The organism is Microcoleus sp. Pol11C2 (assembly GCF_036701505.1).
Lineage (GTDB): Bacteria > Cyanobacteriota > Cyanobacteriia > Cyanobacteriales > Microcoleaceae > Microcoleus.
In genome coordinates, this window is the sequence record NZ_JAUBQX010000011.1 from 1 (window position 1) to 57,671 (window position 57,671).

Below are 57,671 nucleotides of genomic sequence, written 5' to 3' on the forward strand. Positions count from 1 at the left end.
TTACTAGCTACCGCGCTTGACGCGGGTTAATATTAAGCACTTCAAAAACTGGTTTACAAGCTGCTGCTACTGTACTTTATAAACTTGGAATCCGCTGTATTTTCAATCTCAATTTACCGGCCGAATTGGTGGTGCTGAGCGCGTGTCAGACGGGTTTGGGAAAAGACATTAAAGGAGAAGGGTTGGTGGGTTTGACGAGGGGATTTATGTATGCGGGGGGGCCGCGTGTGGTGGTTTCTTTGTGGAGTGTTGACGACCAAGTAACTTCTGAGCTGATGACACGATTTTACAAAAAAATGCTCCAAGATAAATTGGCGCCTGCTGCGGCACTGCGATCGGCGCAAATCGAAGTGCTACAGCTTCCCGAATGGCAATCTCCTTATTATTGGGCTGCTTTTGGGCTGCAAGGAGAATGGAATTGAGGCCGCCACTGACGATCGACAGAAGGGGAAAAAGTGGGGGAGTCCGATATGAAGAAAATATTTCCTTCTTGCTTGTTCCCTCTTGCTTGTTCCCTCTTCCTTCCACATCCGATATTAATCGCCGACTTCCCCGACAACCTCAGCAGCAGCCTGAGTTTCAAGCCAGAGTTTGAGCAACAATAGCTCCGCCCGATCGCCCAACACAGTCGCAAACACGCCGTCAGCCCCCTCAGACGCGCTAGAAATCCACGTACCGCGCAGAGTCACTTCTACAAAGTCAGCATCAGCAACACAAAGCTCGATCGCATCGTTGTCGTCTCGGCGGGCCTCAGATTCCAACAGAGACAGCGCGGCCAAATTCGCGGGCAGCAAAAATGCCGCAGTGCTCGGTTCGACGCTGATGCTTTGACCAACTCGCATAGCCAGCACAACTCGCAGCGCCACTAACTGTTCGGGAGATTGAGCCAAACGCTCGAGGTTAAAGCCCGTTTCAGTATAAGTCAACTTCAGCATATTGACAGCCCTAAATTTGGAATTGAAAGTTTAAAATTGGTAATTGAAAATTGGCTATCGGGAATTTGGAATTGTGATTTAGGGCAGATTTTAGATGAGAATTACGCATCAATTTAAAATCTAAAATCTAAAATCTAAAATTCTTCCCATTCCCTATTCCCCAATTTGGTATTCGTGCCAAAACAGTTCGGCAAAAGCAACAGTGGGGTGTATAGGAGCCTTTGGCTTAGTTCGCAGAGACATTCCGGCTTCTACGGGAGTTCGATCGCCCTTACGAGAGTTGCACCTTTCGCAAGCCGTCACCACGTTGTCCCAAGTATGCGGGCCGCCCTTCGATCGAGGCATCACGTGATCCAGCGTCAAATGCCGATTGCTACCGCAGTATTGGCAAGAATGAGCGTCGCGGCGCAGAACTTCCCGGCGATTGACCGGGGGCACTTTCCACAGGCGTTCCCTGTTACCAAAAGTCAAGCGGATTTGTTCGGGTACGTGGATGCTGGTGCTGGGCGATCGTACCACCCAGCCGTTGCCGATGCTAAAATCCAGAGGTTCAGCTTTGCCTGTTACCAAAAGTACGATCGCCCGTTTGATGTTGACACGGCTCATTGGTAGGTAATTCTGAGAAAACACCACCACAGATTGCCTCAATACATCAGTTACTACGGTCACGGCTTGCTCCTCCTCATCAATTTTGGATTTTAGATTTTAGATGTTAGATTTGGGATTTGGGATTTGGAATTTTCGGTGCAACGTCAGCATTGGCTACATCTGGTTTTTTCCCAGTTCCCCAAGCGGATCGAATTTCTCAAATATCCAATCAAATGCCCCCGCTTCTCTTACTTAGAAGCGGGGGCTAGAAAAACTGCTAAAGGCAAATTTTCATCCTGTCTCGGTACAGTCGTTTAGCTGTACCTCCCGCTTCGCGTATCTCGATATGGCTGTGCCACTTGCAGACCGTCCCGGTCTACCTCGTTGTAATTAATTTCTGCAATTTCTCCTAATCCACTATAACCGTGTTTATTTAGGCCCAAGCCCGCCCACGAGGTCGCTGCGACAGTCGCAAAACCCGTGCTAAAGACGTGCCGTAACGAATCGGAGTGACCCGTGGGGCGATCGCACTTCAGTTGATAGGTGGAGTATGTGGGGAGAAATTTCACTGTAGGCAGAAGGTGGTTAAGAGGCTTTCAATCTAGCTGTAAACATACTACACTGATATTACACATATGTCCACCCGTCACGGAGAAAAAATTATGCATACCCTACCTAGAACCTCAACCACCGAAATGGAAGTCACCAGCATTCGACTAGAAAGAGAGCTCAAAGAGAGACTTAAAGAGCTCGCAGGCAATCAAGGCTATCAAGCTTTGATTCGAGATTTGCTCTGGAATTACGTGCAGCAGAAGTCTGGAGAGTATCGGCAGATGTTTTCTCGATCGGATATTCGAGCCAGCATTAATGCCACAGCACAGCAGGAAGAACGCTGCGCGCTTACAGGAGAGTTGATTCGACCGGGGGGGCCGATGTTATTAGGCCTGACGATGCACGGCGAAATGGTGCCACTGAGTATAGGGAGTATGGCTGGATAAACCAGTTTATCGAAAATTTGTGAGATCGATCGGCCTGGGGTGAAGGCCCCAGGCGCTGAAGATCATACTATTTTAGATTTTAGATTTTAGAATTGGGAATGCCTTATAAGATAAGGGTTGGGAGCTTGCCTATCGTTGCATTGTTTTTGGGAACTGGTATAACAATACTTCAAACAGTCTTTGATTACCAACCGTAGAATAAGGGTTTCAAGGCTCCCAGGCAAGTTCGCTACCAACGAAAATTCAGGGTTTCAGATTACTAACTAAAAACAGTCCGGGCTATTGGTATAAAATCCCGCAGTATTTAAACAATATCTATTTAACGAATAACCAAGGCGCGTTCGGCGAAGCCGTTCCCGTAGGGTAGAGCACGAAGAAAGATGGAGAAGAAAATAGCTAATGTCAGCGGTTTCGGATTCGGGTAACGCAGATGCGGATGCTCCAAAACGCGCGGGCTAGTGCTAAACTTTCCATCGGGCGTGCCGAACAGACGATCGTACATTTGATGAAAAAAATTAAAGTAATGCTGAAAAACCGCTACTTGACTGCTGCGAGTTCGATCGCCCTTCTCACAATTATTGCCGGATGCGCCGCTACTGAATCACCTCAACTTGCATCTCCCTCTCCTGTAGCTGAATCTTCGCCCCCGCCAGTTAAACCAAGTCAGCCTCAGCCGTTAATAGTCTCTGCTAGCAATCCCGAAACCCCCACAAATACCAAAATCCAGCAATATCTCAACGGGTTGGCAGCCCAAGGTTTTGCCAAAGAAAACCAAGGGATCTGGATACAATCTGGCAATACTTTGCTAGCCAATCATCAAGGTACTGTTCCTTTGTCGGCCGCTTCTATTACAAAAGTAGCAACATCTCTGGTAGCATTGCAAAAATTTGGGCCGGAACATGAATTTATCACCTTAATTGGTACAACTGGAAAAATTGAAAACGGCGTATTAAAAGGCGATTTAATTGTACAGGGAAACGCCGATCCGTTGTTTGTCTGGGAAGAGGCGATCGCCCTCGGTAACGCCTTAAATCAAAAAGGGATCAAGCGAGTCAGTGGCAATTTGATAATAGTCGATAAGTTTTACATGAACTTTGAACTCGATCCCCTCAAATCGGGAGAATTGCTCAAACAAGGATTGAACAGTCAAATCTGGCCCAGCGAAGCCGCCGCCCAGTATCAAACCCTGCCTCCGAATACGCCAAAACCTCAAATAGCAATTGAGGGTACTGTACAAGTTTTACCAGCATCTCCCAACGACGTGCAGCCTTTAGGAAAACATTATTCTTTGCCCCTTGCCGAACTGATCAAAAAAATGAATCAGTACAGCAACAATCTCATGGCAGATATGCTAGCTGATACTGTCGGCGGCGCCCAAACAGTAGCGCAAAAAGCAGCAGCAGCAACCGGAGTTCCTCCCGCAGAAATTCAACTCGTCAACGGTTCGGGATTGAGCGAAGAAAATCTGATTTCTCCCCGGGCTGCTTGCGCGTTATTTATAACTTTAGAACGCTATCTTCAACCTTACAGCATGACAGTTGCGGATGTCTTAACTGTAGTTGGGAAAGATAAAGGAATACTATCAGAACGGCCGCTTCCCCAATTAGCAGTAATCAAATCTGGCACATTGGATAATGTTAGCGCTTTGGGCGGAGCCCTACCCACTCAAAAACAAGAAACAGTGTGGTTTGTGATTATGAATCGCGGGGCCAATGTCGAGACATTTCGCACTCAGCAAGAGGTTTTGTTGAAAAGCTTTGTGAATGAGTGGGGAAGTGTTCAAGTTTCGCCGCCCGAATTAACGCCAAATCCTGCTAGAAGTAGTAAGATATCTCGCAGCGAAATTGTTCAATAAGCTGTTGTGAATTGAAATTGTATAATATTCGGGGTGGGTTCGCCTGCCCACCCCACAAGAGAGTTTGTAGCGTTCGTCAGCACAGAATACCCCTTACCAAAGTCCCAAAATCTCTGGAAATTATCTGCGTTCATCTGCGTTTATCTGCCTTGTATCTGCGGTTTCTTGATCGATAAAAGATTTATGCAATAAGTCTAGAGATTTTGAATTGGCAGCTAAAATAATGCAAGCTGATGCACCCTCCCAGTACAAACCAATTTAATTAGGAGTTTTCGCCCTAGCGACTACAATGCCGATCGCACTTTCAACTCTCCTAATATATCTGTGCAAGTCGTAAGCAACGGTCACCTCCCCAGCCGGCGAAGCGTGAATTAAGCCCATATTGCCGTCAGCATTGCGGTAGACTAAACCCGTGTGGGTGACATCCAATCCTTTAACATCTGTGGCTACCGCTACAATATCCCCTGGTTTTAACTGAGAATAAACACTTTTTATCTGATTTGTCGGAATGTAATTAACAGTGGTTTTGGCTAATTCTGCTTCTTGGCTGACTATGCACTGATAAGTCGCTTCGTCTTTGACCATTTGCGGGTAACTGCTGCGGTGCTGGCTCATAAAATTTACTGTTTTATTCATGGGTACTCCGCCTAATTTAGCGGTGATATTTTCCACAGTTTGCCGTTTTTGATTGTCGTTAATCCATTCGGAAAAATAGTGCAATCTGCTGCAATAACCGTTCATTTTACCGTTTAAATACCGCTGTTCTTCTATGCGATTGACAAAATTTTGATAGTCGTAATCTTGTACTGCTACGCCCCTGGCGATCGCCAAAACGGTTTCTACAAATAAAACGCAATCAAATTTATTCAAAGTTATGAGCAACTTTTCTTCGCCGGATTTGTCCAGCAAACCCGCGGCGTAGGGCTTTCCTAGGAAATTATCGGCGATCGCCTGGACGATTTCTCCCATCGAGCGATCGTGCAAATTTTGTTGTTTTGCATACTGTACAACCTTTTCAAAACGTGCTATGTCTTCTGGTTGTGCAACGGTTTCTCTCTCGGTATTATTTGAGTCCGATCGTCTCGCCAGCACTTTCAGCAATTCGGAATAGGAAATTTCCGCTAAATTGTTGAAGTCCCACAACATACTCGGAAAACTGGAAACAGTTTGCTTGTTTGTTACTTCCCGATTTTGGCTTTCTTCCGTCAACGAAAACGCTACATCCCCGCCCTGTCCTGCTGTTTGTCGATCGACAACATATCCCGTAGCAGATTGAGGCTGAAATGCCCAAACATCAGGTATCAAAGAATTATTCGCGCCGATGATCGCAAATCCCAAAACAGCCAGACTCCAAAAATTTCTCATGTTTTTCAAAGGATTTTGCTTCAACTCAGTGCTATCCTGAAAATTTTACAATTACTAGAAGTCTCAATCAGCCTAGTAGACAGATAAAATTGGCAACAGCGGACTAGATAGATACACTTGTCATTTAGATGCCGCCCTATTATAAACTGATCGTGCGAGTTTGATAGCACAAAACTGTAATGCAAGTAGAACGCCGACGCCGCCCCATCGGGCCCCAACGCCCAATCGAGTCCCGACGCCAAAGCAGCGAGCGTCCAGTCCAGTCCCGACGCCAAAGCACCGAGCGCCGAGTCTCATCTCGTCGCCCAACCCAGACCCGACGCCCCATAGACCTCTTGCAAAAGTCGCTCTCAATTCTTGAAATTATCTGGGTTAATCTGCGTTCATCTCCCTTGTATCTGCGGTTGACCGATCGAGCTAAGATTCATGCAACAGGTCTAATCGAATCCCGACCCCAAAGCAGCCAGCGCCCAGTCGGACGCCGACGCCAAAGCAGCGAAGGCCCAGTCCAATCCCGTCGTCGAGTCAGGACGAAATTTTCTCGGTTAAAATACCGTAACATCCTGTGCTTAATTGCCGGGGCGATCGCGTTCTTTTGGCTCGTCACAATACCGTTCAGAATTCGCCGTCCCCCAGAACCGCCAGTCATCTTGGCTCAACAGCCCATCTCGCCTCAAGAAACACTCTCGCCTCCGACAATTGAACCATCGGAAAATTTAGCCGCTCGTCAAAGCGAGCCTACCTTTAGCTACAACATCAAAACACCTCCCAATCCCGTTTACTCTCAAGAATTGCAAGGGATTGTTGATGAATCTGTGAAGATTGCAACCAGCAAAGGACTGCCGGCAGAACGGCTATCAATTACCTTATTTGATGTCAGCAATCCTAAAACTCATACCTTCGCCGGATATCAAAATCAAACTCTCCGATTTCCCGCTAGCGTTGCCAAGTTATTTTGGATGGCAGCCTTTTATGCTGCCATCGAAAAAGGCATCATTACGCAAAGAGAATCTGCCTTTAAAAACGACCTAGAGCAAATGATTCGCGTCTCCAACAACGATGCTGCCAGCAGACTTTTAGACAAAATCACAGATACAAAATCCGGGGGTAGGCTTGCAGGAGAAGAATTGCAAACCTGGCTGAAAAAGCGCACTCAAGTTAACACATTTTTCCAGTCCGCAGGCTACAATGATCTTCGTATAAGCACCAAAAATTATCCCATATACTATTTGAGGCAAGAAGGTCCAATCGGTCGCGACTTGCAATTGCGGGGCGATGCTTCCCAGCCGATTCGCAATCAAGTAACTACCGACCAAGCCGCCAGATTAATATATGAAATCTATACTAGGCAAGCGGTTTCTAGCGTCGCCAGCCGCAAAATGGCTTACTTGCTGACGAGAGACTTAGACCCCAAGGCCTGGAAAAATGACCCCAGCAACTCGATACAAGGATTTCTCGGCGAATCTTTACCAACTAATATTTATTTTGGTTCCAAAGTGGGCTATACTTCCAAATCCCGCAGCGAAGCGGCTTTTGTTAGAACTTTAGACGATCGCGCGATTTATATATTAGTTGTTTTTGCAGACGATCCGGCTTATTCCAAGGACGAAACAGCATTTCCGGCCATTTCCCGATACGTTTTCGATCGGTTAAATGCTCGCGGCCCCAGCACTTTGCAGTGATATGGAGTAGGGCCTGTTGAATGTTGACTATTAGTCGAAAAACTGAAGGATGGTTGATCTCAAATCCGGTAGGATCGGAATTATTCATCTCTCTGTTCTCTGACTCTGTATTCTCTGCATCAAGATTGGTTTAATCATTCCAATGCAACCGGATTTGATATGAGTGTTGAATGTTAACTCGATTTTATAGCAACCGCGCCCGACGGTTAGGACGTTGTTAATGGCTGAAACGATTGATTTTATTGCTTCTTCCTTCTTACTTCTGATATACAATTCCGGCGCAGTCAGAAGTGAGATTACGCACAAACAACGGTTTCTGCGAAAAATGGGCACTGGCGACCAAAAAAACCAATTTCTTGACCACAAATCTAGGATTTTAGGTAAAACCCTCAGCAAGAAACCCAGTTTCTTCTATCCTGTGAGTAAGTCCTAATTAGATTTGTAGTTAGGAAGTTGTTTGTCTCCCGTCGGTCGATCGCTCACTCTAAACGATGAGTTAAACAATTGATTGACCTGACACAATTTAACTGGGGCGAAAGGATTCGAACCTCTGAATGGCGGGACCAAAACCCGCTGCCTTACCACTTGGCGACGCCCCAATGTCTTAACCTTCACTATCTTAACATTCAAACACAGCAATCTGTCAAGCATTTTGACAAGAAAATTTTAAAAAGGTTTTTGGAAGCGATCGCCCGCAGGTTTATCCTCTGATCGCACGGGGGCGAGCTACCGGGATTTCAATCCTGAAATCCGCTCCCTGTCCTGGTTTCGAGATACAGTTCAAGCTTCCTCCGTGTTTTTCCACCACAATCTGGTAGCTAATAGACAAGCCGAGTCCCGTACCCTTGCCCACAGGTTTAGTGGTAAAGAAAGGGTCAAACAAGTGGCATTTAGCTTTTTCGGCCAATCCGGGCCCGCTGTCTTGAATCCGAATCACCACAACTTGAGCGCTTGACTTTCCTGACTCATCAGCCTCCGAGTTTGGGTTCACCACCGTCGTCGAGATTTTGATCGTCTTGGGTGGAGGCTGATTTTCCAAAGAGTCGATCGCATTCGCCAAAATATTCATAAATACTTGGTTGAGCTGTCCGGGATAGCACTCTACCTTCGGCAAGTTACCGTAGTCTTTAATTACCTCAATTCCCGGTATTAGCCCATTTGACTTGAAGCGGCTCTGCAAAATCAGCAGCGTGCTGTCAATCCCTTCGTGAATGTCCACCAGCTTCATCTCTGCTTCGTCGTGCCGCGCGAAGTTCCGCAGAGACAGGACAATTTGGCGGATGCGTTCAGTTCCCATCTCTATTGAAGACAGAATTTTCAGCAAATCCGGCACTATGAAATCAACATCGATTTCTTCGCTTTTGTCGAGAATTTCGGGGCAAGGCTCTGGGTAATGCTTTTGATACAAGTGCAGTAAATCCAGCAGATTTTTCATGTACTGCTTGCAATAAGTCAAGTTGCCGTAAATAAAATTAACCGGATTGTTAATTTCATGGGCGACGCCGGCGACCATTTGACCGAGAGAGGACATTTTTTCGTTTTGGATGAGCTGAGCTTCTTTCTGCTGCAACTGCTGCAAAGTTTCCGTCAGTTGGCGGGCTTGAGTTTGAGCGGCTAAGGCTGCCGCGCGGGTTTGGGCGTAGAGTTCGGCTTGGTCGATCGCGATCGCCAGTTGATCCACCACCGCTTGCAGCAATTCCACTTCGCTCGTCGCCCAGGAACGGTGGCTGCTGTAATGGTTACAAACTACAGCACCCATTTGACCGGAGCGAGTCTTGAGTGGCAGCAGCAGGTTAGAAACAATCCCGATACTGCTCAAAAAAGCTCGCGTGGGCGGTTCGATGCACAGTGCTGTTGCAGCGTCGCCGATCCGGAGCGTTTGGCGGTGGCAAATTTTCTCGGCCAGCAGGGTTACTTGTTCGATCGGGTATTCTGTAAGCCTGTCTTTCACTTCGGGATTTGCCGCTTCGTGGGTGATTGCAAAGCTTGGCTGCCCGTCTCGCGAGATGGAATACCACAAAAAGTAGCACTGGTCAACCTGCAACAAGCTGCGAATTTCGTTGACAGCCGTATCTAAAATTTTGTCAAGGTCCAGGGAATTCCGCATCTGGCTGGCGAGGCCGAAGAGCAGGCCTTCCCGGCGGCTCAACAATTCTTCTCGGGCTGTGACGCGATCAATCGCCACGGCGATGGCGTTAGTCATGCAACCGAGAACTTCTAGCGCTCCCTCGCTTGCCAAAGCGCTACTGCACAGAGTCATAACTCCCACCAGTCGCTCTTCCACAATCAGCGGATAGGCAATGGTGCACAGAGACGGGTTCGACAGTAGGCACACAGGAGCCGTTTGGAGGTTTCCCGCTTCTGTTCGCACCCAATCTTCTATTTCCGGTGCCCACTCTTGGCTGCTAAGTCCTGAATTTGCCTGCAATTCTAACCGCTCTGTCTGCAAGTTAAAAGTCCAGATGCTCACCCCTGTGGCGTCGAGGTACTCTACCATTGCCTCGGTGCAGCGGTTGAGGATGAGCGATATTTTCCCGCCTTGTCCGAGGGCTGCACCGACTTTAGCTTGCAGGGTTCCCAAGCGAGATCGCTCTTGTAGGGACGCTGCCGTGAGTTGGCGATCCGAGGTGTCGCGGGGGCCGGCAACGATTGCTCGGATTTGTTGGGTATCGTCCGCGTGCCCGATGCCCGCTGAAGCTTCCCACACATATTGAGATTTGCCTGTTTCCCCCAGCGTTGGGAGTTCTTTTGTGCCGTATATTCTCCTGCTACTTTGTGGCGTATGTACCGCACACAAGCTCGATCGGTTCGAGCCAGGAACTAACTCCGAGATTTGCGGGCTCTCCGAGGTGATATCTTCTACCTCTGGCAACTGTTTCTGGGCTTGGACTAATTGCCAGCGCAACTCCACCAAACTCGCAACTTGCCGACTCAAAGCTTGCATAGCTTCTATCGTTTCTTTTGTCAAGTCTCGCGGCACCGAGTCGATGACGGATAGCACTCCCAGCACCTGCCCCTCAGAGCTAACAACTGGGATTCCGGCGTAAAATTTCACGAAGGGGTAGAAAACGATCAGCGGATGATCGCCAAATCTCATATCTGTGGAAGCGTCTCGAACAATGGCGGCAGGCAGTTCTTTAAAGGAATTTATAGGAAGTTCGATGGCAAATTCGGGAGCAACGGGCGGTTGTTGCAGGGAAATTGCCCGGTCAAATTCCGAGTTTGAGTTTGAACTCTGGGCGAAATCTTCGGGAGTTGGGTCTAGGGCGCGATTGCAAAAATTCAGGTAACGCTGGGTCAAATTTTGCTCGATACCTAACTGCGACTTCAACCAGTGGCGGTTACCGTCAATCAAGCTCAAGAAAGCAATAGGACTTCGGCTGATATGAGCTGCCAAACCAACCAAACTGTCCAAGCAAGCCTCTGGATCAGAGCCAAGAAGCTGATACAAATCAATGTTATGGAGCTTGAACACTTTTTTACCAAGAGGCAAGGGTGCTTTCATCATGTGTAACTGCCCGTTTAGTTGCTGGCAACCGCCCTTCTCAATACTTCCCTTGAAAAACAAGCTATGAATTCTGTGCTGGGAGACTCGGGGCGCAAGTTCGGCGCAGGTTGCTTGCGCCAAATTCAGACTAACCTCTTGACTGATCGGGAAACTTTTGAGTTATCGGACTTAGAGCATCCCAGATCTAAGACTATATAAATTATACTTCCAGTTGACTATGCTTTTGAATACCTCCGGCTCTCTAAATCTAAGAGCCTCTGTTGGGAGGAAGCAGCTTTCCAAAATATATGACTATTGCTTACCTAGAATTTTTTTATCAGTTTAATTGTATTTTAACAGACTTGTCTAATCGTGGGTAGCTGGCTTGCTGGTAGATTTAAATCAGGGGTTTGTGCCACAATACCAGTGTCCTTTACCGAGCTGTGCCTTAGCCCGTAGTTCAACTACAGTTAGGAGATGAATTACAAAAGATTGGTAAGATGTTAAACTTTGTAACAATAGTTGTTCAAACTCGACCTTTTAGGGTTTCTGGGCCCTGATGCACATTTTGCAACTGTTGTAATTGCCGATCGACCACTCTCCCAATCCCTTTTTTCGAGTTTGAGGTAAAAAAACAGGGGTAAAGTTTCAACTAACTCTCCAACGGAGTTGACAATTATTGGGTAGAGGCAACTCTCAAAAAATAACTGAACGAAGTATGTTTTGTATTTTCAAGAACTATAAATAAACAGGGAGAAGAATATGTCTGCAAGTAGCAGTCAAGTACCAACTATTTTGGCAGTTGATGATAGCGTCGTGATGCAAGGACTTGTTAAACAGGCCTTAAGCAAAGAGTTTCGAGTTCTCGTAACCGACAATGCAGTGGATGCTTTGTCAACGATTTATCACGAACAAATTTCTGTTTTGTTGCTGGATGTTTCGATGCCTGGAATTGACGGATTGGAACTCTGCCGCACGGTGCGGAGCTTGCCTCAGTTTCAGAATTTGCCGATCGTAATGCTGACAGCGCGAGATGGAGCCTTTGATAAGGTACAGGGGCGTTTGGCGGGAGCAACAGAGTATTTAACTAAGCCGTTTGATGCTGATAAGTTGCGCGAGGTAATTGGTAAGTTTATCAAAATCAAATAATCGGACTTAGGAAAAAAAATCAGTTTTGAGTAATTAATGAAGTAATTTGAGTAATTAATGAACTAAAAAGTTGCGATCGCGATCTCTGATCCTCGACTTCTTTAACAAGTCGAGGGGCGGGCCCTTCTGCACTATTTGCGAGGTAAGTCCTAAATTTTTAATTGAGCCAAGAGTAGGGGGGCGATCGCACTGACAGGTAGAACATATTGGGCGGCACCGAGGGCGATCGCCTCCTTGGGCATTCCGAAGACAATGCAGCTAGCTTCGTCTTGGGCGATTGTCAACCCCCCTTCTCTGGCGATCGCCAACATTCCGTCAGCACCATCTCTACCCATTCCTGTCAGCAAAACCCCCGCTGCTGCCCGACTATAAAAATTAGCTACCGACTTAAATGTCACCGTTACAGAAGGGCAGTGTCCCGCAGCATTAGCAGCTTCTGAATAAACAAATCGCCCTTGAGCGTCCAATTCTAAATGACGCTTTTCTGGCGGGAAATAAACAGTTCCTGCTTGTGGCAATTCTCCAAAAGCAGCTATCTTAACAGGCAGTTTCGATTCATAACCCAGCCAATCAACTAATCCTTGCAAAAAACCTTCACTGATGTGCTGGACACAAATTATCGGCACTGGAAAACTAGCGGGAAGTTTAGAAATAATAGCGTACAGTGCTTGCGGCCCGCCTGTCGAAGCCCCTATAGCCAATACTTTAATAGTTGAAGATTTAACATTTTCGTTGGAGAATTTGTAATTAGGAACTGGTGCTTGGTTGATTTTTACTATTTGATTATTATCTTCTGTTGGCATCTTTTTTTGATGCCGTGTAAATACTTTAACTCCTGAGAGTATTTTCACCTTAGCTATTAATTGATTGGCTAGGCGAGCGTAATCAGAGACCAACCCGCCAATCGGTTTCGGAAAAACATCCAATGCACCCGCCTTTAACACTTGAAATACATTCTGAGTATCATTCGCTTGCACTGAAGCACTAATTACTAAAATTGGTAGCGGATATTTCTTCATTACTTCTTCCGTAAATTCTAACCCGTTCATTGGCGCCATGTCCAAATCCGTACAGATTACTTGGGGCTGAAGTTTGGGGATTAATTCTAGTCCTTCTAATCCGTTGCAAGCGGTTCCTACAACTTGGATGTCTGGCGAGGACTCAAAAATTCGTTTGAGGACGAGCGTAACTACTGGAGAATCTTCAACTAACAATAGTTTAATGGGCGATAACATCAGTTTGCTGGGAAATGGGGAATGGGGAATCGGAAATGGGAAATCGGGAATCGGGCACTTGTGCTAACCTTCGACTTACTTCCCTTCGGCGAAGCTTTGCGGGCAAGGCGCGCAGGGCGAGTGGCTAGCTCAGCACGAGTCGCTCAGTAACCGCGTAGTCAAAGTATGGGGCATTGGGCATCGATGCACTGGTAATGGTGCACTAGGCACTTGATATTGGGCTGTGCTAATTGGTAGTAAATAACAAATGCCTCATAACCAAGGAGTAATGACTTATGACTAAACTAACCTTTTTAGTGTCTCTACCAACACATCTTGATTGAAAGTACCTTTAGGAATATAAGCATTCGCCCCCGCATCAGCCCCTCTTTTTCTATCTTCATCCGATGCCAAGGATGTCACTAAAATTATCGGCAACTCACTGTATTCTTTTTGCTCCCGAATCTTAATAGTCAGGGCCAAACCATCTAAATTTGGCATTTGTATGTCAGAAATCACAGCATCAAAATCGCGAGTTTTTAATTTATGGAAAGCATCCAATCCGTCTACCGCAGTCACAACTTCGTAACCCGCACCTTCCAGGATGCGCTTTTCTTGAGTGCGCGTGGCGATCGAGTCTTCTGCTAATAGTATAACTTGTTTTCTGCTGGCAGTCTCAAGTTGCGATCGCGCACCAGAAACCCCACGGGACGAAACTTGCTGGCGTACAGATTTTATCAAATCGTGGGGATTGAGTACCATGCAAACTTCCCCTGTACCGAGAATTGTGGCACCCGAAACATTTCGCACCCGTTTCAGCAATTGACTTTGAGGTTTCATCACCACATCTTGTTCGTCTATCAAAGCATCTACAAATAATCCCAATCTTTCCTCCCCAACTTTTAAAACAATACAAGGCATTTTTGAAGAAGTTGAATTTCGTAAGTAGTTGTGATTTTTTCTCAGAAGTTCGCTCCCGGTTTCCTGTCTCAAGTACCTATTTTTGTCCCACCATTTTCTATTGTTTAATTCTAGTAAATCTGTCAGATGAGCCACTGACAGAGGCTGACCATTGGAAAGTATAGTTTCCTTACCTTCTATAGCAAATATCTCCGACTGAGCCACCTGTTGTGCCGTGTCTACAAACTCGACTGGCAGAGCATAAGGAATGTCTTCAACTAGGACAATTAATACATTGGCTGTAGCTAAAGACGTGCTGATTTGCAGCCTCAAAGTGCATCCTTTTCCAGGTAAAGACTCTACTTGAATACTACCTTTTAGGGCTTCAACATTAGTACGAACTACATCTAAACCCACCCCGCGCCCCGATACTTCGGTAACAAAATTTTTGGTCGAAAAACCTGGAGTGAAAATTAAAGATTGTACTTGAGTTTCGGTCATCTCTGCCAGTTGTTCAAGCGTACAAATATTACGTTTTACAGCAGTTTGTTTAATGCTCTCTAAATTTAGTCCCCGGCCATCATCAGCAACTTCAATAATAATATTGCTAGCAATATTATAGCCTTTAATTCGGAGAGTAGCCACGGGAGGTTTACCTAGTTTTTTCCGCTCCTCAACAGTTTCAATCCCGTGGTCTATCGCATTTCTAATCATGTGCATTAAAGGGTCTTTCATTTCCTCTAAAATGCGTTTATCTGCTGTGGTTTCGCCTCCTTCAATCACTAATGCAACTTCTTTACCTTCCCGTTTTGCTAAGTCTCGAACAGTTCGAGGAAATAAATTAAAAATAGTAGACAATGGCAGCAGCCTCAGAGTGCGAATTCCTGATTCTAGTGCCTCAGCGATTAATTCGAGTCTGGCAGTATCTTCATAAACTCGATTTCTCAAGCGGTTGACTAAAGTTCCGAGACGTTCTAAACGTTCTTCTGTACGTTGATAGTAATCCTGCAATTGGCTAAATTTACCGTTGGCTTTTCTACCGTTTTCATCTATTTGCATCCGATCAACAGTCAAGCTCGTTACAAAATATTCTCGGCTCCACTCTTCCCACAAAGTTGTAATTTGTTCGATCTCTGCAACTCGGTGTCCTAGCCGAGTTTTTGTGACAGTAAGTTCCCCTGCTTGAGTCATTAAATCGTCTAAATTTTGAGTAGCAACGCGAATGGTTTCAATGCGGTAAGATGAGGTTGATGATGCAGTAACTGCCGACTGCAAATCCGACTCAGTGGCGCGCCCAGAAGGTGCAGGCAAGTTTTGAGCTTGCAGTAGAAATTCGGGCTTGGATTGTAGGGGTGGTAAAAAAGAGGAATTTTTCTCTAAGTTAAGGACTTCAGAAGTTTCAACATTTGTTTCTACTTCTTGGGTAGCAGGCTCAGTAAATTGCAGTTCTACCAACGGTTGTTCTGGTACTTGTGAAGATGAGGAATCTAATATTGAGGCTGCTGCCTGTGGCTGTGACTCACTAGAAGCACCCATCATGGTAGCGAGGATGTAAAAAGTATTAACGCCGGAATCTTCGCCGGTAACGGCTTCGTTAACGAGTTTTCGCAGGGCGTCTAAACCTTGCGAAAGTCGATCGCTAATATCGGAATTCAGTTGAGTTTCTCCCCGCTTGACAGCTCCCAAAATATGCTCCATTTGATGAGCTAAAGATGCTACATCTTTTACGCCTAGCATCCCAGCATCACCTTTAAGAGAATGGGTTTCTCGCAACAATTGTTCTACCTTAGCTAAGTCGCTCGGATGTTGTTCTAAGTAGAGCAATCCGTCGTCTAGTTTCTGTAAGTGTTCTTGACTAGCGACTTTAAATACATCTCGAAGTTCTTGATCTTCAATCATCATATATGTTGTTGAGTAATAGGGAATTGAGCATGGCTCATGGGTGATTCGTAATGAGATTTATGTTGAATCCTCAGTCGATTGCTAATAACTAATGCCTCCTAATTTATGACTAATGACTCATGACTACACTACTTCTTTAAGATTAAATGCAGCTTCTGTGAGTTGTTGAGTACCGATTTTTACTTGAGTAATGCCACTGACTGTTTGAGACGCTGAGTCCTTCATAGAAATCATCGCATCACCTACTTGCTGAATCGCGATCGCCTGCTGTTTAACATTAAATGAAATTTGCTGGTTGCTAGCAAACACCAGATTGCAAGCTTCCCTCACACCCGTAAAAGCTTCTGCCGTATCTTGTGCTGTTTTTACCCCTTCTGCAACCGTTTTGCGACTATCTTCAGTTGCTTTCACCGTTGAGTCGATCGCGCCCTTAATTTCTGGAACAATACCATTAATCTTTTGTGCTGCTTGTTGGCTTTCATCTGCTAACTTACGAATTTCGCTTGCTACCACCGCAAAACCTTTACCGTACTCGCCGGCTCTGACTGCTTCGACAGCGGCGTTGAGAGCCAGCATATTAGTTTGGCTGGCTAAATCGCTAACCAAACTTGCGAGAGTCGATATATTGCCAATCTGACTCGTGCTGTCGTCGAGTCGATGATTTTGCTGAGAAATTGCGACCACAGCTTCTCTAAGATTCAGCATTTGATTGAGAGTTAGATCTACCTTTTTAGTACCTTCTTCGGCTAGATTTAAAGCTTGGCGAGCGGCAATGGCCACAGACTCAGCTTGCTCGGCTGTTTGCTGAGAAGAGCGGCCCAAATTTTCTAGAGTTATAGTTGTTTGATTAACCGAAACAAATTGCCTATCTGCTATTTGCTCCTGCCGACTCATATTAGATTCTATTTCCATGGAAAATGACGAGATTTGGTAAATCAGCCCCCGAATGAGATCAACAATTTTTTGCAGAAAAAACCATCCAAATCCCAGCACCACAGCCAGAGAAACCATAGCAATAATCGCTGCTATCTTTTGAAGATCCTCAATAGAATTGAATAGCAATTTCTTGGGTGAAGTATCCACAACTACTAAAAATTTCTTGGTATTTTGTTTGCTGGGGAAAACTGTATAATAGCTAATCACTAGAGCCCTATTATCAATATTTCCCTTGCCACCTGAGATTATTTTAGCAACAATGTCTGCTGAATAATCATTTTTGACATTTTCCTTGGTTTTTAGTTCTACTCCCCATGCTTTTTTAGGATTGGAATGAGCCAGATAAGACCCATCTTGATTTAAGATAAAAGATTGATCTGATAATTCCTGATTAAAATTTTTAACCCTATCGATCAGAGTGCTACCCAGAGCATTGCTAATCAAAATACCTTGTCTTTCTCCTTTAGAATTAAAAATTGGAGTTGCGTAGCGAATTGTTGGCTTGTAAGGAATTTCTATTTTCCCCCTTTCCTGATTTAGCTCTAAAGAAGACACATAGACTTCTCCTGATTTTAGCTTCTTAGTTGCCATGAAGTAATCTCTGTCTCCTTTATTTTGTAGTTGAGAATCTGGAATAACTTTAATATTTGTGCCGTCATAATCTACGCGCACGATCTCCTTACCGCTGTTATCTATGTAACGCAATTGCATATAATATGACTTGGCTTCCATCAGGGATAAAAATGTGAGTTGCATTCGATAAACCCAATCTTTATAAGTTGAATTAGTTTGTTTATCTACTCCATTTCCTTCTCGAGCTCTAATCATTCCCTGGACTGGGGGAGTTTTACGAAGAAACAAAATATCAGATCTCAGATTTTCAAATTTGTTAATCATTTGATTGGCTGTGGAATTAACACTGTCACTAAGGGTTATTAATGCTAAATTTTGTAATGCTTCTGTTGAAGAAGAAATTCCATACCAACCAACAATAGATACTGGAATCAATGTACTTAAAATTAGGAGGAGGAGCAGTCGGTGCTGCATTTTTTGGAAAAAATTGTTCATCATTGGTTACGGGGAATTGGTTACTGGTAACTTGTACGCTCGCATAGTCTAAGTATTGGGAATTGGGAAATTATACGCTCGCTTAGCCCAAGTATTGGGAATTGGGAAATTGTACGCTCGCTTAGCCCAAGTATGGGTAATTGGGAATTGGTAGTAAAGTAAAAATAACAACTCCCAAATAATAACTTACAACTGACTACACTGCTGATTTGATATTAGGTTTGGATTGGGCAAGAAACAAGTTATTACTCCCGTTAATATCGCTGGAATTATAGCGAAGCCGATCGCCAAAGCAATTGATTTAATTTTTAAGGATATATTTCGCATTTTTTGGGAACTATTTATAATTCATCGATCTCCTACAAAACTGCTTTCAAATCTAAGGCTGCTTCATTCAATTTTTGAGTACCGACTTTAGTTTGACTGATACCGCAAGCGGTTTGGGCTGCGGCTTGATTGAGAGAGTTCATAGCTTGCACTACCTGTTCGATCGCGATCGATTGCTGTTTGGCATTCAGCGAAATTTGCTGAGAGCTCAAAACCACATTGTTAATGGCATTGGCAACTCCTGCAAATGCTGCTGCGGTTTCTGAGGCAATATTCACGCCAGACTCGACTGTTTTAGTTCCCTCATCTGTTACCATTACTGTTGAGTTAATCGCCTTTTGAATATCAGCAACTAATAGATTAATTTGAACTCCTGACTTTTTACTGCGATCGGCAAGTTTGCGAATTTCTGACGCCACCACGCCAAACCCCTTGCCGTGTTCTCCCGCCCGCACTGCTTCAACAGCAGCATTGAGTGCTAACATATTAGTTTGATTAGCCAAATCGCTAACTACAGTTGAGATATTACCAATGTGATCTGTTTGTTCGCTCAACTCTATAATTTGTCCTTGGATATCCTGAACTTTAGTTTTCAGAGTTGCCATTGCTTCTAAAGTTTGTTCTACAGCTTTTGTGCCACCTCCAGCTAAATTCAAAGCTTGCATTGCTTGAACCACGGCGGTTTCTATTTGCTGTGATGTCGCCCTAGAAGATGCTCCCAATTCGTCCATTGTAGTAGTAGTTTGATTTACTGAAGCTGCTTGCTGACTTGCCATGCGTTCCTGTTCTTCGACGGTGGCTGCTATCTCAGTGGAAGAAGCGGCGATCGAGCTAATTGCGCGATCAATAGTTTGGGCAATTCCTGATGAAATTAGCCAAGCTATAACCGCACCTAACACCAATAAAAACACGGAACCAAATACCAATGCCGAGATCAAGAAAACTAAGGATTGCTTCGTTTTTTCTGTAGCGTGCTTAATCGCTTTTACTTCTACTGCCCGAAATTGCTTATTTACTTCCACAAATTCATCCACAAATCGTGTCTGTTTTCCGGTGTTAAAGACAGCCAATGCTGCGGTTCTATTATTTTTTTGTAATAAAGCAACTATTTCGTTAGAACCGTCATAATATTCGTTGCATAGCTCTAGCATCTTCTCTAAACGCATTCTCTGTTCAGGGTTTTCCATCTTCAACTCCGCACTATTCCCCGACTCACGAGCTAATTCTCCACCAGTCTTAAAATCATTTAAAAACTGCGGATTTTTATTGATTAAATACCCGCGCATCCCCCGTACCATTTGTTCAGCACCTGCGGACATATCATTTGTGTATCTGATCACATTTTCGATCCTTTCTACTTCTGCAAAATTATTTAACACCTGATTAGTAGTTGTATAAACCAGCACGGGAAAACCCAAGTATATAGTTGCGGGCGCTACATAAGCCAGCAGCATTCTATTTCTAATATTTAATTTTACTAAGTTAGAAAACATATTTTTCTCCTTAATTTATGCACTTGCATAAACGAATTAAATTGCTTACTCACATCTTGCTTTAAAAGCAGATTTGGTATGACTCAATACGTTTGGGTTAAAACTATTTATTCCTTAGAGATCCGCCTCGCATCCCCCGCATCGTTGCCAGGACTTTGAGTAAGTTCTTGTCCCCCCATTGAGAAGGGGGGCTAGGAGGGAGCGAGCTTAACTTAACCGTATGGTGGTATAACTAACTTCTTTAGTCCTGGACGCATTTCAAGATAATTCTCTCATGCTAAGTCCTGCTCGTTACGCGTTCTAATCTCTGCGTTGGATCGGGATTGCGAACGAAATGAAGCATCAAGCGAGATGCTTCACTGGACTCATGACAGATATGCTTTGCGTAAGTCCTGTTCTGGATTCAAACCTCTTCATCAACAACTACTCCCCCTTTTGTCAGCAGTTTTTGCAAGTTCAGAATAGCCATCATTTTTTCCCCGTAAATAGCTGTCCCCCGTAGATATTCGCGGTTGGCAGAATGCAGTGCTGCCGGAACCGCAGCAATTTCCGACACATTTAAGTATATAATATCTAAGATTTCGTCAACAACTATACCCGCGACCAAATCGACCACTTCAACAATGATCGCCTTAGAGATATCATTTGCAGTCTCGGACATATTTAAAGACATATTTAGAACACTGCGAATATCAATTAACGTCACAATTTCTCCCCGTAAATTTATATTTCCCACTATGCGATCGGGAGTGCAAGGAACCGGAGTTACTTGGTTGATATCAGTAAATTCGCGGACTAGATTTAAATGAATACCAAAGTATTCGCCATTCAAAACAAACACCGCCAGGGACATATTAATTGCAGCATCATTTTCCCCCTCGCCTCGCCGCCTCAAATGATTAGCGCGCGATTGAAAAATTGCTTTTTCTTCCGGGGTAGCCTGCGGGCAAAAAACGTGACGCTTGCTCAAAATTTTAGGAGTTTTACCTAACAATTTTCCACTTATTTGCCCGTGTAAATTTTCTGTCTCTGCCTCACCTGCTGCTGCTTCACTACCTGTATTGCTTGGAGAAACAGGCCAGCTTTCCTCTGACTTTTCGGGAGAATATCGAATTAAGTGATCGAGATTCAGCAGCATGATAATATCGGCTTCGCTGCGGGCAAGTCCAGCTACAAAATAATGAGAGGCTTCTGAATTCTCTCGCCCGTAAGATAGCTGCGGAGTGATGGCCTCTTCTGAGAGTTCCTTAACTTCGCGAACTTGATTGACAATTATACCGACTTTCGATTCTTGCCACTCTATGACGATCGTACTATCTGTCACAGAATACTCTTGCCAAACGTATCCAAAACGAAGATTCAGATCCATCACGGGCAGAATTTCGCCCCGAAGGTCGATCGCCCCAACAATATCTTGAGGTGCTTCTGCAATTGCTGTCAACTCCGGCAAAAAGAAAATTTCCCGAACGTAGCAGGCTTCTATACCGCAGAGAAAACCGTTCTGTTCAAAGATAAGATACGGTTTAGTTTCCATATTTTAGTGTACAGTTTCTTTACTGTATAATTTTAACAATTTTTTTTTAACATTCATCAGCACTTGACTAGCTGTCATTTTCCCCTGGGAATCTATGGGAGTGTGGGGCGGTAGTGCTTTCAGGATTTCACAAGATGAATTGTACATTTTAAGAGCTCTTTTTACTTGACCTTCTTTATTGTATATGTTCCCTAGTTCTATATAAGCTGAAACAAAAGAGGGAGACATATAAATAGTCCTCTTTAATAATTTTTTTGCTATTTCCAATTGTCCCTGTTCTTCAGCAATTTGAGCTTGTAAATAATCAGTATATACTGATCCAGGCTCTACTTTTCTAGCTCGATTACAGTATTCTATTGCCTGAGAATAATTGCCGGCATTTGCCTGAACTTGAGCGATTAAAAAATAAGCATCAAAATTAGGCCCCTGCAAGTCTATTGCCTCTTGTGCCTTGTTGATTGCCTCAGCATAATCTTGATTTTTAAATAATTTTTTAGCCTCTAAAATTAGCATTTGAGGCGTTTGATTTTGAGTATTTTCTGCTAGTATTTTTTCTGTAACTGACACGGTATTGTTCCGCAAGCGGTCCTCCAGATAGCGAGAGGGCAGCATATTCCCCAGTGGGTTACTTATTTTTAATACGGGCGGCATCTCTATCTCTGGAAAATTGCTGTTAGTAGTAAAACGAGGTGGCATAGTTTCCCCTGTTAGCAACTCACCACTATCATCGCCCATAGTATCTGCTTTCGGGAATTCCCGAAATGCCGAGTTGGCTTCCCCTAGCGTCGCAACCCTAGACTCGATTTGACAGCCTTCCTCCGGTACTGCATCCCGACGCTGATACACCACGGACTCCGGGAAAATCTTGGGTTCAAACTCGTTCATAATTTGACCATAAACTTCAGCGTGACCAGTCATTAAATACCCTCCAGGTCTCAGGGTGTTGGAAAATTTTTTCAGTACCAGTGAAATATACTTATGTTCAAAATACACAAAAACGTTTCTACACAAAATTAAGTCTATGTTATAAAGATTTTGGTAAATATTAGGAAAGTCATCTGTGATTAAATTTACACAACTAAAATTTACACTTTCGCGCAATTCTAGATTAATTTCCCAATCATTTTGCCTCTGATGAAAATACTGCATTTGTATCTGCGGTTCAACCAAGCGAAACGACCAATGACTGTAAACTCCTTGGGGCGCTTTTTTGATTACTTTTTCATTAATATCTGTACCTAAAATTAATATTTTCCATTGCTCCCAATCAGGAATCAATTGTTTTAAAACTATAGCTAAAGAATAAGGTTCTTCACCGGTGGAGCAGCCCGCACTCCAGATTCGCAGTGTCGGCTGCATTCCCAAGGTTTTGTGCAAGTTTCTTTTCTGCTCTATCAATTCAGGAAAAATTACTCTGTTTAACAGAGCAAACTGTCCTTTATCTCGCATAAAATAACTTTCAGTGGTTGTTAATAGCAATACTAATCTTGCCCATTCATTTTTACTTTCAAAAGTTTTGGCGGTTAAAAGTTTATAATATTTTTCGGGTGCTGCAATTTTTTGTTCTCTCATCCGAGTCATGATTTTATGAGACAAACCCGCTCGATCTTGAGACCTAATTCGCACACCCATCTCAGTAGTAATTAAGTTTATAAATAGCTGAATTATGGAATCATTCATGTCAAATGAGGTAGATTCATTTAATAATTTTGGAAGTGGCAACTTTTACTGAGCTGGTGCTGAGTTTGGGCTGAGCATAGCTGCTAGCCTGCAGCTCGTCGGTTCGCAAAGCAGCAGGGAGCCGAAGGGAAGTGCGTAGCTGAACTATTGGAAATTAGAGAACTTGTAAGCTCGTGTAGTAGAAGTATTGGGAATTGGGAATTGGGGAATTTGGAATTAGAAATCGGGCATTTAGCCGATCGCCTTAACAAGAACAGTGTCACACCACATCATATCAGAAACTTGCCAGCTACTTAAAGGAAAAAGGCAAAAGGTAAAAGACAGAAGCCAGGAAAAAATTATCCCTTCTGCCTTCCACCTTCTGCCTTCAAAGGCACTAATCTCCCACTTTAAGCTGGATATATCCGCAGGCGGCGATTAGGTTCTTCCCCAAAACTGTGGGATTTCAGGTGATAGTGTTCCACAAGTTCGTGCTGCATTTTGCGGACGTTAGGAGAACGGGGCAGGAGTTCCACCGGCTGTCCCTTGGGAATGACAATTTGCTCGACTGCCAAACGGGTTTCTTCGAGAGCTTCGAGCTCATCAGAAGAACCGCTGCGGGCGAATAAGGCGAGGTCTGCCACTTCCGGGGTGCCGGGGTCATCCATGTCCAACAGACGCCGCAAAGCTCTGGCTACGTGGGGAATAGTGCCGGCTTTAATTGTGTGCAGGGGAACTTGGCGAGTTTTGGCCAAGTGCCTCAATTTCGACTGGTTCCGAACGTTCGATCGCAAAGCCAAAACCACGTCAGCGCTCTCAATATCCTTTGTCAGCAGTACCGGCAGGTTCAGCGTCGAAATCACCTGTTCGAGCTGGTGGCGAGCTATGCCGTAAGGATAAACGTGGAGGGGCAAATCTTCGCCGTTAGGGCCGACATTATGGGAAAAACGTCCGGGCTTAGGTACAGGCTCGACGGACAGGGATTCTTCCAGCAGTTGCTCGAAATACCGAGTCTCAGAAACTGGCGCGCTTTTAGCAGCGAAGTTCTCGCTGGGAGCGGGCATAGGAACCATTTTGCCAGCACTCCGCCACCCTGAGATCGGTGTGACGGGCCGGATTGGCGATACAGTAGCCGGGCCGCTGGAAGCTGCTATCCCCGGAAACCGGGCGGGGGGAGCGGCCGACTCGCGCTCGATAATTACTTCTCCACTGTCGCTGACACTTCTGATTTGCTGGTTCGGTTCGCGTCCCCGCAGCAGAGTGTCGATCGAATCTGCAACTCGCTCGTGGATCGCCCAGCGCTGGCGTTCCAGCATTTCGACGGCAATTTCAAAAGTTGGCGGTGATTTGCGCTCCAAAACCGTCTTTTGAGAACCGCGCCGCCTTGCTTCGTCATCTCCCAGCGTCACCGCTTGGATGCCCCCAATTAAATCTGCCAGAGTCGGGTTTTTCATCAAGTTTTCCAGCCGGTTCCCGTGGGCGGTACCGACCAACTGCACGCCCCTTTCGGCGATCGTCCGAGCGGCCAAAGCTTCGAGTTCCGTGCCGATTTCGTCAATCACGATTACTTCCGGCATATGGTTTTCCACTGCTTCGATCATGACTTGGTGCTGGAGTTCGGGACGGGAAACTTGCATTCTGCGAGCTCTGCCGATCGCTGGGTGGGGAATATCTCCATCTCCGGCAATTTCGTTGGAGGTGTCGATGATTACCACCCGTTTTTCCAAGTCATCAGCGAGCACGCGGGCAATTTCCCGCAGGGCCGTGGTTTTGCCAACTCCGGGGCGACCGAGCATCAAAATTGACTGACCGGTTTCCACTAAATCGCGGATAATGCCGATCGTCCCGAACACAGCGCGGCCCACCCTCAAAGTCAAGCCGATAATCTCGCCGCTGCGGTTGCGAAGGGCGCTAATTCGGTGCAGGGTTTGCTCGATACCGGCTCGGTTGTCGCCGCCGAAGTGGCCGACTCGCTCGATGCAATAGTTGAGGTGTGCCTTGGAAACCGGTGTTTGGGAAAGAGGTTCGGCCAAGGATGGAAAACGAGCTTCTGGTCGGCGGCCCAAATCCATGACAATCTCAATGAGATTGTTGCGCTGCGGGTGCTGCTCTAAGGGCTGCCGGATCTCGTCTGGCACAATGTCTAATAATCTGTTGAGGTCGTCTGTAATCTGCATTCGCCTCGATGTGTTCGGTGACGTTTTCAACTTTTTAGTCAGTTGTCAGTTAACAGTTGTCAGTTGCCAGTTGCCAGTTGTTATGTGTCAGTTGCCAGTTGTTGTTGGAATTAACTACTAACTACTAACCACTAACTAATGACTAATGACTACTGACTAATGACTACTGACTAAAATTCTTTGAGCGGGGAAACTAGAGAACGAGCTAAACTCACGGCCTGTGAGAGAAGTTCTGGGACGGCTTCGAGCTGAGGTAGCCGAGATGTTTGAACTCCGGCTCCTGGCCGCGTCACTGCCACCGGAACGGCATAGGCTCGATCGGTCTGCATTGTTTCTAACTGTTCTAAAATTGGCGATAGCAAAACCCTGGCATAGCTGCCGTAAGCTACACCTGCAATGTATGGGACAGGGGGAACTGACAAATTTTTCCCGCTCTCCTTCATCAGCCCGTCGGCTCTCAGCTTGCTGACAGTGTGAGCATTAGTGCCGCCTGCAAGTTGCACGTATCCCGGCAACTGGGCAGCCAAAACTTTTTGACCGAGTTTGACCGCGGCTCTGGTAGTTCCTGTTCCGATATCTCCGCTCATTGGCCTACCGTCGGTTTGCCAAATTAGGGGACAAGGAAGGGGGGAAATTATTTGATAGAGTGTCCGCAAATAATCAATCAAACCGTCTCCATCGGGGCAACTAATTGCTATTACCTTGAGTTGACCGACCCAGGGAGCTATACTCGACCAAAGTCGCGCAAAATCTGCCTCTCTGCCTACTTGCGTGTGGATTTCTAGGGCGTCGGCACCGGATTGCAAGATTAAAGGTGCGATCGCGGCGGGAGCAGACACGTAAGAACGAGTGTAAATCTGTTGGCTCGGACAAATCGGCAGACAGCGACCGCAGCCATAGCATTGCTGGTCTATCACCCCGGAAAAACCACTGCCAGCACTCTGAAAAACTATTGCTTCGGCTGGACATATTTTTTCGCAAGGCCGCCAGCAGTCCGCCGGACAATCGGCTGGGTTGAATTCGGCTTTGCGAAAATGCGGGTCTTCCCCATCATTTAAACTCACCATCAGCAACGGCAACCCTTTGCCGCCAAACCTGCGGTTTTGAGTTCTTGCCTGTAATTCGCTGGCCACTTGTAGGGCTTCTTTCGCTGCGGCGACGGCGGCGGGATCGGCCGCGACATCGATACAGTCAGCGCCTGCTAAGGTGTAAGCCAAGGTGAGATTCCGTACAGCAGGCAGGTGTTGAAAGCTCGCCCCACAGATCAGCTTGAACCAATGGCCATCTTTTAATGAGTTTAGGGGATGATAATGTTCTGTCACCCTTATATGCTAATCCTTTGAGCTGAAAATTACTATGTGGAAATTTCTACTTAATTTTAAAATTTAGGCTGATACGAGCTGGAAACGCTACTGATAGGAGTAGCTCTGGTGCTGTTGGCCCTATATGTAGAGTTCGGAGGTAACTATTTTTGAGAAATCTAATTTTTTTGAGAGTGCCTAACGATGAGGCGATTTTCAACTTTGCCGATCTGCTTTAGTTACGGACAGACTCTCTATCCTATCATACTTGGGTCGATTAGGCAAGAAAAAAGTAGACTAGAGATTTTTTTTGAAGTGACCGTGCAGTGGCAGTTGCCATACAGTTCGATCGAGCATTGAAACCCATCGACCAACCGCAGATGAACATTCTCCTCCCTGACTCGAAGCTAAATTCATCTGGGTTAATCTGCGATTGGTCGAGCTATACTACTTGCTCAGCCGCTTGTAAACCGTAGCCAAAGCATGGCTATCCCCCACATTTCCCGGAAACAAAACCACTGGTAAATTGGGAAACAGAGGATGATCTGCATCGGTTTTCACCACCGAACAACCGGCAATAATTTGACCGATTTGCCTAACACTTTTCAGCGACAAACCTGTACTCAAAACATCATTAGAAGTAATGCCGCCCTTGCTAATCAAAAATCCGATATCTGCAGGCAACCCCCGCACGATATCCATCAATAAAGCAGAAACCGCCTCTCCAAATTTTAACCTAATTTCTGCATTGTCAAATTCGAGTTCCTTGCGGCTGGTATAAATTACAGGCGTTTTGCCGTCGGCATGAGAATTGCGGACTTTTTCGAGAATTTCATCGAGCATTTGGGTGCGATACTCGGGTGAATCTTCTAGCAAGTGAGATACATCTATTTCAATGCTAACTATATTGGGTTCTTTTAACAAGCGCTCCAATTGTTCCGTAGTTTTCTTAACGTGGGAACCAACTATTACTGCACCCGGTTTGCCATCCCTCACATATTTTGCCATTTCGTCGGCTGCTACTGGCTGTGGGCCGAGGTCAGCTAAGGATGTTAAAATACTCGCTGCACTGCGGAATAAAAACTTTTTGCCTTGACTGACTGCATTGAGAATGTGTTTGGCAAATGTGTCTAAATCGCCTTGGCTTTGGCCGTCAACAACCGCACATTGGTTGTCTGTCATGTCCATCAGTCGATCTAAACTTCCGTAGCGAATGTCTCCGAGTAAAATGCGATCGACTGCATCAGCGGGGATGCGACCTTTGGTTTTTTCTTCTACATAGTCTGGCAGGTAACTGTGACTGTACCCGAAGACTGAATCTTTGGCAAATTCAGTTTCGTGTACTGGTGTCGGGACACTGTTAACTATTAGGTAGTGCACGCTGTGGCGGGTAATTCGGCCTCCCTCAAAAAAGGCGGGAATGAGAAAATGAGCGTCGAAGGGGCCAAGTTCTTCGGCGATCGCGTCGGTTTCGATGGGATAGTGGCCGCGCAGGGTAGAATCGGAACGGCTAACTATTAGGAAGTCTTCGATTTTTTCGGCGGCGATCGCCCTTTTTAGATTTTGGCACACTTCGCGGGTGACGGAGGCTGCTTTTTCGGGAGTTAGCGATCGAGTATTTGTCAGTATGAAGAAAATCGGGCACTTGTCCCGCAGCCCCAAACGCAGGGTGTCTTCGTCCCAACGTGTCAGCAGCAAGCAACTGTGCACGGTTTGAGAACCAGTCGGATCGTCGTCGAGAACTATAATCTTGGGTTTAACAGAAGACATACTGACCTGGTTGTTAACGTCACCTTTCCAAGATATCCTTACCTGTTACGTAACAGGAAAAAATTTACAATAGTTATGAAATTTTTTTCACAATTCTCATAACTTAGAATTTGGAGAATGTGTTTGAGTTAGATCGGTTCAATAAGCTGCATATTGCTACTGTGTAAGAAGCGCACGCAGCCGTGCACGCTACTAAGTTTTGCCATTTTTAAAATTAGCAGCGTTTCGATCTTGCAACTTTTTCATTTCTGCTTGAACTCCCACGGCTACCTGCAAAGCTTCGTTGAGCAATCGTCCTTGTTCGCTGGCTCGATCGCTAATTTGCAGGGCAGTCAAATTTTTTAAGTTATTGGCAAACAATTCGGAGTTAGTAGCGACAAATTTTTTGTTTTCCCTAAGAATTCTTTCTGTTTTCAAAGCTCGAACTAAATCGTCTCTGATTAGTTGCAAAGCTTGAATAACTTTTGCGCGATCGCCGATTTTGACTTCTGCATTGCCAGCATCTTCTATCTTGTCATTTATTTCAATCGCTTTGATTATACCATTATAGCGATCGACATCATCAAAAAGATTGATTAAATGTTGGTTTTGCCGACTGCACCAAATTTTCCAGGCATCCTCCAAGATTAAACCCACTATCGCAGCGAAGTGAAGGACGAACCACCACACATACGCCCTAGGAAATATCGCAACTAGCAGCCAACAACTGATTAGAACCAAAACAATTAAACCGACTGTTTTCAAAGCTTCGCGGGCAAACTTAGTCGCTGTCGGCGGCCGGTATACGCGATCGGGCCCCGCGCCGGTGAGGTGCTTGAGCTCACCGAGAGTAATTTCTAATCCCTGAATGTCAGCTCGCATAAATCTTTACAAATATATGTTAATTATAAAGTTTTGTAGTAGAACAAGGGGCTCGTCTACAATAAACCTAACACTTTTTTCACCCAACCCTGCACTATGTCCGCACGTCCTATATACCTCGACAACCACGCCACAACCCCCGTAGATCCACGGGTACTTGATGCGATGCTGCCGTATTTCACCGAACAATTCGGCAACGCAGCCAGTATCAATCACGTCTACGGCTGGGAAGCAGAAGCAGCGGTAAAACAGTCACGACAAATCATAGCAGAAGCGATCAACGCCTCCCCAGAAGAAATTGTTTTTACCAGCGGCGCCAGCGAAGCAAATAACTTAGCGATTAAAGGCATCGCTGAAGCTTATTTCAGTAAAGGAAAGCACATTATCACAGTAAAAACCGAACACAATGCAATTCTCGACCCCTGTACCTATTTGCAAAAATTGGGGTTTGACATTACTGTTTTACCGGTGAAAAGCGACGGGCTGATTGATATAGGCGATTTGATCAAAGCGATTCGGGCCGAGACAATTTTAGTTTCAGTGATGACGGCTAACAACGAAATTGGCGTCATCCAGCCGATCGCAGAAATTGCTGCAATTTGTCGCGGAAATGACATTATTTTTCACACAGATGCGGCACAGGCGATCGGCAAAATTCCCCTCGACGTAGAGGAGATGAATATCGATCTAATGTCCTTGACAGCCCACAAAATCTACGGGCCAAAAGGGATCGGTGCTCTCTACGTGCGCCGCAACAAACCGAGAGTGCAGCTAGCGCCGCAAATGCACGGAGGAGGCCACGAACGGGGAATGCGATCGGGTACTCTCTACCCACCGCAAATAGTTGGGTTTGCCAAAGCAGTAGAATTGGCAATTGCAGAAATGCCGTCGGAAACAGAACGAGTGGTTAATTTGCGGCAGCGTTTGTGGGAAAATTTGAGTGAGTTGGGCGATGTTTTTCTCAACGGTCACGCTACTAAGAGATTGCCGGGGAATCTCAATATTAGTGTAGCCGGGGTTGACGGTCAGGCGTTGATGTTGGGTTTGCAACCGGCGGCGGCAGTTTCTTCGGGATCTGCTTGCACTTCGGCGAAAATATCTCCCTCTCATGTTTTAGCAGCGATCGGGCGATCGGACAAATTAGCTTATGCTTCAATTCGGTTTGGTATTGGCCGGTTCAATACCGAAGCAGAAATAGATGCAGTCGCCGAACACGCGATCGCAACTATTACATCTCTCCGACAAGCTCAAAAAGTCATGAGTTAGGATTTAAGAGTTAGATAGAATCCGGCTTAAATACTCCCTTTATTTCTTAGTCCGCGCAGGCGGACTTCGTTTGTGTAGGCGCGGTTTCAACCGCCGACTTCCTTTAACCTCTTGCATGAATTTTTGATTGATCTATCAACCGCAGATGTCAGGCAGATAAACACAGATAAACGCAGATAATTTCAAGAATAGCGAATGAATGCAAGAGGTCTTTTGTGTGTGTAGGGGCGGTTTCAACCGCCGACTTCCTTTGACTCTTATTTAGAACCAAACACCTCGCGCACCCGATAAATCGGTTTTCCCTGCGACTCGTGATAAGTCCGCATCATCACTTCCGCCAGCAAACCAAAACAAAATAACTGCACGCCAGTCAACAGCAAAACTACAGCCAAAATCAGCAAAGGACGGTTCCCAATAATTTGGCCAAAACCCAATTTTAAGACTGTCAAATAAATTCCTAAAATCGTTCCCAAGGTCATAGAACTCAGTCCCAAAAGTCCAAAAACGTGCATCGGTCGAGTCAGGAACTTTTTCATAAAAGAAATAGTTAACAAATCCATCAACACGCGAAAAGTCCGCCAAATTCCGTACTTACTTTGACCGAAACGGCGGGCGTGGTGTCGCACAGGCAGTTCTGCAATTCTCGCCCCTTCAATAAACGCCAAAGCAGGCAAAAAGCGGTGCAATTCCCCGTACAGATTCAAGTCTGCGACTAACTCTGATTTATAAGCTTTCAAAGAACAGCCGTAGTCGTGCAAAGTTACGCCTGTAACGCGACCAATTAACCAGTTCGCAATTTTAGAAGGAATCAACCGACTAATAGTATTATCCTGCCTGTTTTTCCGCCAGCCGCTAACTAAATCGTAGCCTTCATCTAACTTTGCCAACAATAGCGGAATATCAGCCGGGTCATTTTGCAAATCGCCGTCTAGGGTAACAATAGCACGACCGCGAGCGCGATCGAAACCTGCGGACATGGCAGCAGTTTGCCCGTAATTGCGGCGCAAAATTACAGCACAAAGGTCATCGCGAGTGCTGGCTAGCTGCTGGAGAAGTTCCGCAGAACCGTCCTTAGAACCGTCATCTACACAAATAATTTGATAGCTGAGTCCAGATGGTTGGATAGAAGAGGCGATCGCCTCAATCAAATGAGGCAAACTTTCCACCTCATTATACACCGGCACCACCACTGAAACGTCGAGAACAACCTCAGCGCCAGCCTGCTGTGCAGCCAATTTTTCCAAAAATAATGCAGCGTCCATTTCTTTGTTAAATAACATCAGTAATCATTAGTCATTAGTTAACAGTCAACAGTCAACCGTCAACCGTCAACAACTAATTAGGTTGATAACTTGCCACAACTTTACCATATCCCCGCAATTGCTGGTAATAAGCTTGACTGACTAGATCGCCATCGTCCGACAAAACATCGATACCGATACCGTTGCGACCTTGTGCTTTTCCAGAACTGTGAATGTAGCGATTATCTCCGAGATATAATCCTACATGAGTGGCTTTTTCTGGCGTACCAAAAAATACTAAATTCCCCGGCTCTAAAGCACTGATACTAATAGGTTTAGTAAAAGCTTCCTGCTGATAAGCATCCCTCGGCAACCAGATACCGGCAGCCACAAAAGCCGCTTGCATCAAGCCCGAACAATCATAATTGGGCCCGACTGTACCGCCCCAAAGATAATAATTGGATTGGTTCATAGCCTCGCGAGCGAAAGTAATTACAATGGGTAATTTTTCCTTAATTTCCGCCTCAGAAACCACCAGAGGATGATACACTGTTTCTGTGGGATCGAGCAACTCAACATCTCGAATATCCAGCCATCCCGGATAATCATCTTCGCACAGCCGCACCATCACAGCCGTTGTATCCAAGTTTACATCCCTCTGTCTTAGGGGGAGTTCGGCGACGCGCAAATGTCGCCCCAGCGCTGCTTGAGTTGCCAATCGATCGCACTTTGGGGAATCGTAAATATTTATGTGCGATCGCGCCCGGTACTCCTGAACATCAGATAATTGATAATTGGCCATTGCTAATTGCTCATTGTTTGCTGTTAATTGTTCGCATTTATTGTTCGCATTTAACTATAGATTGCCATTAGCTGCTAGCCGTTAACCGTTAACCGTCAGCCATTTACCATGACATTTTTTCACAAAGACGAACAATTAGAAAACCTCGGCAGTAGCATTATAGACTCCGCATTGTCAAAATTTACAGGATTAAGTGGCGATCGTATAGCCATTACCTGGATAGTCTACGATCCGCCGGTGCGAGTCAATACAGGCGGAGCCCTGAGTGCAGAAGAATTTTGGAAATATCAACCCCGAGGTTTTAGCGCTAGAGCTTCCGAACGAATTTATCCAGCCAGCATCGTCAAATTATTCTACCTCGTTGCCATCTGGGAATGGGCGCAAAAAGGCATGATTCAAACATCGCCAGAATTAGAACGCGCCGTCCGAGATATGATAGTTGATTCCAGCAACGACGCCACCAGTTTAGTAGTAGACGCGCTCACCGGCACCACCAGCGGCCCCGAATTATCCCCAGGCCCCTTTGAAAGTTGGAAACAGCAGCGAAACATCGTCAACCGTTACTTTCAATCATGGGATTGGCCGGAATTACAAAATATTAACGCCAATCAAAAAACCTGGTGTGACGGCCCCTACGGTCGCGAGCGAGCATTTGTGGGAGAATTAATGGAAAATAGAAATATGCTGACCACAAATGCAGCGGCGCGTTTGCTGCACAGTATAATCGGTGGCGTAGCTGTTTCTGCCAAAGCATCGCAAGAAATGATGGGTTTAATGAAACGCAGTTTAGACCCAGCAGAATTAGAGGCAGATCCCGAAAATCAAGTAACGGGTTTTTTAGGCGGGGGATTGCCAGAATCAGCAAAATTGTGGTCAAAAGCGGGACTGACAAGTCAAGTTCGTCATGATGCTGCTTATATTGAAGTACCGGGTTTGCGGCCGTATTTGTTGGTTGTATTTACCGAGGGGAAAGAGAATAGCAAGAAGGAAGAAATTTTGCCATTTATATCGCGGCAATTTGTCGAAGCGATGAAGACACTGAATTAGATTTAGTAGTTGATTATTGCGGCTAGACTAGACTTGAATTGCAAAAATAATTTGGACGGGCTAGAAGCCCATCCCACAAAAATTTCTTGTGGGATGGGCTTCTAGCCCGTCCAAAAATTTGATTAAAAGGAATCTTTTCCTAGAAGCTATAAAACGGAGAGGGAGGGATTTGAACCCTCGAAGGATGTTAACACCCTTAACAGATTAGCAATCTGCCGCTTTCGACCACTCAGCCACCTCTCCAAGATGACAGTAACTAACTATAGCACACACATCTTCTTCTTGCCAACCCCTAATTTAAAAATTCCTCAATCCCTTACTCTGTATACATTTCGCCACCTCAACCTCCAGCCTCTTCCCCAAAGCCCCTAGCCTTCAAGTGCTTTTCCCAACTAAAATTGGAACTCAAAAAGAACCTCTTAGTATACAAATAGCCCAAGCGGTACAGGTTAGCCTTGCGATCGGCATCGAGATTAAAGTCCGTCGTCGTCACCCCAGCTTCAGTCACATCAATATTAATCACCCTGCCCTTATCCATTTCTCGCTGGTGATAGCGGTCTCTTGCTTTCATCATCGTTCTGAACATCGCCGCCAGCATCGACAGGGGAGTATCAATCTTAGCTTTAGTCTCAATTCCGGTATCAACTAATCGAAACCCAAAGGTAAACCAGCGGGGCGGCGCAGGAGTCGCACCAACGGATTGTTTGTCATAAATCCACAGGGGGAAATTGCTCAAAATTCCGCCATCTACAATTAAGTCATCGCCGAGTTTTCCAGGTTCAAAAAATAGGGGAATACTCATCGACAACCGAACGGCTTCAGCCACGCTAAAATGTTCAGCGCTTTGGAGTCGCAACTGCTCATACAAAGTATCGGAATCGGTCGATTCGCGTCGGTGTAAGTCATCTGGCAGCACCAACATTTCACCGCGAGTGAGGTTAGATATTACTACTTTTAATTCCCGGTCTTTTACGATTTGTTTTACATCGGCAAAAGTATGCAAGTTACCTCGACCGAGCATTGCTTCCAGCCACTGCCGGAATGGCTGCGCCGAATATTCTCCCATCTGACGGCTAACTGTTAGGAAAAGCAGCGTCCAAGCAGGAGATTGCAAGTCGTCGGCGGGGTCGCCGTTTAAAATTAGAGGACTGTTTTTTTGAGTTAAAAATATACTGTAATCGAGCTGTCCTAAAATTTCTTCTAAATCATCAATTGACAAGTCGGTTGCCAATACTGCGGCAGTAATGGCACCTGCCGAAGTGCCGGCCAATTTTCGCCAGTTGATGCCCAAATCGCTACAACACCGGAGTGCTCCTAAAAACGCAACTCCGCGCACGCCGCCGCCTTCAAAAACACCGTCGGCATAGATTTGACCGTTTTCGTCGGGAGGCGGAAATTTGCTGAGAATTGTTTGTTTCTCGGTGGCGGTGATTCTGACACCGGGTTCTTGCAAAATTTGCTGCGGATACCACTTGCTCATGGGAAATACCTCGGATCAATTTTGGGTTTTAGATTTTAGATTTATAGCTATTGTTCTTGATTGTTGTCGGCATCCATTGCCTCTTTGACGTATTGTTGAACTTGCGATCGCACTTGTTCGTAGGCCACCGACGCGCACCAAGGCCGGAGAGATAAAATAGTTGTATCTGGAGTAATCTCGGCCACCAAACAAGTCGGGGGCGGATTCTCCAACACCAGCGGGTGAGAGTGGGCAATTTCTAATAACTCAGCGACTGTCGGACGGATCGGCCGATCGCCAATATCAATCTTCAAGTCTACTCGCCTCGTTCCCATTGCCGTTGTATTTTTCAATGTACCGTTAAACAACTGATTGTTCGGGACAATAATTTTTATCCGATCATCTGTCACCACGGTTGTTGAAAAAATCCCGATACTGTCCACCACTCCCTTAACATCCCCAGCTTCGATCCCATCTCCGACTTCAAAGGGGCGCAAACTAATCAACATTACCCCAGCAGCAAAGTGCGACAAAGTATTTTGCCACGCCAAACCAATGGCCAAACCCGCGGCACCCACCACTGCAACCACACTGGTAGTTTGAATTCCCAACTGACTCAAAGCGGCGACTACTCCCACTACCAAAATCGTAATTTCAGCAGCTTGAACTAAGAATTTCCGCAGCGTGGCTTCGGTGCGACTCAGTGCTCGGCGAGTCACGCGGCCCGCAAAGCCGATCGCAAATCGCGTAATTAACAAAATGCCGATCGCCCACAGCAGTTGAGGTACAATTTTAAACCCCAATTCTACGAATTTTTTCGAGAATTCTTGGGCTACTTCCAAGGCTTGTGTTCTTTCTGCATTTAGCTGAGAATAGAATGTTTGGGCTATTGGTAAAAACGTCGGAATAACTGTCATATCAATTTGGAATTTGGAATTTGAAATTGAGAATTGCAGTCTCAGTCTTATCGCTTATTACGAGAGTCCGACGGGCGTTAAAAACCCCTGTCTCCTAGCGAAAGTCCTCTAAAATAGGACTAAAGTCGATAATTTTATCCTTCAAACTCTTGAGTCGGTTTAAACTGACTTTTGCTATGAGGCACGGCTTTAAACCCCTGCCGGACTACTGCTAATAGTGTACTGCTACGCGGGGCAATCGGTGTTTAAAACCGCAGAGAATTTCCCACGAAATAGTTCCTAAAGTCGTGGCCCAATCGTCGGCAGTAATTTTATATTCCCCATCTTTGCCCAACAGCGTCACCACTTCGCCGACTTCTAAATTGGGAATATCAGTTACATCCAGCATTAATTGATCCATCGTTACCGCGCCCACTTGCCGCACGAACTGACCCCGGACTAAAACCTGCATTTTATTAGAAAGATTGCGCGGAATGCCATCTGCATAGCCGATACCAATTACGGCAATCTGTGTCTGGCGCTGAGCTATAAATTGATAGCCGTAACTGACGCCAGTTCCTGGTTCAATTGTTTTCACCTGCGTTACCCTAGCTTTTACCTGCATTGCGGGCTTCAAATTGGATCTCGACTGCAAGTGAGGTGCTGGATAAAGACCGTAGGTAGCTAAACCAACTCGCACTAAATCGTAGTGCAAAGCCGGGTCAGCGAGGGCAGCAGCAGAGTTTGCCAAGTGGAGGCGAGGGGGGTTAATTCCTGCTATTTTAATTTGCTCGATCGCCTGTTGAAACCGCTGGTGCTGCTCTCTCATAACTGCGGGGTCAGGACTGTCTGCTGTCGCCAAGTGAGAGTAAATACTGGCTAATTTTAAATTGGGCAACCGCTTGACTAATTGCACAAATTCTGTAGCTTCTTGCCAGGGCGTTCCCAAGCGAGACATTCCGGTATCTAACTTAGCGTGAACCGGCAAAGATTGGTTCAGATCGGCGAGAACTTCCGAAAAAATTAGGGCTTGTTTGGCAGTACAAATAGTGGGCTGCAAGTGCCAATGGGCGATCGCCTTTACCTGTTGGGCTGTATGGGTTGCCCCCAACAGCAAAATCGGCGCTTCTATTCCAGCTTCTCGCAATTCTATTCCTTCGGGAATTGTCGCCACTCCCAGCCAACTAGCACCTGCTTGCAATGCTGTTTGACTGACTGCAACAGCACCGTGACCGTAAGCATCCGCTTTCACAACTGCCATCAGTTCTGTGTGGGGAGATAAGAGCTTTTTAAGCTGTTTTACATTGTGAGTTAAAGCTGCTAAATCGATTTCTACCCAAGCCCGCTGGCAAAGTCCCCCGTTATCGTCCCACAGCAACGTCTGGCGGGATTCTTTTGTCGTTGATTCTGCGGTTGTTTGTTCCCCACTCCACATTGTCGATCGCTCCTACTTGCTTACATCATTAAAAACTGCTTGGAGATTTTACCCTAAGTTTGATTATAATAAGATTCTCTCTTTCATCAAAGTTAACTGGTGTATCATAGCACCAAAAATACCCGGTAAAAACTATGGACGGACTGGCCTACCTACATTTAGCTGAAACTTGGGAAACGGCTGCGGGTCAAACTCGATCGACCCACTCAAAAAGGCACCTGAATTTAGCCTCTTCTGCTTTACTTTTCTTTACGATCGCTCTCACAATTTTCAATTTAGTCAATCCCGCACTCGCCATCAAAAAAGGTGATTCAGGCCCGGAAGTAGCCGAACTCCAGAAAACTCTACAAAACGCAGGCTATTTTCGCGGTAAGGCTACAGGATTTTACGGTTCTCTCACCCAGGCTGCTGTCAAAAAGTTTCAAGCAGAGAACAACCTGAAAGTTGACGGAATTGTTGGCCCTAAAACCTTGTCAGCACTGAAAGGTAAGCCGGAAGAGGCGAGTATTGAAGCTGGGGAAAAAATCGCGCCCACTGTCGATCGATCTTCGCCATCTCCTAGCGCCACAGAAAACACAAACGAACTCGAAGATCAAACTCAAACTCAGACCCAAGAACCTCTATTTCAAGAACCCTCTTTGCCGCCCTTTAAAACTGAAAATTCCGAGGATCAAGAAAGTGAGTTGCCACCCACAAAGCTCGTAAATCCTCCCGATAATACTCAAGGAAAAATGACGTTAAAAAAAACAATTTACGGTAACATATCGCCAAAATCAATAGTTTATTCGGGAGCGGGTTTGTTTTTTGCTCAAAACATGATGTACCGCCACACAATCACAGTTTACGACAGGAACTTTAAATTAGTCAAGACTATTCCCGATACAGTAAACTTGTCGAAGTTCGGCTTTTCTAAATTCAAAGGCAATTATAAAGGCTCTCCCGTAGAAGCTGCTTTTTCAACCGATGGAAAATATGCCTACGTCTCCAACTACAAAATGTACGGTTCCGGGTTTAGAAATCCGGGAACGGACAGGTGTTCTCCAGCGGCAAAACACGACCAAAGTTTTCTGTACCGCATAAATACCCAAACTTTGACAATAGAAAAGGTAATTCCTGTAGGTGCAGTTCCGAAATTCAATGCTGTTTCGCCTGACAATCGCTTCGCGCTCGCTAGCAATTGGTGCAGTTGGGATTTGAGCGTGGTTGATATCAATAAAAATCTCGAAATCGAGCGAGTGAAACTGGGTGCATATCCTCGGGGTATTGTTGTTACTCCCGACTCAAAAAATGCCTATGTTGCCATCATGGGTTCTTCCGATATTGCGAAAGTGAATCTCATCGACTTTTCGGTAGAATGGCTGAAGAATATTGGCAATGCGCCACGTCATTTGACGATCGACCCCAATGGAAAGTATCTTTATGCCACTTTAAATGGTGAAGGAAATGTGGCAAAAATTGACCTAAAAACGGGTAAAGTGGTAGACAAAGTTTCTACAGGAAAAGCACCTCGCAGCATGACAATTTCCGATCAGGGACAACTGCTTTATGTGGTCAACTATTTCTCGAATACTGTTAGCAAGGTTAGGACGAGCGATATGAAAGTGCTGCAAACAGTGAAGGTTAATTCAAGTCCGATCGGGATTACTTACGATCCGGAAACTAATCAGGTTTGGGTAGCTTGCTATTCGGGCAGTATTATGGTGTTTCAAGATTAATTTAGCTGCTTCGTAGTGAAGGCTTCAGTCCTGACTACAAACAATAACGATTAAATTTTATTGTGGGGCGGGCTAGGAGCAACGCCCCTAAAATATTATTTGGGCAACTTTAAAGGCTTCACAACATACTCTGAAGACTTAGCAGGTACTTTGCCTTTTTTGGCCATAGCTTGGTAAACCATGGCTGCTACTTCAGCGCGAGTTGCTGTTCTATTAGGCTGCAAAAGTGCGCGCTTCGGGTGGTTGACAACAATGCCAGCTTCTGTGGCTGATGCTACTTTGTTAACTGCCCATTTCGGCACTTTTGCCCTGTCTGTATAAAGTTGTAAAGTTTTGGTTGCTCTTGTTGATGGTTTCAGGCTCAAACCGCTCGCTAAAGCGGCGATTACTTCGACACGCGGAATCTGTTTTTCGGGACGGAACTCATTGTTTGGGTATCCTTTAAGATATCCAGTTTTGACCGTGTGGTCGATCGCAGGAGCTACAGGACTCTTGTCTTTTACGTCTTTAAAATCAATTGGTTTTCGGATCGGCTCTTTGTCGTCGGACATTCGTTGAATTAAGCGCGCTAGTTCGGCTCGCGTCATCGATTCCTCGGGACGAAATTTGCTGTCGGTGGGCTCAGCAAAAATTTTCCGATCGACTAAGGCTAAAATGAACGGACGCGCCCAATATTTGTCTGGAACATCGGAGAATCTAACGGGCCCAACTTTGGGTTTATCGGCTTTCGGTTTGGTAATTGCTGGAGCAGGAGTCGAGCTCGCAATTGGCTTGGGAGGAACAACGATTACACCCACCGGAGGAGTTTGCGGTAAAACCGGCCCTAAAGGTGCCACGGGTGCGACATCCGGTTCTGAGGGAAGGAGCGTTTTAGCCGGCGATCGCAAATCGGAACTTGGCGATTCGGGTGTTAATATTCCCGGACTCGCGGGCGTAACAGCAGGTTGAGAAAAAACGGCTGGAAATTGCCAATTTCTGGCATTCAATCGATCGGGATTTTTACCTGTTACCCAAAATAAAATTGCTCCCATCGTGCCAAAGGCAACCAAGATCGCAATCAATTCATCCAATCCTAGAGGATTTCTTTCCCCTGACGGGGGTTGTGAAGAAGACATATTGTCACCTACATACCAATGTAGAAATTAAATCACATATTTTTTGGGTCTGGGGGAAACAGAGAAAACTAAATCAATTATTCCAAAGTTTTCATTCTCTCTACCTGCAGCTGCGTGACATCGGGAGAATATATAAAATCAACTTTTACCGATGTCAGTTGCTGATTTTTGCCATCTTCAACTCAGCGCCTTCTATTCCCGAAAGAGCGAGTGCGACTCGGTGGACGAGAATTCCTGCCACTACCAAAACTCGGCTGCCGCTTGTATTGATTTTGACGTTGCTGCGGCGATCGCCTCAAAGTGCTGCCACCGTAACCCGAACCGGTCGATCGATTTCCATTTGGCCGTGCTGAGGGTCTTACTGGCTGGTTATATGTGGGCGATCGCAAGCGGCCGGTCGTCCTTAAAACTTGACGGTTTCTCACAGCCGGAGGCGGAGTTCGATACCGAGTTTGATACTGCTGAACAGCTTGGCCGTAAGTATTGCCATAGCCGCCATATCCTGTCATAATCCCCGGCTGATACACTGGCGGCATATAATATTGCGGTCTAAATAACAAACTGCCGATCGCCTGACCGGCTATAGCCCCAGCAAACGGTGCCCAGAAGCCTGATTGCTGTCTCACTACTACGGTTTGGGGCTGACCGGTTTGAGGGTTATTGACAGTTTCAGTCACGTTGTGAACGTACTCAATTTTAAAATCTTCTGTCAAATGCAAAACCGCTTGATTGTTATCCAGACTTAGATAACTTTTCTTGCCTGCCGATATTTCTTCATCCGTTAAGCGAGCCATTTGCAAATCCGTAGTGCGGTAAACTGGGGGACTGCCGGGGGGAGTATTCAGCAACATTAAACTGTATTCGCCACCCGCATCGTCGTAGGTAGCTTGCTGTACAGGATATTGACCTTCTCTCAAGTTATTATTTGGTGCAGGACGCACTGTGTTAATATTTGGATTGCCAGCAGGATTTGTATAAGTTTGTGTCCGAGGTGAACCGCAGCCGGTTGCCGTCCACAAAAAAGTTAAAGCCATTAAATAAATTGTCAGTTTTCGCAGCATCATAAATACTAATTGGTAATGAGTAAATACAGCCTATTCCATCTTGAACAAGTACAGTGGTAGCTATATTGTGTGGTGTTAATCTGTTGTAGGGCGCGTCGCTGCGAGATATTGGATAAAACTTGCAGATTGTTGCTAGCAACGCACCTTACTTACTAGAAAATTATGTGTACTACATATACAGGGAATGTGCTGTATTAATTGGTAAATAGTAATTGCTAATTGGTAATTTCTCCCTCTTAGTTCTTCCTTCCTTAAATGGGAATAAGTTCGGGGAAATTGACCAACACTTGGTCGTTGGTAAGTTCGTCTCCCAACTGTGCGGGAGAAAAGTGAACTTGCACAGCTCGGAGCCTTTCTTGGTAATGTAAATTAATCAGGGCTTTTAAACCGACTTTCAGCGTGCTGATGTCAGCGAGGTCAGTTTCTAGAGCAGGAACTTCGCCTTCATACGCAACTGTCAGCATCACTACGATATTTCTAGTTACCGGCAAAGACAAGGGGGAATTTTTATCGTAAACCGATGTACTGTATTGAGGCTCGCTGAGATAGCGCTCGGCTGAATCAGTGAAAAGTTCATCCACATAATCGCCGGCTTGGCCTTCATTCCAAAAAATATCGCCTTCATTGGCGGCTGCTTGCCAGTAGTTGTCGTACTGCAACAGGTGATTGCAAATTTCTACAAGACCTTCTCCTAAAACTGCTATGTCGCCATCGCCATCAATTGCTTGTCTGGCGGTGCGGTTGAGAACTCCTAACAGCGGTGCAACTTCTTCGCCTGTTAAGTGAACGAACACCCGGCAAACTGCCAGTCGAGTTTTACCTGTAAATTGATTGAATCGATCGCGCCAAGCATTCATAATAACCTATAGTTGTCATCTGTAGGGCTATATTTCCCACCATAGCAGGGGATTTGAACTCTTGCCGTCTACCCTCAGATTGATCTGAAGAGTATTTTTAGCGATCGCCTCGGCAGGTACTGTTTTGCTTGGACTCATCTAATTTTATAGCACTTTTCAATCGGATCAAATACAGTTCAAATACAGTAGGGAAACGGCACAGCCTTGTCCTGACGGAGAGCGGCGACTTTTAATAATTAGTATGAGATTGATGATGGTAGCCAGAGTTTTTTTAATTAATATTAATTCAGCGCTCGTTTGCTTAGCCGGAATATAATATTGTGTGCTATCAATTCATCTGTCTATTGTTTGCAGTGCTTGGCGATCGCAATGACAAGAAATTGTAGGGTAGATAATTTCCACTCAAAAAACCTCCTATCTTGGAAGATAGGAGGTGCGCTAAGCGAATACTTTGGTTTGAGATAACTATTTGACGATCGCGCTTTGGACTTGTTCGATCGCAATTTCAGAACTCAACTCGGCAACTGGCGAAACCGGCAAATCCAGCTCACCGCCAGGAGCTTCTGGGTGTTCGCGAACGGCTGCAACCGCATCTGCTGACTCAGCTACAGCACCCGTCGGCGCCAAATCGAGCAACGCCGGAACTTCCATCTGTCCAGAAACACCTGCATCTGCGATCGGATCGCTCGACTCTTCAAAAACTTCAAAATTATCGGTCATCGCAGCGCAAGCAGCAGAAGCGCGCTTGCCGGCACGGTAGCTCATGTAGGCCGCTCCGCCACCCAAAACTCCCGCCAAACCGAGGAAACCGAGAGCTGCTGTTTTGTAAGATTTCCACGGATTGATTCGCTCTGAGCCGCCGGAACCTAGGATCGTTGTCGCAGAACCAGATTTAGCCGCCCCAGATTTGCTGTAGGAACAGGGGAAAGCAGATGCAGCGTCACCTATGGCGATGCTGCTTGCGATCGCGACGACGGAAGCAATGCCAGCTAACACTTGAAACTTCTTCATGGTGCTCTGGAGATTGTAAAGGATAATTAAAAAATTAATGGTAACAGCTCTTTACAAATGTATCAACTCTGCGCGCCGCCCATATCGAGGATCGATCGCAAATATCAACTATAGCCTCACGCAATTCAAATTTAAATTTGCCAGCTTAAAAATTTGCAATGCTTGCTCTGTAAGCGTTTGGGCTAACTGCTCGGTAGAAGTTCAAGTTTTGTGAACCAATACTTCGATCGCGCCCAAATTAGAAAATCTGAGGTGAGACAGTAGAAAATTTAGTTACAGACTGGCAAACAGTTGGTGACAAACTACTTTTAAGGCTACTTTTGTAAAGGCTTAGTTATTGGAATAACTCTTATTTTTATGACAGACAACGCGAATCAAGGCATTGAGCGATTCCCTCGCCGATTGTTGGTGACGGGCGGGGCTGGATTTATCGGCTCGAATTTTGTGCATCACTGGTGCAGCAGCTATCCGGGCGATCGAGTAGTCGTACTCGACGCTTTAACCTACGCCGGAAACCGACAAACCCTGGCAACTTTGGAAGGAGGGGAAAATTTTCGGTTTGTGCAGGGGGATATTTGCGATCGTACCCTAGTCGATACCTTGCTCAAAGAAGAAAACATCACCACAGTCGCCCACTTTGCCGCAGAATCCCACGTTGACAGGTCAATTATCGGGCCTGCCGCCTTTGTTCAAACAAACGTTGTCGGAACCTTCACACTTTTAGAAGCCTTCCGCAAGCATTTTGAAGCAATTGATGAGGCATCTCTCAAAGCACAAATGCGCTTCCTCCACGTTTCTACCGACGAAGTTTACGGCAGTCTCGGCCCCGATGACCCAGCCTTCACAGAAACAACTGCCTACTCGCCCAACAGTCCCTACTCAGCCTCCAAAGCTGGCAGCGACCACCTCGCCCGCGCCTATTTCCACACCTACGGCGTCCCGACAATTATCACCAACTGTTCCAACAATTACGGCCCCTATCACTTCCCTGAAAAGCTCATTCCATTAATGTGCATCAATATGCTATTGGGCAAACCGCTGCCAGTATACGGCGACGGTCAAAACGTGCGAGATTGGCTTTACGTTCTCGACCACTGCCGCGCTTTAGATGCTGTGATTCACCGTGGTCAGCCTGGGGAAACCTACAATGTTGGCGGCAACAACGAGGTCAAAAATCTCGATTTAGTAAAAATGCTGTGTCAGCTAATGGACGAATTAGCTGAGGATTTACCCGCCCGTCCTTGCGAACAATTGATCACATTTGTCAAAGACAGAGCCGGACACGATCGGCGTTATGCTATTGATGCCACCAAAATTAAAACAGAGTTAGGTTGGACTCCCTCAGTAACGGTTGAAGAAGGTTTGCGGCAGACTGTAGAATGGTACTTAGCCCATCGGGATTGGTGGGAGCCCCTGCTTTCGGAGGAATATCAAACTTACTACCGGAAAGTCTACTCTAACTAATCTACTCCTGGACGCACGGGCTACCAAAAACCAGAACCAGTAAAAAACTGGTTTTCCCGCTCAAGAGTGCGTCCAGAAAGGTTTATGTCTTGCGTTCAAGCTTTACATTTAAACTCCCGGCGCAGAAACCGGGTTAGAGAAAGGAAAATGTTTAGTTGAGTGCGATCGATATGAGTTAAAAAACCTGTTTTCTGTGGTCTTTGCTCCTAACTTCAGATTTAATTAGGTGCAGGTGAATATCACACACATTCGCCATTGTCAATCTTTGTGAAGATTTAGTGAAAAATCATTCCAAACGCATAAATTTAAGTGTTTGTAGCTGATAATTTTAATAGAGTTACAAGCTTAAGCATTTTAGAAGCTTTTAGGAAAAACAAAAAGCAGCAATGACCGAAATAAACTGGCTCAAGCACATCCAAGAACCTAAATACTGGCTGTTAGGCATCGCCTCCGGTTTGATTGCCCTACACCTAACTCTAACTTCCAGAACAAACGACACAGACCTGTTCGGTACAATGTTACTGTTTTGGGGAGTCGTAGCATTTCTCATTTGGGAAAGGCACGAATCCTTAACTTTTGAAAGCGGAGTTTTCGCCAGCTTCTTTGGGACATCGTTAATTGCTTTAATATTGCTCAAAAGCTCGTCGATATCTGGATACGACTTTTTTATCAGAGCAACGCCTTTTTTGTCTGCAATTAGTCTCGCATTGCTGGCTTCGGGCACAAAAGGACTGAAACAATATTGGCAGGAACTTCTAATTCTTGCGTATACAGCTATTCCTCCAGGATTGATCGGAGTATTGGTTGATGTCCCCAAAATAACAGCTAAATTTTCAGCTTTCCTCCTCCACTATCTAGGATTTGAAGTGGTGCAAAAAGGGGTTTTTCTAATCCTGGAAAAGGGCAGCGTGGAAGTGAATCACGGCTGTTCCGGGGTGAATGCGATGCTACAATTGTTAGGACTAGCTCTGGTTTTCTTACTGATGTTTCCCACCACTACGGGTCAGAAAATGGTATTGCCATTCGTGGCAATAATTACTGCATTTGTAGTGAATGCCGCGCGAGTTGGTCTCCTGGCAGTGCTGGTATCGCTATCTCAACCAGAAGCATTTAAATACTGGCACGAAGGAAATGGTTCGGTAATATTTTCTATGATTGCTGTATTTATTTTCGGTTTATTCTGCTGGTTTGCAATTTTGAAAGACCAACCCCCAAATCAGGAAGGACAGAATTGCTAATGGCTATTATCTCTTGGAAACCACTTAGGATTTCCCTGTTGGCTGTTACTTTGGGAGGCGTTTTGTTGGTTGCCGGAAAATTGGTTTTCTATCCATCGGATGGCAAGAATGTGGCAACCCCGTTTGAGTTTCCCGAGTCGGTGCCTCTAGCCGAGTGGAAACTAAACAACAGCGCGCTTCTGGAAATTAAGGAAAATTCAGAATTCAAAGCTGCCAGGAAATATGAATATCAAAAAAATAGCATGGCTCTAGACATAGAGATGCGCTATGCGGTAAACACCATTGGGGATGTGGAAGGTATGATGAGGGGACATACTATTCTCAAGTCGTATCCTGGTAAACTAGCATTAGTAAACACTCAAGGCGCGGGGTTTCACGGAATTGTGCAACAGCAAAATCGACTGTATTTGAGTTCGTGTATCAATCCTCATGGCAGTCCTACAGTAACTTCCCAACAGTTTAGATATAATCGAAATACTCGCGATTGGCAGCCCAACCGTATTCTTTTTTGGTTGTTGGGTAGGGGAAATATTCAAGACCGGCGCTGTTTGTGGACTCAGATGTCTGTGCCTTTGGATAAAACAACTCCAGAAGATGCCAAAAAAATTCTAGAGAATGCTTGGGTTTCTTGGTATGAGTGGTGGCAGCCGCGATTCCCCGAGCCTTGACTCGATTCAGTCGATTTTAGCTTTTAGCTTTTAGCTTTTATATTTACTCCACAGGTGAATCTGGAAGCTGGAAAAAGAGTCTAAAATTTTTGACTCTCCACGACTGTTGTCGGGGACTTGTATCCGTTCTTGGGCGGCGTCAAGAGAGATTTTTCTTAACAACAACTCTGATTATTTTATGAATGACTTACAAGGCGAACAAGGTTTTTCTATCTACAGACTGCGTTGGATTGGCTACGGTCTATTAATTTTGTCTGTATTAGATACGATTGCAGTTCTTATACCAGCAAATTTTGGCAATCGCCTCTGGGAATTGCAAACAATTGGGGCTGTAGTGGAACGGGTGCCCGTTCCACTACTGGCAATGGCGCTGATATTTTTTGGCGAAGGGTACGACCGCAGAGGTTTGGAAGACGTTTTTTTGAAGGTTTTGTCTTGGGTTTGTCTGCTGCTAGGTTTGGTTTTTCTGTTGATGCTGCCTTTGGGAATTTTTGGCACTATCTACGTCAACAACCAAAATAACCAGCAAATTACTACTCAAGCAAACCAACAATTAGCTCAGTTGCAGCAGGTGGAAGAACGGCTCAATAAGGGTAGCCCTGAAGATTTAAGGAATTTGGCGGGGGAACTTACTCGTTTGGGGGTACAAGCGGATACGCAAAACCCACAGCAATTGAAAGAGCAAATTCTTTCGAGAATTACTCCGGCTAAGGAACGGTTACAGACGCAAAGTGCTGCGGTTCAGCAAAGTCAGCGTGTGGGGTTATTTAAAAATGCTGTTAAGTGGCTGCTGGGCGCACTGATTTCTAGTGTTTTGTTTTTTACGCTGTGGCGCGGTACTGACTGGGCTCGCGAGTAGTTTTGAGTTTTGATTTGCGATTTGTGAGCTAGTAAGGTGCGCCTAGCGCACCCGGAGATTCTTGTTGAGGACTAAGGTGCGCCCTGTACACGCAGCCCGCGTCTTGGTGGTTAAGAAGACCCTCAAACCCTTGAAATTTCGTTGGAGGAGCGCTGGCTCTTCTTCTTTTCAAAAGATATCGGTAATAAATCTTGTTTATTGCCGATAGCCAACACCGAGAATGAGGCAAATCGGTCGTTAGCGCAGCCCTCGAAGAGGATCGCACCTTGACAGGGCTGGCATTGTGAAATCCACAATCTCAAATCTCAAATCCATAATCCACAATCCACACTCCACAATCTCAAGTCTCAAATCCACAGTCGACAATCGACAATCGACAATCCACAATCCACAATCCACAATCGGCAATCGACAATCCACAATCGACAATCCACAATCTAAAATCTAAAATCGATTGATGGTATTTTCTAGTTTGTCGGCAATGCCTTCAACCCAGTTTTCATCTTGCTTTGTGTAGCTGCGGGGCGCGTTAGCACCTAAGATTAAAACGCCTTGGCTGCCGATAGGTTGACAGATAACTCCTTGAGTATTTTCTGGCAAATAGTCAAATTCAATTCGCCCGGGATAAATATTGAGATTTACTAAATAAACTGGTTTATTTTTGTCGAGCACTCGCTGCAAAATCGGCCCCGGCTTGACTTCGGGATTGATGCCTAAAATACCGCGCCGCAATAGGACTTTTCCCTGATACACAATTACGATCGACCTTGTGGCGGTATTTGTCAACAGCAAACGCGACGCCCAGGCTAATTCTATTTTCACCGCCTCCGGCAAATCCGGTGCAAATTCAAAACCTTCTTCGCCGATAAGTTTTACCGAATCGGGCGATCGCGCTTGCACCTGCTGCCACAGCAAACCTGTTAAAATCAGCAGAGCGCTGATAATTACTCCCAAAGCGTCCGATCGAGCTTGAGAATCTGTAATTTGCTCTGTCAGCAAGCGGTTTACCATTAGCAGCGTACCTGCTAATGCTCCTGCAACTAAGGGCAATTGCCGCAAAACTTTATTAGGATCAGATTTAGTCATTAGTCATTAGTCATTAGTCATTAGTCATTGGTAATTGGTAGTTGGTAATTTAACTCATGCCAACTGCCAACTGCCAATTGCCAACTGACTTTATCCTACTTCTCCAATTTCGACAATTCGCTGGAAGAGATAGCCGGTGCCGCGGGCGGTGAGAATTAATTCGGGATTGCTGGGGTCGTCTTCCAACTTTGCCCTAAGCCGCGAGATGTGAACGTCCACTACGCGGGTGTCTACGTGGCGTTCTGGCGTGTATCCCCAGACTTCCTGCAAAATTTCCGATCGCGAAAAAGGCTCTCCAGAACGGCTGACAAGCAGTTCTAACAGGCTAAATTCCATGCCCGTGAGCCGAATTCGTTCGTCGCCTTTGTAAACTTGGCGCTTGTTGGTGTCAATCCTAATATTGGTGACGTGGATGACTCCGGAGCTGGGAATCCCCGATGCTCCGTTTTTGTCAACCCTCCGCAGTACCGAACGGATGCGGGCTTCGAGTTCTTTGGGAGAGAAAGGTTTGACGACGTAATCGTCGGCGCCCAATTCTAAACCGGTGATGCGATCGGCTACGTCTCCCAAAGCGGTTAGCATGATGATGGGTACGTCTGACTCTTTACGCAACTCCTGACAGACGCCGTAACCGTCTAGCTTCGGCATCATCACGTCCAAAACCACTAAATCGGGTTCGGTGTTGCGAAATGTTTCGAGAGCTTCTTCGCCGTCAGCAGCGGTGACGACATCGTAGCCAATCATGGAAAGGCGAGTCTCCAGAATGCGGCGGATACTGGCTTCGTCATCGACTACCAGAATTTTTTCTTTATGGTTTTCCAAGTTACCGAGCACTCCTTAAGTTACATTTCAGATAATGTTAATTTTTTGTACCCTATCATTAAGACACAGATTGAATCATGTGTTGCGGTCGGTCTGAAAGCGTGATAATTGCTTTAACTCAGACTTTTCTAAATGTTAGGGTGACTATTTATCATAGTAAACAATGCCTAAGCCTCGAATACAATATATTTGTCGGGAATGCGGGTATGATTCACCACAATATTTTGGCAGGTGTCCTAGCTGTCAGAAGTGGGATTCTTTTGACGAGCAGGTAGAACAACCTACTGCTGGTGTGTCGCGGGCTGGTTTAACTGGGGTGACAACTAAGACAGTGGGCGGTTCGCCCCCTGATAAGTCGAAGGGTCAACCGAGGGTATCTTTCAGATTATCGCAGATTTCCGACCAAACTCAGTCTCGCTGGCCTTCTGGGTACGGAGAGCTCGATCGAGTTTTGGGAGGCGGGATTGTTCCGGGCTCGCTGGTGTTGATTGGGGGGGAACCGGGAATCGGGAAATCGACACTGCTGCTGCAGGTGGCGAATATGTTGGCCCGCAAGGATCGGATACTGTATGTCAGTGCGGAGGAGTCCGGCCAGCAGGTGAAGTTGCGATCGCAGCGTTTGGGCGTGGCTAATCCCGTTGAATTGTCAAGCAACGGCGGGCATAAATCTGGCAGTAACGGGGAAGCTAAAAAGGATTCGGAGGACAATTCAGCGGAGAATTTCTATTTGCTTCCAGAGACGGATTTAGAAGTTGTTTTGCGGGAGTTGGAAGCGCTGAAACCGAATGTAGCGGTGATTGACAGCATCCAAACTATTTATTTTGCTAGTTTAACATCGGCTCCGGGTTCGGTGGCTCAGGTGCGGGAATGTACGTCTGCTTTGATGCAGGTTGCGAAAAGGGAAAATATTACTTTATTTATTGTCGGTCACGTTACGAAAGATGGAGCTTTGGCCGGGCCGAGGGTTTTGGAACATTTGGTAGATACTGTACTTTATTTTGAGGGCGATCGCTTTGCTTCTCACCGACTTTTGCGAGCGATGAAAAACCGTTTTGGCGCGACTCACGAAATGGGTGTTTTTGAAATGGTAGCCAACGGTTTGCGAGAAGTAGATAATCCGTCTGAGTTGTTTTTAGGGAATAGAGATGAATTTTCTCCCGGTACTTCGACGACTGTTACTTGCGAAGGAACTCGACCGATTTTAGTAGAAATTCAGGCGTTAGTCAGCCCTGCAAGTTTCGGTTCGCCGCGCCGCACTACTACTGGTGTGGACAATGCTAGATTGCAGCAAATTTTAGCTGTTTTGGAGAAAAGAGTGGGGATTCCTTTATCTAAATTAGATGTGATTTTGGCGACGGTGGGCGGGTTGAAAGTGGATGAACCGGCGGCGGATTTGTCAGTTGCGATCGCCGTTGTGGCCAGTTTTCGCGATCGGGTAATCGATGCACGCACAGTTTTGCTTGGGGAAGTGGGTTTGGGGGGACAGGTGCGGCCGGTGTCGCAATTAGAGTTGCGGCTGAGGGAGGCGGCAAAATTGGGTTTCAAAAGGGCGATTATTCCTAAAAATCAACCCGTACCAGAGTTAGGGATGGAGATTATTCCGGTGGCGAGGGTAATTGATGCAATAATTGCAGCGATTCCTGCTACTCCGGCTCAGTTGCAGTCTGGTGATATGGAATTACATTCTGTTGATTTGGAGGAAGATGATTTGTTGAATTGAGTTAAAAAAGTGATGCTTCAAATTGATATTAAGGAGCCACTAATTATGTATCAAGTAGACATTTTTGAAGCAAAAAAAACTTTTGGAATTAATCGAGGCGACAATAAGAGGTGGAGAAATTGCGATTACTCAAGATAACCGGCCTGTTGTAAAATTGGTAGTAATTCCCAAACAAGCTAAACGCAATCGACAAGCAGGAAGTGCTAAAGGAATGGTTTGGATGTCCGATGATTTTGACGAACCGCTAGAAGAGTTTAATGAGTACATGGAATGAGGTTGTTGTTGGACACTCAGGGCTTTATTTGGATGCTTATATTCGGGTGTGGTGAATTAAGTTAGTTTAAAAATAAAGAGGCAAAAAGGAGCTGATCGCAACGTGAGCGTTAGATTACCTCCCCATGCTCAAGCACGATTGATTGAGCGAGGTGCAACTGAGGCCGAATTAATTGCTACTGTAGAAAGTGGCACAACTTTTCCGGCTCAATTGAGCCGAACCAGATTTAGGCGTAACTTTTCCTTCAATGCTGAGTGGCAGAGAAAAGTTTATGCTATGAAGAAAGTAGAGGCGATCGCAGCTAAGGAAGACGAAGACTGGATGATGAGCGCTGTAATTGTTAATTTTTTTTGAGCAGGAGGTTCCGGTGAAAGTGACTTACGATCCGAGATACAACGTAGCTTATATATACCTGCAAGAAAAAACCGCACAGGTAAAAACTATCCAGGTTAGCGATCGAATGAATGTGGACATTTCCCCCGACGGTACTATTTATGGAATTGAATTAGTCAATGCCCGTCAACAAGCAGGGGCAGATAGTCAAGGAAAACTGATTGTTGTCAACGAAGCCTTGGGAGAGTATCCTGAGATTAAAGTCGCACTATAACTGCCTCAATAAAATCAGGAGAAGTTCTCTTACTGGCACTACCTTTTGTCGATGTAACAACCTCAAAAATCCGTCCTGTGTTGGTACTTTTGGATACAGGAGATGAAGATATTGTTGTTGCACGAGTGACAAGTCAAACAACTAGGACTGTTTTTGATGTTGAGATTGTAGAATAGGAGCAGGAAGGTTTGTTGCGTTCGTCAGTGGTTCGGCTGCATAAGGTGAACACAATAGAAAAGCGTTTGGTCAATCGTCGCTTGGGAATTTTAACCGCTAGCGACTGGACGCAAGTTAGAGAAAGAACACAACAAATATGGTATTCTATTTAAGCAGGTTTAAAAAAATATTTACTTGCCAAATTTTTGAGGTGCGTTTTCACGAAACATGAACAAATCAAAAAGACGCAAAAATCAGTGGTCAAATGAACTCAACGACATCATTCGAGGCGCATCTGGTGGCTTTTTGTTCGGGATTCCCCTGCTTTATACGATGGAGGTGTGGTGGATCGGTTCGCATACTAAACCAGCGGAAATGTCGATCGCGATCGCAACTACTTTTATCGTCGTTTTCTTGCTGACTCGCACTGAAGGTTTTCGCAAAACTAAGGACATCCGCTGGCTAGATGCTGCAATCGATACCGTAGAAGCGATCGCGATCGGCATTGTCTGCGCGACTTTTGTCCTGTTTTTGCTCAGGGAAATTACGCCGGAGACTCCGCTGCAAGAAACTTTGGGGAAAATCATATTTGAAGGCCTGCCGTTTGCCTTGGGAGTTGCTCTAGCAAGCGGTTTCTTGAGCGGCGATCGCTATCAAAGCTCAGACAGCGAAAAGGAACCTACCATCAATCCAACTTTAGCAGATATCGGCGCTACTTTAATCGGCGCGATGATCATTGCTTTCAACATTGCCCCAACTGACGAAATTCCCATGCTAGCGGCAGGTATTTCGCCGCCTTGGCAATTAGCAATTATCGCCGCCTCGCTGCTAATTTCCTACGGTATTGTATTTGTAGCAGGCTTTACTTATCAAGCAAAACGGCAGCAACAGCAAGGGATTTTTCAGCGTCCCCTCAGCGAAACTGTCATGGCGTATTTAGTGTCGCTGGCGGCTTCTGCGTTTATGATGTTTTTCTTCCACAAACTCAGTTTTGACGACCCGTGGTCGATTTGGTTGAACTATACGTTAGTATTGGGATTACCGGCGAGTATTGGTGGCGCGGCGGGGAGGTTGGCAGTATGACTGAAAGTAATAACGAACAGCAAAAAAAAAGAACTCCTGCTGAATGGCTGACATTTGCGATCGCCTGCTTGATCCTTTTTACCCTCACCGGGCTCGTAATCTACAACTGGGTGACTAAAAAGCAGGAACCTCCAGTTATTTCTCTCACTCGCAACAGTCCAATTCGCGAAACTCCGGGGCAATTTTACGTGCCGTTTGCAGTAACTAATACGGGCGGCGAAACGGCAGAGTCCGTGCAAATTATTGCCGAATTGCGCGTCAACGGTGAAGTTGTAGAATCCGGCGACCAACAAATTGATTTTTTGTCAAGCGGCGAAACTCAAGAAGGAGCTTTTATCTTCAGCCGCGATCCGCGTCAAGGTGAGTTGATTGTGCGCTCCAGCAGTTATAAACTACCTTAGTAGTGCTAAAGAAGTAATGATACATAGTAGTGATGTAAAAAATAGCACATGGCACTGATTGGATTTTCTAGCGATTAGGAAAAAGACAAGGTTTTTCTGGTAGTGCCCTAGAAGTAATGATGCTAGATTAGCAGTAGTAGTTGCTAATCTATCCCTGACTATGCCTCTTTGTCCTAACTGTTCTTTTTGCCAGACAGTCAAAAACGGTCGCATTCACAACAGTAAATAACGGTTAAAGTGGGTTAAGTGCGATCGGCAATCAGGGCGATTTCATTCTCAGGGAAATCATTGTTTTGACTCTTGTGGTGACAAGAATGCCGACCCCACCCGACCCATCCACGATTTGTTAGGTATTTGGTGGGATTAGGGCAGTCACGGGGGGCAGCCTCTACCGAGAATGAAACAGCCCAGGATGGGCAATTCATTGAACCTCCGCATTCATCCAATGATTTACCAGCAGACACGAGAACTAATTGAGCCATTGTTGGGGAGCATCTCATATTTGTAAAAACACTTCTAATGGCTCCTGCCTTCTGCCTCCTACCTCAAAACTCCAATTTCTAGCTTGGCTGCAAAAGTGAGATGCTCCCGATAGTTGTTAGAACGTATTTCACTTACGGGGATTTCTCCTGCGATCCAGATTTCTCAGAAATGCCTCCAAACTTACGTTAATGAGAAATATGCTGAGGTATCCCGAAGCCTGATTGATTGAAACCCTATGAGAAGCAAGTTATTTACCTGTTTTTTTTATCCAGATTTAAATCCGCTTGAAAGCAGAACAGTCGAAGCTAAAGAATATCTACGTTCGGTTGCTGCACGTAAGTAATTACACCTGATAGTCAGCACTTGTGGACAAATTCGACTCGATCGCTCTCAAAGATCTCACAAATTCGTTCACTCCTTGTAGTTACTCTACCTAATACGGTTGGAAACCGCTATAAACGAAGGTGGGCGGGGCGGGTTTTAAAAGGGCAAAATCTTTCCTAGCAATGATTACGGGCTAAACCTGCTCCTACAGAATATTTATATTTTTTTGCCTCTCTATCTACTTAGGGGCGGGGTGTGGTATCCTATTTAGATATAAAGGGTCATATCTTATATCAGAGCTAATACTTCTTTTAAGGTAATTAACTAAAAACTTTTTTTCACGCTTCAATGTTAGAGAAAGAAGGAAAGTTTTAGCAATAATGCTCCAAACATTTACTTTAGCACCAAATCACATACTATAGTTTTAAGGTAGGTACAAAACTTATGAATATCAAAGCCAATTATAAACTTATAGAAAAACTTAATGAGGGTTTAAATACAGTAGTTTATCGCGCCGAGAGGAAAGAAGATAAGACTGCTGTGATTATCAAAGTCTTGATAGCCGACTATCCTACTCTCGAAGAGATCATGCAATTGAGACATGAATATGAAATATCCAGACACCTCAATTTAGAAGGTATTGTCAAGCCCTATGGATTGGAAAATCATCGTAATGGTCTAGCACTTATATTGGAAGATTCAAGAGGAGAATCCCTCAAAAACTTTTTGAATGGTCGCCCACTTGAACTAAAAGAGTTTTTAGAAATTGCTATTCAGTTAGCAGATACTCTGGGTAAGTTGCATGACAACAAAATTATTCATAAAGATATTAAGCCCACAAATATTATCATCACTCCTGCTACGCTCGAAGTAAAAATTACTGACTTTAGCATTGCCACGCGCTTGTCTAGAGAAACCCAAATACTAAGCCATCCTACTTTACTAGAAGGCACACTCGCCTATATATCGCCAGAGCAAACAGGGCGGATGAATCGCTCAATTGACTATCGCACCGACTTCTACTCTTTAGGTATCACTTTCTATGAAATGCTGGGTGGTGAAGTGCCCTTTAAGGCTACAGATGCGATGGAATTAGTTCACTGCCACATTGCTAAACAGCCTGTCCCGCTCTGGGAGATTATATGGGCAAGAGAGCAAAATAGCAGAGTAGAAATTACGAAAGATAATCGCACATCCAAAATTCAAAATGGTGAGATTATCAAATCACTTTGTGACATTGTAATGAAATTATTAGCTAAAAATGCTGAAGATAGATATCAAAGTGCTTATGGTCTCAAAGCGGATCTAGAACAATGTCTAAATCAATTAGAAGAAACTGGTCAAAATTGTAACTTCATTCCGGGTGAGCGTGATAAGTCAGGTCAATTTCTGATACCACAAAAACTGTACGGACGAGAAACACAAGTAGCCACTTTAATGGATGCTTTTGACAGAGTTAGTGCTGGAACAGCCGAGATAATGCTAGTTTCCGGTTACTCAGGAATAGGTAAATCTTGCTTAGTTTATGAAATCCACAAACCCATTGTCGGAGCAAGGGGTTATTTTATTGCAGGCAAATTTGACCAATTTAAACGAAATATTCCCTATGCAGCTTTAATTCAAGCTTTTGAAGAACTCATTCGGCAATTATTAACAGAAAGTTCTGAAACAATTATATATTGGAGAGAGAATATTTTAAATGCTTTAGGGCTAAATACTAGAGTTATAATTGACGTTATTCCCGAATTGGAGTTGATCGTTGGTGAGCAACCTGAAGTTTCTCAATTAGGGGCAAGTGAATCGCAAAACCGTTTCAATCTTGCCTTTAAACAATTCATTCATATTTTTACCCAAAAAGCACATCCGCTAGTTTTATTTTTAGATGATTTGCAGTGGGCAGATTCAGCTTCTTTGAAATTAATTCATGTGCTACTTACTGACAGAGATAGCCAATATTTATTGGTGATTGGAGCCTATCGAGATAACGAAGTCAGCCCAACTCATCCGTTAATGCAGACATTAGATAGTATTTATTCATGCGGGTCAATAATAAATAATATTGTCCTCCAACCGTTGACACTTAGTACAGTCAATCAATTAGTTGCTGACACTTTGGGTGACAACTGCTCAGCAGCAGTTCCCTCTATTGCTTGTTTTTCAGAATACCACGGAGAAATTGAGGGAGAAAGTTGGGTTGCTAAAAACAAGAACACTGAAAGAGAAAAGTGTAAGTTATTAGCTGAGTTAGTTTTCAATAAAACTCAAGGAAATCCCTTTTTTCTTACTCAACTGCTCACATCTCTTTACACTGAGAAACTGCTGACATTTGACTTTAAAATGGGCAGATGGCAGTGGGATATGGGGCAAATTCAAAGTGTGGCGATCGCGGATTTTAATGTCGTCGAACTCATAGCCAGAAACATTCAAAAACTGCCTCCGGAAACCCAGAAAGTTTTAAAGTTAGCAGCTTGTATTGGCAGCAGATTTAATTTAGAGGTTTTGGCAACAGTAAGTGAAAAATCTACATCACAAACCGCATCTGCTTTATGGGATGGACTTCAGGCAGGTCTAATTTTACCCATCGGAGAAAGTGCCTCTAAACTTCCTTTGCTCTTCAATGGTAATGAGTCATTGGTAATGGGGAGTGGTCACGGAACTCAATCAGAAATTAATACTTACAAAGTATCCTACAAATTTTTGCATGACCGTGTGCAGCAAGCGGCTTATTCTCTGATTCCTTCTGAGCAGCAAAAAGCTACCCACCTCAAAATTGGTCAACTACTGTGGCAGAATACAAATCAATACGACTTAGAAGAAAATATTTTTGATATTGTTAACCAGCTCAATGTGGGAGTAGAATTCATCACCCAGCCCGAAGAAAAATACAAGCTGGCTCAATTAAATTTAATAGCTGGTCGAAAAGCCAAAGCAGCGACAGCTTATGAAGCGGCTGTCACGCTACTAAAACTAGGGTTAGAACTCTTAGCAGAAAACAGTTGGCAGAGTAACTATGACCTGACGCTGGGACTCTATGTAGAAGCGGTGGAGGCGGAATACCTCAATACCAACTACGAAAGGTCAGCAACTCTTGCTGAAGTAGTTCTGCAACAAGCGAACACTCTGCTCGAAAGAGTGAAAGTATACGAGCTACAAATCCAGTTTTATATGGCTCAGAATCAAATGCTAAAAGCCATTGATACTGGGCTGCAAGTGCTGGATATGCTGGGTGTCTCCTTGTCAAATGAAGCGGGTGACAGTGGTTTTGCTGTTGAATTGCCTTCTCTGACAGATTTAGAAAACATCCCAGAAATGACCGATCCGTATCAATTAGCAGCCTTACGCATACTGATGAGCGTTATTTCTCCTGCTTACACTAC

At 45.2% G+C, this 57,671-nt stretch carries 44 protein-coding genes, 2 tRNA genes and 1 pseudogene (1 of these 47 running past the window's edge); 19 read left to right on the forward strand and 28 right to left on the reverse strand.

All coding sequences use genetic code 11. The features are described from left to right. Nucleotides 1-83 precede the first annotated feature (83 nt). Nucleotides 84-422: pseudogene (locus QUA42_RS09195) on the forward strand (CHAT domain-containing protein); the annotation flags it as partial. Nucleotides 423-536: 114 nt separating this feature from the next. Here the strand turns inward: QUA42_RS09195 and QUA42_RS09200 are convergent. The 3 genes from QUA42_RS09200 to QUA42_RS09210 all read right to left on the reverse strand — a co-directional run bounded on the left by QUA42_RS09200 (nt 537) and on the right by QUA42_RS09210 (nt 2,092). Further along, entirely contained in the window at nt 537-935 is a 399-nt protein-coding gene (locus QUA42_RS09200) for an alr0857 family protein (RefSeq protein ID WP_333137023.1), read from the reverse strand. 153 nt (nt 936-1,088) lie between these two features. Beyond that, nucleotides 1,089-1,604, reverse strand: coding sequence for an HNH endonuclease (locus QUA42_RS09205; protein WP_333137024.1), 516 nt, complete (start codon nt 1,602-1,604; stop codon nt 1,089-1,091). A gap of 233 nt (nt 1,605-1,837) precedes the next feature. Then, nucleotides 1,838-2,092 (reverse strand): hypothetical protein, encoded by a 255-nt coding sequence (locus QUA42_RS09210; protein ID WP_333137025.1) that lies wholly within the window; start codon nt 2,090-2,092, stop codon nt 1,838-1,840. 93 nt (nt 2,093-2,185) lie between these two features. Here QUA42_RS09210 and QUA42_RS09215 point away from each other — a divergent pair, with 93 nt between their 5' ends. Both QUA42_RS09215 and QUA42_RS09220 read left to right on the forward strand, forming a co-directional pair. After that, nucleotides 2,186-2,521, forward strand: a complete 336-nt coding sequence (locus QUA42_RS09215; protein WP_039886507.1) for a ribbon-helix-helix domain-containing protein — start codon at nt 2,186-2,188, stop codon at nt 2,519-2,521. Between the two features lie 523 nt (nt 2,522-3,044). Then, a complete protein-coding gene (locus tag QUA42_RS09220) occupies nt 3,045-4,376 on the forward strand; it encodes a D-alanyl-D-alanine carboxypeptidase (RefSeq protein WP_333137104.1) in 1,332 nt (443 codons plus the stop codon). A gap of 258 nt (nt 4,377-4,634) precedes the next feature. On the opposite strand, the gene QUA42_RS09225 is transcribed toward QUA42_RS09220, so the two are convergent. Further along, complete coding sequence (locus tag QUA42_RS09225) at nt 4,635-5,741, reverse strand: N-acetylmuramoyl-L-alanine amidase-like domain-containing protein (RefSeq protein ID WP_333137026.1); 1,107 nt, start codon at nt 5,739-5,741, stop codon at nt 4,635-4,637. A gap of 179 nt (nt 5,742-5,920) precedes the next feature. On the opposite strand from QUA42_RS09225, the gene QUA42_RS09230 reads away from it, so the two are divergent. Further along, nucleotides 5,921-7,423 (forward strand): serine hydrolase, encoded by a 1,503-nt coding sequence (locus QUA42_RS09230; RefSeq protein ID WP_333137027.1) that lies wholly within the window; start codon nt 5,921-5,923, stop codon nt 7,421-7,423. Between the two features lie 527 nt (nt 7,424-7,950). Here the strand turns inward: QUA42_RS09230 and QUA42_RS09235 are convergent. Continuing rightward, a tRNA-Gln gene (locus QUA42_RS09235) sits at nt 7,951-8,022 on the reverse strand. 101 nt (nt 8,023-8,123) lie between these two features. Further along, nucleotides 8,124-10,931, reverse strand: a complete 2,808-nt coding sequence (locus tag QUA42_RS09240; RefSeq protein WP_333137028.1) for a GAF domain-containing protein — start codon at nt 10,929-10,931, stop codon at nt 8,124-8,126. Nucleotides 10,932-11,672: 741 nt separating this feature from the next. Here QUA42_RS09240 and QUA42_RS09245 point away from each other — a divergent pair. Continuing rightward, on the forward strand, nt 11,673-12,059 hold the full coding sequence (locus QUA42_RS09245) for a response regulator (RefSeq protein WP_015175702.1): 387 nt from the start codon (nt 11,673-11,675) through the stop codon (nt 12,057-12,059). Between the two features lie 149 nt (nt 12,060-12,208). On the opposite strand, the gene cheB is transcribed toward QUA42_RS09245, so the two are convergent. The 10 genes from cheB to QUA42_RS09295 all read right to left on the reverse strand — a co-directional run bounded on the left by cheB (nt 12,209) and on the right by QUA42_RS09295 (nt 29,201). Beyond that, nucleotides 12,209-13,294: a chemotaxis-specific protein-glutamate methyltransferase CheB gene (gene cheB / locus QUA42_RS09250; protein WP_333137029.1), complete on the reverse strand. Its 1,086-nt coding sequence runs from the start codon at nt 13,292-13,294 to the stop codon at nt 12,209-12,211. A gap of 279 nt (nt 13,295-13,573) precedes the next feature. Next, nucleotides 13,574-16,072 (reverse strand): hybrid sensor histidine kinase/response regulator, encoded by a 2,499-nt coding sequence (locus tag QUA42_RS09255; RefSeq protein WP_333137105.1) that lies wholly within the window; start codon nt 16,070-16,072, stop codon nt 13,574-13,576. Between the two features lie 126 nt (nt 16,073-16,198). Continuing rightward, on the reverse strand, nt 16,199-17,839 hold the full coding sequence (locus tag QUA42_RS09260) for a methyl-accepting chemotaxis protein (protein ID WP_333137030.1): 1,641 nt from the start codon (nt 17,837-17,839) through the stop codon (nt 16,199-16,201). Nucleotides 17,840-18,438: 599 nt separating this feature from the next. Then, nucleotides 18,439-19,899, reverse strand: coding sequence for a methyl-accepting chemotaxis protein (locus QUA42_RS09265; RefSeq protein ID WP_333137031.1), 1,461 nt, complete (start codon nt 19,897-19,899; stop codon nt 18,439-18,441). A gap of 403 nt (nt 19,900-20,302) precedes the next feature. Beyond that, a complete protein-coding gene (locus QUA42_RS09270; RefSeq protein ID WP_333137032.1) occupies nt 20,303-21,433 on the reverse strand; it encodes a chemotaxis protein CheW in 1,131 nt (376 codons plus the stop codon). Between the two features lie 3 nt (nt 21,434-21,436). Continuing rightward, the gene (locus QUA42_RS09275; protein WP_333137033.1) at nt 21,437-23,005 is read right to left on the reverse strand and encodes a CheR family methyltransferase; all 1,569 of its coding nucleotides are present in this window, start codon (nt 23,003-23,005) and stop codon (nt 21,437-21,439) included. Nucleotides 23,006-23,502: 497 nt separating this feature from the next. Further along, a complete protein-coding gene (locus tag QUA42_RS09280) occupies nt 23,503-25,269 on the reverse strand; it encodes a R3H domain-containing nucleic acid-binding protein (protein ID WP_333137034.1) in 1,767 nt (588 codons plus the stop codon). Nucleotides 25,270-25,439: 170 nt separating this feature from the next. Then, nucleotides 25,440-26,591: a circadian clock protein LdpA gene (gene ldpA, locus QUA42_RS09285; protein WP_333137035.1), complete on the reverse strand. Its 1,152-nt coding sequence runs from the start codon at nt 26,589-26,591 to the stop codon at nt 25,440-25,442. Between the two features lie 426 nt (nt 26,592-27,017). Beyond that, entirely contained in the window at nt 27,018-28,340 is a 1,323-nt protein-coding gene (locus QUA42_RS09290) for a four-carbon acid sugar kinase family protein (RefSeq protein ID WP_333137036.1), read from the reverse strand. A 192-nt stretch (nt 28,341-28,532) separates the two neighbouring features. Then, nucleotides 28,533-29,201, reverse strand: coding sequence for a hypothetical protein (locus tag QUA42_RS09295; RefSeq protein WP_333137037.1), 669 nt, complete (start codon nt 29,199-29,201; stop codon nt 28,533-28,535). Between the two features lie 96 nt (nt 29,202-29,297). Here QUA42_RS09295 and QUA42_RS09300 point away from each other — a divergent pair, with 96 nt between their 5' ends. Beyond that, the gene (locus tag QUA42_RS09300) at nt 29,298-30,467 is read left to right on the forward strand and encodes an IscS subfamily cysteine desulfurase (RefSeq protein ID WP_333137038.1); all 1,170 of its coding nucleotides are present in this window, start codon (nt 29,298-29,300) and stop codon (nt 30,465-30,467) included. Between the two features lie 257 nt (nt 30,468-30,724). On the opposite strand, the gene QUA42_RS09305 is transcribed toward QUA42_RS09300, so the two are convergent. Next, nucleotides 30,725-31,747 carry a glycosyltransferase family 2 protein gene (locus QUA42_RS09305; protein WP_445301300.1) on the reverse strand — a complete coding sequence of 341 codons (1,023 nt, stop codon included), beginning with the start codon at nt 31,745-31,747 and terminating at the stop codon, nt 30,725-30,727. Nucleotides 31,748-31,802: 55 nt separating this feature from the next. Next, nucleotides 31,803-32,510 (reverse strand): C40 family peptidase, encoded by a 708-nt coding sequence (locus QUA42_RS09310; RefSeq protein ID WP_333137039.1) that lies wholly within the window; start codon nt 32,508-32,510, stop codon nt 31,803-31,805. A gap of 108 nt (nt 32,511-32,618) precedes the next feature. On the opposite strand from QUA42_RS09310, the gene QUA42_RS09315 reads away from it, so the two are divergent. Then, on the forward strand, nt 32,619-33,557 hold the full coding sequence (locus QUA42_RS09315; protein ID WP_333137040.1) for a serine hydrolase: 939 nt from the start codon (nt 32,619-32,621) through the stop codon (nt 33,555-33,557). A gap of 154 nt (nt 33,558-33,711) precedes the next feature. Here QUA42_RS09315 and QUA42_RS09320 read toward each other — a convergent pair. The 4 genes from QUA42_RS09320 to alr form a co-directional block, all read right to left on the reverse strand. After that, a tRNA-Ser gene (locus QUA42_RS09320) sits at nt 33,712-33,800 on the reverse strand. A 97-nt stretch (nt 33,801-33,897) separates the two neighbouring features. Next, complete coding sequence (locus tag QUA42_RS09325) at nt 33,898-35,037, reverse strand: patatin-like phospholipase family protein (protein ID WP_333137041.1); 1,140 nt, start codon at nt 35,035-35,037, stop codon at nt 33,898-33,900. Nucleotides 35,038-35,084: 47 nt separating this feature from the next. Then, nucleotides 35,085-35,933 carry a mechanosensitive ion channel family protein gene (locus QUA42_RS09330; protein ID WP_333137042.1) on the reverse strand — a complete coding sequence of 283 codons (849 nt, stop codon included), beginning with the start codon at nt 35,931-35,933 and terminating at the stop codon, nt 35,085-35,087. Nucleotides 35,934-36,144: 211 nt separating this feature from the next. Next, on the reverse strand, nt 36,145-37,347 hold the full coding sequence (gene alr / locus QUA42_RS09335) for an alanine racemase (protein WP_333137043.1): 1,203 nt from the start codon (nt 37,345-37,347) through the stop codon (nt 36,145-36,147). 134 nt (nt 37,348-37,481) lie between these two features. On the opposite strand from alr, the gene QUA42_RS09340 reads away from it, so the two are divergent. After that, nucleotides 37,482-39,062 carry a peptidoglycan-binding protein gene (locus QUA42_RS09340; RefSeq protein ID WP_333137044.1) on the forward strand — a complete coding sequence of 527 codons (1,581 nt, stop codon included), beginning with the start codon at nt 37,482-37,484 and terminating at the stop codon, nt 39,060-39,062. Nucleotides 39,063-39,157: 95 nt separating this feature from the next. On the opposite strand, the gene QUA42_RS09345 is transcribed toward QUA42_RS09340, so the two are convergent. The 4 genes from QUA42_RS09345 to QUA42_RS09360 form a co-directional block, all read right to left on the reverse strand. Next, nucleotides 39,158-40,177: an S-layer homology domain-containing protein gene (locus QUA42_RS09345; RefSeq protein WP_333137045.1), complete on the reverse strand. Its 1,020-nt coding sequence runs from the start codon at nt 40,175-40,177 to the stop codon at nt 39,158-39,160. A gap of 182 nt (nt 40,178-40,359) precedes the next feature. Beyond that, the gene (locus tag QUA42_RS09350; protein WP_333137046.1) at nt 40,360-41,241 is read right to left on the reverse strand and encodes a hypothetical protein; all 882 of its coding nucleotides are present in this window, start codon (nt 41,239-41,241) and stop codon (nt 40,360-40,362) included. Between the two features lie 251 nt (nt 41,242-41,492). Next, nucleotides 41,493-42,098 (reverse strand): DUF1517 domain-containing protein, encoded by a 606-nt coding sequence (locus QUA42_RS09355; protein ID WP_333137047.1) that lies wholly within the window; start codon nt 42,096-42,098, stop codon nt 41,493-41,495. 465 nt (nt 42,099-42,563) lie between these two features. Further along, nucleotides 42,564-43,109 carry a hypothetical protein gene (locus QUA42_RS09360; RefSeq protein ID WP_333137048.1) on the reverse strand — a complete coding sequence of 182 codons (546 nt, stop codon included), beginning with the start codon at nt 43,107-43,109 and terminating at the stop codon, nt 42,564-42,566. A gap of 357 nt (nt 43,110-43,466) precedes the next feature. On the opposite strand from QUA42_RS09360, the gene rfbB reads away from it, so the two are divergent. The 4 genes from rfbB to hpsJ-A all read left to right on the forward strand — a co-directional run bounded on the left by rfbB (nt 43,467) and on the right by hpsJ-A (nt 47,338). Next, nucleotides 43,467-44,573, forward strand: coding sequence for a dTDP-glucose 4,6-dehydratase (rfbB, locus tag QUA42_RS09365; RefSeq protein WP_333137049.1), 1,107 nt, complete (start codon nt 43,467-43,469; stop codon nt 44,571-44,573). 386 nt (nt 44,574-44,959) lie between these two features. Continuing rightward, on the forward strand, nt 44,960-45,811 hold the full coding sequence (gene crtA, locus QUA42_RS09370) for a cyanoexosortase A (protein WP_333137050.1): 852 nt from the start codon (nt 44,960-44,962) through the stop codon (nt 45,809-45,811). Beyond that, nucleotides 45,811-46,479: a cyanoexosortase A system-associated protein gene (locus QUA42_RS09375; protein WP_333137051.1), complete on the forward strand. Its 669-nt coding sequence runs from the start codon at nt 45,811-45,813 to the stop codon at nt 46,477-46,479. Before crtA ends, QUA42_RS09375 begins: the two co-directional genes overlap by 1 nt. A 178-nt stretch (nt 46,480-46,657) precedes the next feature. Continuing rightward, the gene (hpsJ-A, locus tag QUA42_RS09380) at nt 46,658-47,338 is read left to right on the forward strand and encodes an HpsJ-like protein, cyanoexosortase A-associated (RefSeq protein WP_333059887.1); all 681 of its coding nucleotides are present in this window, start codon (nt 46,658-46,660) and stop codon (nt 47,336-47,338) included. 444 nt (nt 47,339-47,782) lie between these two features. On the opposite strand, the gene QUA42_RS09385 is transcribed toward hpsJ-A, so the two are convergent. Next, nucleotides 47,783-48,424 (reverse strand): cofactor assembly of complex C subunit B, encoded by a 642-nt coding sequence (locus QUA42_RS09385; protein WP_333137052.1) that lies wholly within the window; start codon nt 48,422-48,424, stop codon nt 47,783-47,785. Nucleotides 48,425-48,514: 90 nt separating this feature from the next. Beyond that, nucleotides 48,515-49,246, reverse strand: a complete 732-nt coding sequence (gene rpaB / locus QUA42_RS09390) for a response regulator transcription factor RpaB (protein ID WP_071587789.1) — start codon at nt 49,244-49,246, stop codon at nt 48,515-48,517. Between the two features lie 163 nt (nt 49,247-49,409). On the opposite strand from rpaB, the gene radA reads away from it, so the two are divergent. The 7 genes from radA to QUA42_RS09425 form a co-directional block, all read left to right on the forward strand. Further along, nucleotides 49,410-50,966, forward strand: coding sequence for a DNA repair protein RadA (gene radA / locus QUA42_RS09395; protein WP_333137053.1), 1,557 nt, complete (start codon nt 49,410-49,412; stop codon nt 50,964-50,966). Between the two features lie 64 nt (nt 50,967-51,030). Beyond that, a complete protein-coding gene (locus QUA42_RS09400) occupies nt 51,031-51,240 on the forward strand; it encodes a DUF2281 domain-containing protein (RefSeq protein WP_333137054.1) in 210 nt (69 codons plus the stop codon). A gap of 102 nt (nt 51,241-51,342) precedes the next feature. Beyond that, entirely contained in the window at nt 51,343-51,594 is a 252-nt protein-coding gene (locus QUA42_RS09405; RefSeq protein WP_333137055.1) for a hypothetical protein, read from the forward strand. Nucleotides 51,595-51,607: 13 nt separating this feature from the next. Continuing rightward, nucleotides 51,608-51,847: a DUF2283 domain-containing protein gene (locus QUA42_RS09410; RefSeq protein WP_333137056.1), complete on the forward strand. Its 240-nt coding sequence runs from the start codon at nt 51,608-51,610 to the stop codon at nt 51,845-51,847. 384 nt (nt 51,848-52,231) lie between these two features. After that, complete coding sequence (locus tag QUA42_RS09415) at nt 52,232-53,086, forward strand: TIGR02587 family membrane protein (protein ID WP_333137057.1); 855 nt, start codon at nt 52,232-52,234, stop codon at nt 53,084-53,086. Then, the gene (locus QUA42_RS09420) at nt 53,083-53,487 is read left to right on the forward strand and encodes a TIGR02588 family protein (RefSeq protein WP_333137058.1); all 405 of its coding nucleotides are present in this window, start codon (nt 53,083-53,085) and stop codon (nt 53,485-53,487) included. Before QUA42_RS09415 ends, QUA42_RS09420 begins: the two co-directional genes overlap by 4 nt. 1,251 nt (nt 53,488-54,738) lie before the next feature. Then, nucleotides 54,739-57,671: the 5' portion of an AAA family ATPase gene (locus QUA42_RS09425; RefSeq protein ID WP_333137059.1), read on the forward strand. It continues 2,728 nt past the right edge of the window; 2,933 of the gene's 5,661 nt are visible here — the first part of the coding sequence; it begins with the start codon at nt 54,739-54,741; its stop codon lies off the right edge, out of view.

Excerpts from the sequence above, each read along its gene's own strand:
- QUA42_RS09325 (WP_333137041.1), bottom strand. The coding sequence starts at position 35,037 with ATGAGCAAGTGGTATCCGCAGCAAATTTTGCAAGAACCCGGTGTCAGA.
- QUA42_RS09300 (WP_333137038.1), top strand. The coding sequence starts at position 29,298 with ATGTCCGCACGTCCTATATACCTCGACAACCACGCCACAACCCCCGTA.
- QUA42_RS09415 (WP_333137057.1), top strand. The coding sequence starts at position 52,232 with ATGAACAAATCAAAAAGACGCAAAAATCAGTGGTCAAATGAACTCAAC.
- QUA42_RS09310 (WP_333137039.1), bottom strand. The coding sequence starts at position 32,510 with ATGGCCAATTATCAATTATCTGATGTTCAGGAGTACCGGGCGCGATCG.
- QUA42_RS09385 (WP_333137052.1), bottom strand. The coding sequence starts at position 48,424 with ATGACTAAATCTGATCCTAATAAAGTTTTGCGGCAATTGCCCTTAGTT.
- QUA42_RS09360 (WP_333137048.1), bottom strand. The coding sequence starts at position 43,109 with ATGAAGAAGTTTCAAGTGTTAGCTGGCATTGCTTCCGTCGTCGCGATC.
- crtA (WP_333137050.1), top strand. The coding sequence starts at position 44,960 with ATGACCGAAATAAACTGGCTCAAGCACATCCAAGAACCTAAATACTGG.
- QUA42_RS09275 (WP_333137033.1), bottom strand. The coding sequence starts at position 23,005 with ATGAGAGAACAAAAAATTGCAGCACCCGAAAAATATTATAAACTTTTA.
- hpsJ-A (WP_333059887.1), top strand. The coding sequence starts at position 46,658 with ATGAATGACTTACAAGGCGAACAAGGTTTTTCTATCTACAGACTGCGT.
- QUA42_RS09255 (WP_333137105.1), bottom strand. The coding sequence starts at position 16,072 with ATGATTGAAGATCAAGAACTTCGAGATGTATTTAAAGTCGCTAGTCAA.
- QUA42_RS09330 (WP_333137042.1), bottom strand. The coding sequence starts at position 35,933 with ATGACAGTTATTCCGACGTTTTTACCAATAGCCCAAACATTCTATTCT.
- QUA42_RS09340 (WP_333137044.1), top strand. The coding sequence starts at position 37,482 with ATGGACGGACTGGCCTACCTACATTTAGCTGAAACTTGGGAAACGGCT.
- QUA42_RS09280 (WP_333137034.1), bottom strand. The coding sequence starts at position 25,269 with ATGCAGATTACAGACGACCTCAACAGATTATTAGACATTGTGCCAGAC.
- QUA42_RS09225 (WP_333137026.1), bottom strand. The coding sequence starts at position 5,741 with ATGAGAAATTTTTGGAGTCTGGCTGTTTTGGGATTTGCGATCATCGGC.
- QUA42_RS09315 (WP_333137040.1), top strand. The coding sequence starts at position 32,619 with ATGACATTTTTTCACAAAGACGAACAATTAGAAAACCTCGGCAGTAGC.
- QUA42_RS09295 (WP_333137037.1), bottom strand. The coding sequence starts at position 29,201 with ATGCGAGCTGACATTCAGGGATTAGAAATTACTCTCGGTGAGCTCAAG.
- QUA42_RS09230 (WP_333137027.1), top strand. The coding sequence starts at position 5,921 with ATGCAAGTAGAACGCCGACGCCGCCCCATCGGGCCCCAACGCCCAATC.
- QUA42_RS09265 (WP_333137031.1), bottom strand. The coding sequence starts at position 19,899 with ATGTTTTCTAACTTAGTAAAATTAAATATTAGAAATAGAATGCTGCTG.
- QUA42_RS09345 (WP_333137045.1), bottom strand. The coding sequence starts at position 40,177 with ATGTCTTCTTCACAACCCCCGTCAGGGGAAAGAAATCCTCTAGGATTG.
- QUA42_RS09355 (WP_333137047.1), bottom strand. The coding sequence starts at position 42,098 with ATGAATGCTTGGCGCGATCGATTCAATCAATTTACAGGTAAAACTCGA.
- QUA42_RS09200 (WP_333137023.1), bottom strand. The coding sequence starts at position 935 with ATGCTGAAGTTGACTTATACTGAAACGGGCTTTAACCTCGAGCGTTTG.
- QUA42_RS09240 (WP_333137028.1), bottom strand. The coding sequence starts at position 10,931 with ATGATGAAAGCACCCTTGCCTCTTGGTAAAAAAGTGTTCAAGCTCCAT.
- radA (WP_333137053.1), top strand. The coding sequence starts at position 49,410 with ATGCCTAAGCCTCGAATACAATATATTTGTCGGGAATGCGGGTATGAT.
- QUA42_RS09375 (WP_333137051.1), top strand. The coding sequence starts at position 45,811 with ATGGCTATTATCTCTTGGAAACCACTTAGGATTTCCCTGTTGGCTGTT.
- cheB (WP_333137029.1), bottom strand. The coding sequence starts at position 13,294 with ATGTTATCGCCCATTAAACTATTGTTAGTTGAAGATTCTCCAGTAGTT.
- QUA42_RS09270 (WP_333137032.1), bottom strand. The coding sequence starts at position 21,433 with ATGGAAACTAAACCGTATCTTATCTTTGAACAGAACGGTTTTCTCTGC.
- QUA42_RS09305 (WP_445301300.1), bottom strand. The coding sequence starts at position 31,747 with ATGTTATTTAACAAAGAAATGGACGCTGCATTATTTTTGGAAAAATTG.
- QUA42_RS09350 (WP_333137046.1), bottom strand. The coding sequence starts at position 41,241 with ATGATGCTGCGAAAACTGACAATTTATTTAATGGCTTTAACTTTTTTG.
- QUA42_RS09215 (WP_039886507.1), top strand. The coding sequence starts at position 2,186 with ATGCATACCCTACCTAGAACCTCAACCACCGAAATGGAAGTCACCAGC.
- QUA42_RS09260 (WP_333137030.1), bottom strand. The coding sequence starts at position 17,839 with ATGATTAGAGCTCGAGAAGGAAATGGAGTAGATAAACAAACTAATTCA.
- QUA42_RS09245 (WP_015175702.1), top strand. The coding sequence starts at position 11,673 with ATGTCTGCAAGTAGCAGTCAAGTACCAACTATTTTGGCAGTTGATGAT.
- QUA42_RS09220 (WP_333137104.1), top strand. The coding sequence starts at position 3,045 with ATGCTGAAAAACCGCTACTTGACTGCTGCGAGTTCGATCGCCCTTCTC.
- QUA42_RS09290 (WP_333137036.1), bottom strand. The coding sequence starts at position 28,340 with ATGTCTTCTGTTAAACCCAAGATTATAGTTCTCGACGACGATCCGACT.
- rfbB (WP_333137049.1), top strand. The coding sequence starts at position 43,467 with ATGACAGACAACGCGAATCAAGGCATTGAGCGATTCCCTCGCCGATTG.
- alr (WP_333137043.1), bottom strand. The coding sequence starts at position 37,347 with ATGTGGAGTGGGGAACAAACAACCGCAGAATCAACGACAAAAGAATCC.
- QUA42_RS09420 (WP_333137058.1), top strand. The coding sequence starts at position 53,083 with ATGACTGAAAGTAATAACGAACAGCAAAAAAAAAGAACTCCTGCTGAA.